At 42.2% G+C, this 57,671-nt stretch carries 57 protein-coding genes (2 of these 57 cut by a window edge); 28 read left to right on the forward strand and 29 right to left on the reverse strand.

The features are described 5' to 3' along the window. The 3 genes in view from EXT47_RS08520 to bioD are tightly spaced (each overlapping or abutting the next) and all read left to right on the forward strand, a layout consistent with a single transcriptional unit that may run on beyond the window. Positions 1–40, forward strand: partial view of an 8-amino-7-oxononanoate synthase gene (locus EXT47_RS08520; RefSeq protein ID WP_130126306.1) — the 3' portion only. 1,103 nt of this gene lie to the left of the window's left edge; the window shows 40 of its 1,143 coding nt (coding positions 1,104–1,143); its start codon lies off the left edge, out of view; the stop codon is at positions 38–40. Then, positions 37–816, forward strand: coding sequence for a methyltransferase domain-containing protein (locus EXT47_RS08525; protein WP_039495853.1), 780 nt, complete (start codon positions 37–39; stop codon positions 814–816). Before EXT47_RS08520 ends, EXT47_RS08525 begins: the two co-directional genes overlap by 4 nt. Continuing rightward, the gene (gene bioD / locus EXT47_RS08530) at positions 813–1,508 is read left to right on the forward strand and encodes a dethiobiotin synthase (protein ID WP_039495854.1); all 696 of its coding nucleotides are present in this window, start codon (positions 813–815) and stop codon (positions 1,506–1,508) included. Before EXT47_RS08525 ends, bioD begins: the two co-directional genes overlap by 4 nt. A gap of 247 nt (positions 1,509–1,755) precedes the next feature. Here bioD and EXT47_RS08535 read toward each other — a convergent pair whose 3' ends face one another. Together EXT47_RS08535 and EXT47_RS08540 are read right to left on the reverse strand one after the other, a co-directional pair. Next, positions 1,756–3,261, reverse strand: coding sequence for a hemolysin (locus tag EXT47_RS08535; protein ID WP_130126307.1), 1,506 nt, complete (start codon positions 3,259–3,261; stop codon positions 1,756–1,758). 187 nt (positions 3,262–3,448) lie between these two features. Next, on the reverse strand, positions 3,449–3,652 hold the full coding sequence (locus tag EXT47_RS08540; RefSeq protein ID WP_010604778.1) for a hypothetical protein: 204 nt from the start codon (positions 3,650–3,652) through the stop codon (positions 3,449–3,451). Between the two features lie 114 nt (positions 3,653–3,766). Here EXT47_RS08540 and EXT47_RS08545 point away from each other — a divergent pair, with 114 nt between their 5' ends. After that, positions 3,767–4,246, forward strand: coding sequence for a GNAT family N-acetyltransferase (locus EXT47_RS08545; RefSeq protein WP_130126309.1), 480 nt, complete (start codon positions 3,767–3,769; stop codon positions 4,244–4,246). Positions 4,247–4,290: 44 nt separating this feature from the next. Here EXT47_RS08545 and htpX read toward each other — a convergent pair whose 3' ends face one another. Together htpX and EXT47_RS08555 are read right to left on the reverse strand one after the other, a co-directional pair. Beyond that, positions 4,291–5,151: a protease HtpX gene (gene htpX / locus EXT47_RS08550; protein ID WP_130126311.1), complete on the reverse strand. Its 861-nt coding sequence runs from the start codon at positions 5,149–5,151 to the stop codon at positions 4,291–4,293. Positions 5,152–5,298: 147 nt separating this feature from the next. Continuing rightward, positions 5,299–5,823, reverse strand: a complete 525-nt coding sequence (locus EXT47_RS08555; protein ID WP_045963752.1) for a TetR/AcrR family transcriptional regulator — start codon at positions 5,821–5,823, stop codon at positions 5,299–5,301. Between the two features lie 129 nt (positions 5,824–5,952). Between EXT47_RS08555 and EXT47_RS08560 the strand changes: the two genes are divergently transcribed. From EXT47_RS08560 to EXT47_RS08575, 4 genes are all read left to right on the forward strand, one after another. Then, positions 5,953–6,159, forward strand: coding sequence for a hypothetical protein (locus EXT47_RS08560; RefSeq protein WP_045963753.1), 207 nt, complete (start codon positions 5,953–5,955; stop codon positions 6,157–6,159). Positions 6,160–6,291: 132 nt separating this feature from the next. Then, positions 6,292–6,774, forward strand: coding sequence for a 5-(carboxyamino)imidazole ribonucleotide mutase (gene purE / locus EXT47_RS08565; protein WP_010372883.1), 483 nt, complete (start codon positions 6,292–6,294; stop codon positions 6,772–6,774). A gap of 1 nt (position 6,775) precedes the next feature. Continuing rightward, positions 6,776–7,924 (forward strand): 5-(carboxyamino)imidazole ribonucleotide synthase, encoded by a 1,149-nt coding sequence (locus EXT47_RS08570; protein WP_084204302.1) that lies wholly within the window; start codon positions 6,776–6,778, stop codon positions 7,922–7,924. Between the two features lie 356 nt (positions 7,925–8,280). Further along, entirely contained in the window at positions 8,281–10,764 is a 2,484-nt protein-coding gene (locus EXT47_RS08575; RefSeq protein WP_130126313.1) for a prolyl oligopeptidase family serine peptidase, read from the forward strand. Between the two features lie 25 nt (positions 10,765–10,789). On the opposite strand, the gene rrtA is transcribed toward EXT47_RS08575, so the two are convergent. Beyond that, positions 10,790–11,374, reverse strand: a complete 585-nt coding sequence (gene rrtA / locus EXT47_RS08580) for a rhombosortase (protein ID WP_039495861.1) — start codon at positions 11,372–11,374, stop codon at positions 10,790–10,792. An 82-nt stretch (positions 11,375–11,456) separates the two neighbouring features. Between rrtA and ggt the strand changes: the two genes are divergently transcribed. From ggt to EXT47_RS08665, 17 genes are all read left to right on the forward strand, one after another. Further along, positions 11,457–13,217: a gamma-glutamyltransferase gene (gene ggt / locus EXT47_RS08585; RefSeq protein WP_039495862.1), complete on the forward strand. Its 1,761-nt coding sequence runs from the start codon at positions 11,457–11,459 to the stop codon at positions 13,215–13,217. A 172-nt stretch (positions 13,218–13,389) separates the two neighbouring features. After that, positions 13,390–15,084: an NAD-dependent malic enzyme gene (locus EXT47_RS08590; protein WP_039495863.1), complete on the forward strand. Its 1,695-nt coding sequence runs from the start codon at positions 13,390–13,392 to the stop codon at positions 15,082–15,084. Positions 15,085–15,296: 212 nt separating this feature from the next. Continuing rightward, on the forward strand, positions 15,297–16,001 hold the full coding sequence (locus EXT47_RS08595) for an SIMPL domain-containing protein (protein WP_039495865.1): 705 nt from the start codon (positions 15,297–15,299) through the stop codon (positions 15,999–16,001). A 57-nt stretch (positions 16,002–16,058) separates the two neighbouring features. Further along, positions 16,059–16,433, forward strand: a complete 375-nt coding sequence (locus EXT47_RS08600) for an MAPEG family protein (protein WP_039495866.1) — start codon at positions 16,059–16,061, stop codon at positions 16,431–16,433. 2 nt (positions 16,434–16,435) lie between these two features. Beyond that, the gene (locus tag EXT47_RS08605) at positions 16,436–17,071 is read left to right on the forward strand and encodes a sulfotransferase family protein (protein WP_039495867.1); all 636 of its coding nucleotides are present in this window, start codon (positions 16,436–16,438) and stop codon (positions 17,069–17,071) included. Positions 17,072–17,131: 60 nt separating this feature from the next. Then, entirely contained in the window at positions 17,132–17,704 is a 573-nt protein-coding gene (locus EXT47_RS08610; protein ID WP_039495868.1) for a tRNA-(ms[2]io[6]A)-hydroxylase, read from the forward strand. Between the two features lie 468 nt (positions 17,705–18,172). Continuing rightward, positions 18,173–18,556 carry a response regulator gene (locus EXT47_RS08615; protein WP_010372856.1) on the forward strand — a complete coding sequence of 128 codons (384 nt, stop codon included), beginning with the start codon at positions 18,173–18,175 and terminating at the stop codon, positions 18,554–18,556. After that, positions 18,553–19,458, forward strand: a complete 906-nt coding sequence (locus EXT47_RS08620; protein WP_130126315.1) for a MoxR family ATPase — start codon at positions 18,553–18,555, stop codon at positions 19,456–19,458. Before EXT47_RS08615 ends, EXT47_RS08620 begins: the two co-directional genes overlap by 4 nt. Before the next feature lie 14 nt (positions 19,459–19,472). Continuing rightward, positions 19,473–20,402 carry a DUF58 domain-containing protein gene (locus tag EXT47_RS08625; RefSeq protein ID WP_226899395.1) on the forward strand — a complete coding sequence of 310 codons (930 nt, stop codon included), beginning with the start codon at positions 19,473–19,475 and terminating at the stop codon, positions 20,400–20,402. Beyond that, positions 20,392–22,335, forward strand: a complete 1,944-nt coding sequence (locus EXT47_RS08630; RefSeq protein ID WP_130126319.1) for a DUF3488 and transglutaminase-like domain-containing protein — start codon at positions 20,392–20,394, stop codon at positions 22,333–22,335. The genes EXT47_RS08625 and EXT47_RS08630 overlap by 11 nt, the downstream gene beginning before the upstream one ends. Before the next feature lies 1 nt (position 22,336). Then, a complete protein-coding gene (locus tag EXT47_RS08635) occupies positions 22,337–23,665 on the forward strand; it encodes a Na+/H+ antiporter family protein (protein WP_130126321.1) in 1,329 nt (442 codons plus the stop codon). A 149-nt stretch (positions 23,666–23,814) separates the two neighbouring features. Further along, complete coding sequence (locus EXT47_RS08640; protein WP_017217411.1) at positions 23,815–24,414, forward strand: response regulator; 600 nt, start codon at positions 23,815–23,817, stop codon at positions 24,412–24,414. A gap of 2 nt (positions 24,415–24,416) precedes the next feature. After that, on the forward strand, positions 24,417–26,315 hold the full coding sequence (locus tag EXT47_RS08645; protein WP_010604754.1) for an EAL domain-containing protein: 1,899 nt from the start codon (positions 24,417–24,419) through the stop codon (positions 26,313–26,315). Continuing rightward, the gene (locus EXT47_RS08650; RefSeq protein ID WP_130126322.1) at positions 26,305–27,444 is read left to right on the forward strand and encodes a response regulator; all 1,140 of its coding nucleotides are present in this window, start codon (positions 26,305–26,307) and stop codon (positions 27,442–27,444) included. The genes EXT47_RS08645 and EXT47_RS08650 overlap by 11 nt, the downstream gene beginning before the upstream one ends. Then, the gene (locus EXT47_RS08655) at positions 27,416–28,393 is read left to right on the forward strand and encodes a response regulator (protein ID WP_130126324.1); all 978 of its coding nucleotides are present in this window, start codon (positions 27,416–27,418) and stop codon (positions 28,391–28,393) included. The genes EXT47_RS08650 and EXT47_RS08655 overlap by 29 nt, the downstream gene beginning before the upstream one ends. A 2-nt stretch (positions 28,394–28,395) precedes the next feature. Continuing rightward, a complete protein-coding gene (locus EXT47_RS08660; protein ID WP_130126326.1) occupies positions 28,396–30,687 on the forward strand; it encodes a diguanylate cyclase in 2,292 nt (763 codons plus the stop codon). A gap of 59 nt (positions 30,688–30,746) precedes the next feature. Continuing rightward, positions 30,747–31,139: a hypothetical protein gene (locus tag EXT47_RS08665; RefSeq protein ID WP_225739576.1), complete on the forward strand. Its 393-nt coding sequence runs from the start codon at positions 30,747–30,749 to the stop codon at positions 31,137–31,139. A gap of 34 nt (positions 31,140–31,173) precedes the next feature. Here the strand turns inward: EXT47_RS08665 and EXT47_RS08670 are convergent, their stop codons facing one another. The 16 genes from EXT47_RS08670 to EXT47_RS08745 all read right to left on the reverse strand — a co-directional run bounded on the left by EXT47_RS08670 (position 31,174) and on the right by EXT47_RS08745 (position 45,995). Beyond that, positions 31,174–32,025: a lysozyme inhibitor LprI family protein gene (locus EXT47_RS08670; protein WP_130126328.1), complete on the reverse strand. Its 852-nt coding sequence runs from the start codon at positions 32,023–32,025 to the stop codon at positions 31,174–31,176. Positions 32,026–32,079: 54 nt separating this feature from the next. Then, the gene (locus EXT47_RS08675) at positions 32,080–33,132 is read right to left on the reverse strand and encodes a chemotaxis response regulator protein-glutamate methylesterase (RefSeq protein ID WP_039495889.1); all 1,053 of its coding nucleotides are present in this window, start codon (positions 33,130–33,132) and stop codon (positions 32,080–32,082) included. Continuing rightward, entirely contained in the window at positions 33,132–33,632 is a 501-nt protein-coding gene (locus tag EXT47_RS08680) for a chemotaxis protein CheD (RefSeq protein WP_223193797.1), read from the reverse strand. Before EXT47_RS08680 ends, EXT47_RS08675 begins: the two co-directional genes overlap by 1 nt. Next, positions 33,626–34,426 (reverse strand): protein-glutamate O-methyltransferase CheR, encoded by an 801-nt coding sequence (locus tag EXT47_RS08685; protein WP_039495891.1) that lies wholly within the window; start codon positions 34,424–34,426, stop codon positions 33,626–33,628. The genes EXT47_RS08680 and EXT47_RS08685 overlap by 7 nt, the downstream gene beginning before the upstream one ends. An 11-nt stretch (positions 34,427–34,437) precedes the next feature. Continuing rightward, positions 34,438–36,672 (reverse strand): methyl-accepting chemotaxis protein, encoded by a 2,235-nt coding sequence (locus EXT47_RS08690; protein WP_039495892.1) that lies wholly within the window; start codon positions 36,670–36,672, stop codon positions 34,438–34,440. 14 nt (positions 36,673–36,686) lie between these two features. Then, complete coding sequence (locus EXT47_RS08695; RefSeq protein WP_039495894.1) at positions 36,687–38,663, reverse strand: chemotaxis protein CheA; 1,977 nt, start codon at positions 38,661–38,663, stop codon at positions 36,687–36,689. Position 38,664: 1 nt separating this feature from the next. Further along, the gene (locus tag EXT47_RS08700) at positions 38,665–38,949 is read right to left on the reverse strand and encodes an STAS domain-containing protein (RefSeq protein WP_039495895.1); all 285 of its coding nucleotides are present in this window, start codon (positions 38,947–38,949) and stop codon (positions 38,665–38,667) included. 10 nt (positions 38,950–38,959) lie between these two features. Continuing rightward, positions 38,960–39,325, reverse strand: a complete 366-nt coding sequence (locus tag EXT47_RS08705) for a response regulator (protein ID WP_010372802.1) — start codon at positions 39,323–39,325, stop codon at positions 38,960–38,962. 8 nt (positions 39,326–39,333) lie between these two features. Beyond that, positions 39,334–40,521 (reverse strand): methyl-accepting chemotaxis protein, encoded by a 1,188-nt coding sequence (locus EXT47_RS08710; RefSeq protein ID WP_130126330.1) that lies wholly within the window; start codon positions 40,519–40,521, stop codon positions 39,334–39,336. Further along, positions 40,521–41,036: a chemotaxis protein CheW gene (locus tag EXT47_RS08715; RefSeq protein ID WP_039495898.1), complete on the reverse strand. Its 516-nt coding sequence runs from the start codon at positions 41,034–41,036 to the stop codon at positions 40,521–40,523. The genes EXT47_RS08710 and EXT47_RS08715 overlap by 1 nt, the downstream gene beginning before the upstream one ends. Before the next feature lie 325 nt (positions 41,037–41,361). Then, entirely contained in the window at positions 41,362–42,660 is a 1,299-nt protein-coding gene (locus EXT47_RS08720) for a sensor histidine kinase (protein WP_039495899.1), read from the reverse strand. 2 nt (positions 42,661–42,662) lie between these two features. Then, positions 42,663–43,244: a chemotaxis protein CheX gene (locus EXT47_RS08725; RefSeq protein WP_010372790.1), complete on the reverse strand. Its 582-nt coding sequence runs from the start codon at positions 43,242–43,244 to the stop codon at positions 42,663–42,665. Beyond that, positions 43,241–43,606, reverse strand: a complete 366-nt coding sequence (locus EXT47_RS08730; protein WP_010372787.1) for a response regulator — start codon at positions 43,604–43,606, stop codon at positions 43,241–43,243. Before EXT47_RS08730 ends, EXT47_RS08725 begins: the two co-directional genes overlap by 4 nt. A gap of 286 nt (positions 43,607–43,892) precedes the next feature. Then, positions 43,893–44,327, reverse strand: coding sequence for an acyl-CoA thioesterase (locus EXT47_RS08735; protein WP_010372783.1), 435 nt, complete (start codon positions 44,325–44,327; stop codon positions 43,893–43,895). Next, entirely contained in the window at positions 44,324–45,148 is an 825-nt protein-coding gene (locus tag EXT47_RS08740) for a M23 family metallopeptidase (RefSeq protein ID WP_130126332.1), read from the reverse strand. The genes EXT47_RS08735 and EXT47_RS08740 overlap by 4 nt, the downstream gene beginning before the upstream one ends. Further along, the gene (locus tag EXT47_RS08745) at positions 45,141–45,995 is read right to left on the reverse strand and encodes a 6-carboxytetrahydropterin synthase (RefSeq protein WP_039495901.1); all 855 of its coding nucleotides are present in this window, start codon (positions 45,993–45,995) and stop codon (positions 45,141–45,143) included. Before EXT47_RS08745 ends, EXT47_RS08740 begins: the two co-directional genes overlap by 8 nt. 240 nt (positions 45,996–46,235) lie before the next feature. On the opposite strand from EXT47_RS08745, the gene fabA reads away from it, so the two are divergent. Continuing rightward, positions 46,236–46,751 carry a 3-hydroxyacyl-[acyl-carrier-protein] dehydratase FabA gene (gene fabA / locus EXT47_RS08750; RefSeq protein ID WP_010372774.1) on the forward strand — a complete coding sequence of 172 codons (516 nt, stop codon included), beginning with the start codon at positions 46,236–46,238 and terminating at the stop codon, positions 46,749–46,751. A 78-nt stretch (positions 46,752–46,829) separates the two neighbouring features. Here the strand turns inward: fabA and rmf are convergent, their stop codons facing one another. The 7 genes from rmf to lrp all read right to left on the reverse strand — a co-directional run bounded on the left by rmf (position 46,830) and on the right by lrp (position 54,349). Further along, positions 46,830–47,000, reverse strand: coding sequence for a ribosome modulation factor (gene rmf, locus EXT47_RS08755; protein ID WP_010372771.1), 171 nt, complete (start codon positions 46,998–47,000; stop codon positions 46,830–46,832). Between the two features lie 488 nt (positions 47,001–47,488). Then, positions 47,489–48,784 (reverse strand): serine--tRNA ligase, encoded by a 1,296-nt coding sequence (serS, locus tag EXT47_RS08760; protein WP_045988497.1) that lies wholly within the window; start codon positions 48,782–48,784, stop codon positions 47,489–47,491. Between the two features lie 7 nt (positions 48,785–48,791). Beyond that, on the reverse strand, positions 48,792–49,172 hold the full coding sequence (gene crcB, locus EXT47_RS08765) for a fluoride efflux transporter CrcB (protein WP_010604733.1): 381 nt from the start codon (positions 49,170–49,172) through the stop codon (positions 48,792–48,794). A 2-nt stretch (positions 49,173–49,174) separates the two neighbouring features. Beyond that, entirely contained in the window at positions 49,175–50,515 is a 1,341-nt protein-coding gene (locus tag EXT47_RS08770; protein WP_130126334.1) for a replication-associated recombination protein A, read from the reverse strand. Continuing rightward, complete coding sequence (gene lolA / locus EXT47_RS08775; RefSeq protein WP_069020658.1) at positions 50,508–51,146, reverse strand: outer membrane lipoprotein chaperone LolA; 639 nt, start codon at positions 51,144–51,146, stop codon at positions 50,508–50,510. The genes EXT47_RS08770 and lolA overlap by 8 nt, the downstream gene beginning before the upstream one ends. Continuing rightward, entirely contained in the window at positions 51,146–53,755 is a 2,610-nt protein-coding gene (locus tag EXT47_RS08780) for a DNA translocase FtsK (RefSeq protein ID WP_130126336.1), read from the reverse strand. The genes lolA and EXT47_RS08780 overlap by 1 nt, the downstream gene beginning before the upstream one ends. 114 nt (positions 53,756–53,869) lie before the next feature. Continuing rightward, positions 53,870–54,349: a leucine-responsive transcriptional regulator Lrp gene (lrp, locus tag EXT47_RS08785; RefSeq protein WP_010372754.1), complete on the reverse strand. Its 480-nt coding sequence runs from the start codon at positions 54,347–54,349 to the stop codon at positions 53,870–53,872. 139 nt (positions 54,350–54,488) lie between these two features. Between lrp and ald the strand changes: the two genes are divergently transcribed. Continuing rightward, entirely contained in the window at positions 54,489–55,610 is a 1,122-nt protein-coding gene (ald, locus tag EXT47_RS08790; protein ID WP_010372751.1) for an alanine dehydrogenase, read from the forward strand. An 86-nt stretch (positions 55,611–55,696) separates the two neighbouring features. Here the strand turns inward: ald and EXT47_RS08795 are convergent, their stop codons facing one another. After that, positions 55,697–56,656 (reverse strand): DUF4382 domain-containing protein, encoded by a 960-nt coding sequence (locus tag EXT47_RS08795; protein ID WP_130126338.1) that lies wholly within the window; start codon positions 56,654–56,656, stop codon positions 55,697–55,699. 164 nt (positions 56,657–56,820) lie between these two features. On the opposite strand from EXT47_RS08795, the gene EXT47_RS08800 reads away from it, so the two are divergent. Then, positions 56,821–57,671: the 5' portion of a methyl-accepting chemotaxis protein gene (locus EXT47_RS08800; RefSeq protein ID WP_165383803.1), read on the forward strand. 1,018 nt of this gene lie beyond the right edge of the window; only the first 851 of its 1,869 coding nucleotides appear in the window; it begins with the start codon at positions 56,821–56,823; its stop codon lies off the right edge, out of view.

Consider the following 57,671-nt stretch of genomic DNA (forward strand, 5'->3'; position numbering starts at 1 on the left):
TATAGACAAATTGGTTTCGGCCTTAGTGGAGGGAGCATGAGCAAAGCACAAAAGACGCAAACAGCAAAGTGCTTTTCAAAAGCCGCGCAATCATACTCTCAACACGCTAACGTGCAAAAACAGGCCGCAGATGTACTCTTTTCACGTTTAACACAGCAAAATAGCGAGCTTGGTGCGGTGCGTATGTTTCCTCGGTTGCTCGATTTAGGATGCGGGCCACATGAAAACTTTCATAGATTAAACGCTTTCACGAATCATTATGTTGGAGCGGATCTTAGCTTGGCTATGTTAGCAAGCGCTGAAAATACGACAAATAGTGTTTGCTGTGATATGGATAAACTCGCTATTCAATCAAATTGTATCGACTTAGTCTTTAGTAATTTTGCAATTCAGTGGTCTAATTCCCCGCAAGCGTTGTTTGCGCAATTGTATGAAGTGCTAAAAAAAGAAGGGCGAGTGTTGCTAAGCTCCGTGCTAGATGGGTCGTTAAACGAAATTGATAGCGCATGGCGAGCCATCGATCAGTGTGGCCATATTAATTCATTTTATTCGCTGTCTGCACTTAAATCTTTTGCGCTACAGGCCGGGTTTGCTGTGACTTGGGCGGATGAAGCGTTATTGATTGATACTTATGACACGCCGTTAAAGGCGTTACGCTCGGTAAAAAATATCGGTGCCAACGATGTAAAAACCGCTTCTCGCCGACAAGGTTTGTTAGGCAAATCAGCCTACGCTCAGCTGCTGAGCAGCTACCCTGAGAGTAAAAATGGTTTTGATGTCAGTTATCAAGTCGGATTTTTGGAGTTAAGGAAATGAATCAAGCATATTTTGTAACTGGGACCGACACTGAAGTAGGTAAAACCTATATTTCTACTTTATTACTAAAACTGTTAGCCAAGCACGGTAAAAAGACTTTTGGCTATAAGCCGATTGCGGCAGATGCTGAAGAGGCATTTGGTGAACTAGTGAACGTTGATGCTATCAGTTTAATGGAAGCTGCGACGGTGCACGGTACTTACGAGCAAGTTAACCCATTTTGTTTTGCACCACCAATTGCCCCGCATATTGCAGCCAAACAGGTAAATGTTGACATCACAGTTGATAAGCTACATGAGCGCTTTAGTGAAATTCAGCAACTGGGCGCTGAGTATATATTATGTGAAGGTGCCGGTGGCTGGGCATTGCCCATTAACGACAATGAATATCTGTATGATTGGGTCTCCAGAGCACAACTTCCCGTTATTTTAGTGGTTGGCATGAAGCTAGGCTGTTTGAATCATGCGTTTTTAACGGCAGAATCTATCAAGCAAAAAGGACTGAATTTGGTTGGGTGGATAGCAAATCAGATTGACCCTGAAATGTCTGTATTTGAAGAAAACCTTGAAAGTTTAAAGCTTCGCCTAGACTGCCCGCTGCTTGCAACAGCGCCTTACAGTGAGGGCACACCAAAGCTACAGCTTCGCTCAGCGTTACTCGAGTTGTTTGAGCTTAAATCAGGTACCAGTTAATATTAAATAACCTAAACTCGGGATAACAATTTGTTCTCTAGCAGCTGTTATTCCTTACTACTGCGTTAAATTTGCTTGCAATAGGCCAGCTATTGACGCACAAATTTGCCTTGTATTAAGAAATAACTTCTGGCTAGAGTGATATTACGCTTTTTAACTTAGTGATTTTAGTGGATTAACTAACTTCTTATCCCGAGTTCAGGCTAAATAAAGCGGCTTCTAATAGTAGTAAGCCGCTTTGAGTCTGTTAATTACAACCTTTTTGAATGGTTTGTGTTGTCACACTGACCTCAAAGTCATTGTAATCGTTATCGTTTTGATCTTCCCAACGTTGGTTGGTACCTGAGACTTGGTACTTGGTTGATAGTGTATTGCTGTTACCATCGATAGCGAGCACATAGGTAAATGATTGTCCTTGAAGGATGTCATAGCTGCCGGCACTGCCGTATTCATCAAGCAATTTAATATATTGGCCGTTTACTTTGATACCCCAGTCATTATTGAATAATGAGTCTTCTCTGACGAACGCGTAATTGATCCGCGTATAGTTGTCAGGCACACATGCGGTTTCATTGTCGAGTATGTTTCCCGATAGGGTTTCATTGCCTGAGGTATTGCTCACGCCTGTTACGCTCAAAGAGAGTTCCCGATCGCCAGTGTACTCAGTATCGTCTATTGTTGCTATTTGAATGGTAGCAGTTGTGCTGCCCGCTGGTATTACCAATGAGGTAGGTGGTGCTACGTAGTCATCTGATTGTGTTGTCACATCATTGACCGCCACCGAAAAGCTGACGTCCTGCTCGAAGGCTTTACCTAAGGTAATTTGATAGCTAAGGTTACTTCCCTCATAAACCGCGTTTTCAATACTCGTTAACGTAAAAGACGGTGGCGAAGGAGGAGTTGGTGTACCGCCGCAACCAGAAACGGTATAGCATGTACTGCTGCCATTTGGGCTATATGCAAGGTCATTTACTCGTATTGGTAATGTATTGATATAACAGGTGCTTCCTGTATCAGGGTTTAATTTATAAATCGCGCTTTTGTTGGTGTGTCCGGCGTCATTAATGATAACGCGACTGATAATAAGCTCTCCGTTACTATTAAGGCTTGCCCCTGTAACGGCAGTTAAGTCGTGATCAGATAATTTAGTCACAGAAAAGTCGTTGGTATTAACTTGGTAAACGGCTGCACTCGTGACTAGGATTAAGCGACCATTATAAAACTCAAGATCGCCGCGGTATTTTCCCGCCAATGAGGGGAGATCCGAGAGCTTAGTTGCGTCGCCTGTGTTTTTATCTATGCTGTAAATAGAATCGTAGCTCGTTCCAATGAGTCTATCGTTTGTGCTGTCATATGCCAATCCCACCAAATAAGCCGTTCTACCAACAATGGTATGAGAGGTTCCATCAAAATATGCTAGTTGAATATAGCGATGTTTTTTACCTTCAATGGGAATATCTGCGTCAGCTGGTAAGTTTAGATGACTGGTATCAACTTTATAGTCGATTGGCCTTGGTGCGGATGCATAGTACCAACGTGCACTGCTAGTATCATAGGCGAGTGCTGCCGAACTAAAGGCAGCTAAACTATTGGCGCTGGCTTGTCCTGCACCTTCATCTAGGCCAAACAAAATACCAATATCGCCGCGGCCAGCGTTAATACCAAAAACCTGACCTGGGCAACTATCTGCATAGGTGTATGTGGAAAGTAATGTTGAGATTAAACCAAGTGTTGTGAGTGATGCTTTTAACATAGCAGGAACCCTAAAAAGTTTACGTCCTGTAACTTAAAACAACACAAAGCAATGTCTTCGCAATTAAGTCCAACTCAATGCGATGACTTAATCCTTTAAGGCGGGCGCTTCCATTATTGACTTTGCAATCTAGCGCTATAATTGATCGTAATTTACACTTTTACAACAGTGAAATAATTAAAAAGTATTAATTATTTGATTCTTGCCTATTTTTAAAGTTTGGTAATAATGACTCAACGATTTCTTTTGCTGAGATGGTATAGCGTACGCCAGAGAACATCACTGATGCGTTTTCATCTATCCCTGTAATGCCCGTTAACGTCCAGCCTTCACCTCTCTCTGGGCAGTAAACCTTTGTCGTTGGGGGGATAACGGTGAACTCTTGACTCATATTCATTCTCCAAAAATGCTAAATTATAAAGTAATACAAGCGATCATAATATTGAAGGTGTATTTGCTGCAATCAGTGCTACCATTGCACCAGATACTTAGACCTGAGCATTTTATGGAATTTGAAACACCAAGGCTAGTCATCAGACCTATAAGGCACAAAGATAATCCGCAGTTATTAGCGTTACTTAATTTACCGCAGGTAAAAGCGTATAACGATTACGGCGACAACCTCACTGAAGTAGACCTTAAATGCATGATCCAAATGGATATTGAGCGTCAATATGAAGGCAGGGGTGGACGCTTTTGCCTCGTGTGTAAAAGCACTAAAGCGGTGATTGGATGTATTGGTTTCTATCACGAAGACGCTGATATTGAGGGCCTACATATTGGCTATGAATTACTACCTGATTATTGGGGTAAAGGCGTGATGTTTGAAGCTTTACGTTGTCTATTTGCAAACGAAAGCCAGATTGAGTTTGAGCTCAATGTGGTTTTGGCGCATGTATCGGCTGATAATCACCGTTCATTAAATCTACTCAAGCGTTTAGGGTTTAGCGCTGTTGGAAATAATCTGTATAAAATTGAGCTATAAAAAAGGGCAACTTAATCGTTGCCCTAGTATGAATGTGAAAAGAGTTACGAAAGTGCTCGAATTCTCTCATCAAGTGGCGGGTGAGAAGCAAAGAAGTCTGCAATAGACTTACCTGACGCAATACCAAAAGCCATCATTGAGCCTTCTAATTGCGATTCATGGTTGTGCTTCAAACGCTCTAGTGCTGAACGCATTTTTTGCGCACCGACTAAATCTGCTGCACCTTTATCTGCTGCGAATTCTCGTTTACGACTAAAGTAAGCGACAACAACAGACGCCAAAATACCAAAGAGGATCTGGAATATCATATCAAAGATAAAATATGTCCAGCTTCCACCTGATTCTTCTTCATCGCCATTCAAGAAGTTATCAACAATCCCCGCCAATACTTTAGCGAAGAATATAACAAAGGTATTTACAACACCTTGGATCAAGGTAAGCGTAACCATGTCGCCATTTGCAACGTGCGACACTTCGTGCGCAAGCACTGCCTCTGCTTGATCCTGATTCATATTTTGGAGTAGGCCAGTACTTACAGCAACTAAGCTGTTATTTTTACTCGGCCCGGTTGCAAACGCATTCATTTCAGGGCTGTCGTAAATCGCAACTTCTGGCATTGCAATTCCTGCTTTTTTAGCTTGCTCTGCGACAGTAGAAACTAACCAATGTTCAGTTTCGTTTCGTGGTTGCTCTATAACATGGGCCCCTGTAGATTTCTTTGCAATCCACTTAGACATGTAAAGAGAGATAAAAGAACCACCGAATCCAAATACGGCAGCAATAACCATAATGCCTGTATAGCTTCGGCTAGAAATACCAAACACAGACATTAAGACAGATAACACAATTCCTAACACAAGCATCACTGCTAAGTTAGTGATAAGGAATAAGATGACGCGTTTCATTTTGACCTCGTTAGACAAAAATAAGGAACTAAGTAACTTTTCCCAAGCACTTGCTTATTACACTAGTCCTAGATGCTTTATATGGTCAGAAGTTCAAAAGCACAAGTAAATTCGTATTAATATTAAATAAAGAACACATCATACAGCTTATTGACTAACAAGTTTCAGCTTCTGAGATAGGGAATGCAACATCTGGTCAACAGAGCTATGCTCATTGCTTAACCCTTCTAATAAGGTCATAAAGTAGCAATCCATCATAACGGTTGCTTTTAACTCATTGTATTCCTGCTCACTGAATAACAAGTGTTTGAACAAATTGAGTTGTCCCGTAAAGAATTCGCTATGCCAAATAATCCCACAAAGCAGCTCTTTACTGAAATCTCTATTGCTAAGATAAAAAGCAAATAAATACTTTGCATAGTGGCGTAACTTTAAGCTGGCACTATGCTGCTCATCTGTTGCTTTCGCTTCATTAATTAGTTCATCTATTTGGTTATGCATTGCGACTTTGAGCATGTCGAGCTTAGTAGGGAAGTGAGAGAAAACCGTTCCCGTTGCCACGTTTGCTGCTTGGGCAATTTGCCGAGTAGTGGTGTTTTCAAAACCATTGTCTTGAAAAAGTTGCCAACTAGCACTGAGAATTTTATTGTACGTAATTTCTCTTTTTTTCATATGGTTACCTTTTTATTTGCGAAGAGAGTGTAGCACAATTCCAGATTATTTAAGAGATAAAGTTTGCAAATAATGAGCGCGCTCATTATTATAATTGAGCATGCTCATTAAATTTCAATAGGAGTTGTTATGCAATATTTGAGCTTATTCATCGGATACATTCTGTTCATCCCTTTTATCTTTTTTTACAGCTATATTCTTGGTCCAGCTTTAAAAATGGTGCTGATCCCAGGTGGTCTGGCGGTGTTATGCTTAATTATGGGTCCTAAAGCGTTTTTCTCTCACTTTAAGCGTGCGAAAGCATTAAGTATTGAAGAATTGGTGGTGTCTAAATAACTCAGGGTGCCATCGCGTGATAATTGCAATAAGTTGATTCTTCGCATTAAAGACGAACTCAGGTATAATGCCCGCAGCTAAGGTGTGAAGGACCTTAGCCCTGTATCGTTCAAAATTAGTCGAGGAATTATTATGACCGTTGGCATCATTATGGGCTCAAAATCAGACTGGCCTACAATGCAACATGCAGCTGAAATGTTAGATAAATTTGGTATTGATTATGAAACTAAAGTAGTTTCAGCTCACCGTACTCCACAGCTTTTAGCGGATTATGCTTCGACAGCAGCAGAACGTGGGATCAAAGTTATCATTGCCGGTGCTGGCGGTGCTGCACACCTACCGGGGATGGCGGCAGCATTCACAAGTCTGCCTGTACTTGGCGTTCCAGTAAAATCAAAAACGCTAAATGGCGTGGACTCATTGCTATCAATTTGCCAAATGCCTAAAGGTGTTGCGGTAGGTACGTTAGCGATTGGCGACGCTGGTGCTGCAAACGCAGGTTTGCTCGCTGCTCAAATTTTAGGTTGTCAGCAGCCAGAAATTTTTGCAAAAGTAGAAGCGTTCAGAAAAGAACAAACAGAAACTGTACTAGCTAATCCAGATCCTGCGAAATAACATGAATATTCTTGTTTTAGGGGCGGGACAGTTAGCCCGTATGATGAGCCTATCGTCAACTCATCTTGATATAAAAGTGTTGGCCTATGATGTTGGCAGCCAAACGGTAATAAACCCCGTTACCTTTGCAACAACACCAGAGTCATTACAGCAAGCCATTGACAATGCTGATGCCATCACTGCCGAATTTGAACATATTCCACATGATGTTTTAGCGCTTTGCGAACAAAGTGGTAAGTTCTACCCTGGCGCAGAAGCAATAGCCACAGGTGGTGATCGCGCGAAAGAAAAAGCACTACTAGATAAAACATCTGTGCCTTGTGCTCCTTTCAAAATCATTACTGATAAAGCGCATTTCCTCACAGCGATTGATGAGTTAGGCATGCCTTTGGTCGTTAAAACCTGTCAGGCAGGCTATGATGGGAAAGGGCAATGGCGAGTAAAATCAGAATCTGAAATAGACAATACTTGGGCCGAAATGTCCGAGTTTTTGCAAGCAAGCACTGAAGCACAACCTCACTCTATCGTTGCTGAAAAAATGATACCGTTTGACCGTGAGGTGTCGATTATTGGTGTGCGTGCTAAAAATGGCGAATGTAAAATTTATCCTTTGACTGAAAACCAGCATACCAATGGTGTACTGACCCTATCAATCGCTGGTAAAGAGAAAGCAAATATTCAAGCGCAAGCGGAAGACGCATTTGCGAAACTTGCGAATGCACTCGATTATGTTGGTGTACTTGCTATTGAGTTTTTCGATGTTGAAGGTCAATTATTGGTTAATGAAATAGCGCCAAGGGTACATAACTCAGGACATTGGTCTCAACAAGGGGCCCATGTAAGCCAGTTTGAAAACCATATTCGTGCCGTTGCCGGTTTGCCGATTGGTGATACAAGCCTGCTTCGCCCAACCGCGATGATTAATGTGTTAGGGCAAAGTCACATTCCATCGCAAGTTCTTGCTGTCTCAGGGACAACCAGTCACTGGTATGGCAAAGATGCGAAACCGGGCAGAAAAATGGGGCATATCAACGTGTCAGCTGACTCACTGCATAAGTTAGGTGAAGCACTGGCAGAGCTTGCTGACATCTTGCCTGAAGCAGACTACCCTGGGGTTATGGAAACCGCTCAGCAATTAATTTTGAATTAGTACTACTGTTTTTAGCAAAAAAGGTCCATTGTTAACTAAAAACCTAAGCTTATGATAACTATTGAGTTAACTCATTCTTTATAACAGAGCTCAGGGTAGATATAAAAAATTTATTTTTTTTACTGTTATTTTTGGAACTCTTTTCTGATAGTGCGGTCTACTATTGTGAGGCGCGGATAGGCCTCATTTCATACTCGTTGTCCATCAACGACTATGTGAGCGCAGAGAGTATTTGGCCAGCATCCCTATGCTGGCCTTTTTTTGTCCCACCCATCGTGCTTTTAATCTTAAATCTGTCGATATTCCGCTGGCTTTCTGCTTAAATTAGGCAAATTTAACTATTATAAGAAAGTCACATGTTGAAACTCTCTCTTATCTCGATGGCCGTCGCTTCAGGTTTATTCCTTTCTGGTTGTCAAACCACTGAAGTCAGCCCAAAACCACAACAAGTTGAAACCAATTCACCAGTCCCACAAATCGTTGCGACTCCTGTTGATTTCGGTGGTGAGCAGATCACCTTAAAACAAGCAATGGCGCATCCTGATTGGTTGGGAAGACAACCAGAAAGCGCATACTGGGGAGCTGATAGCAAAACCGTTTTCTATAAGCGTAAGCAAGCTGGTTCAGAGTTAAGAGATCTATTTAAAGTCAGTAGCGCACAAACAAGCGAAGCGGTTTCGCTGTCAGATTTGCATGCCGTTGGTGCTGCAAACGCGATTTATAATAAAGGTCGAACGCTACAATCTTATGAATTTAAAGGCAACATATTCGTTAAAAACCTGAAGTCTGGCGCTTTGACACAAGTTACTCATTCTTCGGACTATGAGTATGCACCGCAATTCTTAAGTGATAACCGATTAGCTTACCGTTCAGGCAATGCGCTATTTGCGTTCGATTTAGCCACTGGCTTAACCAAAGAGCTGGTAAAGTTACATTTAGCGGATAAGCCTGAAGGGGTGAAAGAGCCAAATGGATATATCGCTGAGCAGCAACACAAACTGATTCAATTCGTTGCGCTAACGCACAAAAACAGCAAAGATCGAGAAGCAAGAAATCAAGAGATAGAAGCAAATAACGCAAGTATCCAAGATAATCAGTTTTATCTTGGTAAAGGAAAAACGCTTATCTCAGTTAGCTTAGCACCGACAGGTGACAAGTTAATGGCCGTGATCACAGATGATAAACCAAGTCGTTCCGATTCTGACATCATGCCTAACTACGTGAGTCAAAGCGGTGACATTGATCCGGTAAAAGCTCGCCGCCGCGTTGCAGACACTAAACCAATGAATTCTGATGTTATTTTCATTGATTTAGCAAAATCAGAGCAAGTCACGCTGAGCTATGATACTTTGCCGGGCTTTGATGAAGATGTACTAGCCGAGGTGAAACGCGAAAATGCTAAGGCAAAAGGTGAATCATATAAGAGTGAAAAAGCACCTCGTGATATCAACTTGATCGACACATGGGGCTGGAGTCAATCCGCTATCCAATGGAATAGTGACGGTTCTCAAGTCGCAGTGATGCTTGGTGCTTGGGATAATAAAGACAGATGGTTAGCGACGGTTGATTTTGATAAACAACAATTCGTTTCTCAGCATCGCCTACACGATGATGCATGGATCAATTATACCTACAATGATTTTGGTTGGTTAAGCAACCAAGACGCGTTGTACTATCTTTCTGAGCAAACTGGATATAGCCAGCTTTATGTTAAGCCGCTTAACGGCAAAGCAAAAGCAATGACTTCAGGGAAGTTTGTGGTTTCTGAACCAACCTTAACCCACGATAGTCAATTTGTTTATTACAAAGCAAATAAAGATCACCCAGGTTTATACGAAATTTATCGCGTCAATTTAGCAAGCGGTGAAGATGAGCAGTTAACCGATTTAGATGGCCTGACTGATTACCAGCTAAGCCCAGATGAGCAAAAGCTGTTGTTAACTCACTCAAAAATCATGATGCCTCCTGAGCTTTATGTGGCGGATGCAGCGCCAAAAGCAGCGGTGTCACGACTCACTAATACGGTCTCAGATGCGTTTTTAAATAAGAAGCTAATTGCACCTAAGATTGTCGCGGTTCCTTCAAGCCATCAAGGTGAGCCTGTCTACGCAAAAGTATATTACCCGGCAGATTATCAAGAAGGCGAAACAGGTAAAAATCGTAAGGCTGTGATCTTTAACCATGGTGCGGGTTATTTGCAGAACTCTCATATGGGTTGGTCTAACTACTTTAGAGAGTTTATGTTCCATTCACTTCTCGCGAGCGAAGGCTATGTCGTCATGGATATGGACTATCGTGGCTCTAAAGGTTACGGTCGAGACTGGAGAACGGCAATCTATCGTCATATGGGTAAACCAGAAATCGAAGATTTGGCAGACGGTGTTGAGTGGATGGTGAACAACGCTAATGTTGACCGTGGTGCTGTAGGTACTTATGGTGGTTCATACGGCGGCTTTATGACATTTATGGCGCTATTTACTCAGCCGGATCTATTCCAGGCAGGCGCAGCTTTACGTCCAGTCACCGATTGGGCCTATTACAACGACCCGTACACCTCAAATATCCTTAATCGCCCAGATGTAGACCCAATTGCATACAAACGCAGTTCGCCTATCTATCATGCTGAAGGTTTGAAAAACAAGCTTCTGATCAATGCACCTATGGTTGATGATAACGTGTTTTTCCAAGATGTTGTGCGCTTGGTGCAACGCCTGATTGAGCTAGAAAAGGAAGACTTTGAAACGGCGATTTATCCAGTTGAGCCCCATGGCTTTAGACAGCCATCAAGTTGGTTGGATGAATACCGTCGTATATACAAGTTGTTCAAAGAAAACTTGTAATCAAATGGGTGGATAAAAAGCCAGCTTAAGCTGGCTTTTTTGTTTTATAAAATAAATAGATAACAGCTAAAACCACACCACCAACTGCACCAAATAGATGTGCTTCAATGGCGACTCTCGAGTCTATCAGTTTGGCTACATCTGTGCTTGCACCCGCATATTGCTCCCAACATACCTTTGCCCACACACCAATAAACAACAGATATCCAGTTGTTAGCTTGCGCTTAATATCTTCAAGTGCTCCCCATACTATAAGCCCATGTAATAAGCCACTCAAACCTGTATATACAACGATGTTTAGCGAAAATAGCAAAATCATGAGCCCGGTAAAGAGGCCAAGGAAAAGCACATTCAGCCAATATTTTCTTAGAGTTGTATATTCGGCATGTAATAGCCAAATAAATAAGATCCCAAGCAGGTTTAGCATCAAGTGATACCAATTGCTATGGGTAAACTGACCGCTCAAAATACGCCATATTTCACCATCAGCAATTGCGTTTCTGTCGAAATCTAAGTGCGGGCCAAGCCCGAACAACATCAGTATTGTTGACAATATCGCCAAAGACGCAGGGCCAATGAGATATTCTTTGTTCGTTGGAAGTTCAAACATACGATTTCACGTTATTATTTTTGCATATTGTGCCTAATTGCTTTTATGATGCCAAATATAAGACGTAAGCAAAGTGGGTATTATGAAACATACACTTGCATCACTAACCGTGATTGCCGCATTCAGCTTTTCAACCAACACCTTAGCTGAGCAACAAAAAATCGAAATTAGAGAGCCGGAAGCCGCAACAGGTTTCCAATCTAAAGAAGCACGCACCGCAGAAAAGTACATGGTCGTTGCTGCCAACCCCTATGCGAGTAAAGCAGGTCAATTGATGCTCTCTAAAGGGGGAAGTGCGGTTGATGCCATGATAGCGACTCAACTTGTGCTTACATTAGTTGAGCCGCAATCTTCAGGCGTAGGTGGGGGGGCTTTTATCCTGCACTACGACAAGAAAAGCAATGAATTAATTAGTTTTGATGGAAGAGAAACTGCACCAAAACTTGCCGGCCCTGATCTGTTTTTAGATGATACGGGTAATGCGGTTAGATGGATTGAGGCTGTGGTGGGCGGTCGCTCTGTAGGTGTGCCAGGCATTCTACACGCGTTTAAATCAGCACATGACAAATACGGTAAACTGCCATGGCAGGAATTATTCAAACCAGCGATTGAATTAGCTCGAGACGGATTTATCGTCTCTCCACGTTTAAATATGCTGCTTGAGAAAAAACTCAACCCAGGTTTGACAAAGCTCAGTCCCGCAAAAGAGTATTTCTATCCGGATGGTAAAGCACTACAACCAGGGACCCTTAAAAAGAATCTGCCTTTGGCAAACCTATATTACAAAGTAGCAACGCAAGGGATCCAAGCCTTTTATGAAGGGCAAAATGCCACCCAATTAGTGGAAGCTGTGCAAAAGTCTGAAATCGCACCTGGCAAATTGGCGCTGAGCGACTTAGAACATTATAAGAGCAAAACCCGAGACGCTATCTGTACGGAATATCGTGTATATAAAGTTTGCTCTATGGCACCGCCTAGCAGTGGTGGTATTGCCGTTTTGCAAATGATGAAACTGCTTGAACCGTACGACCTAGGTAAGTTTAAGGCAAATGATCCAGAAGCCTTGCACCTCTTTACTCAAGCATCTCGCCTAGCGTTTGCCGATAGAGATTTTTACGTTGCTGATCCTGATTTTGTTGAAGTGCCAGCAAAAGCATTGCTTAACGAACAATATCTATTAGGCCGTAGCAAACTTATCGGTGAAATGGATAATCACGACTTTCCAGTAGGCGACCCAACTTCGGGCACACTCGCTTATGCTATGGATGATAGTTATGAATTACCTTCGACCAGCCATGTGTCGATTGTAGATGCAGAGGGTAATGCCATTTCTATGACAAGCTCGATTGAAATGGCATTTGGCTCGACGGTGATGGTCAACGGATATTTACTCAATAACCAATTAACCGACTTTGCGCTTTCTCCAAAAGTAGGGGATAAATGGGTCGCTAACCGGGTAGAAGCAAACAAACGCCCAAGAAGTTCTATGGCACCTGTAATGGTATTTAACAAAGACGGGTCGCTTAAATTGATAGTCGGCTCACCGGGTGGCAGCCGTATTATCAACTATGTTGCTCAAACCTTAGTTGGTGTACTGGACTGGGGGTTATCTGTTCAGGCTGCGATTGATTTACCAAAAATCACCAATCGCAATAAGTACACAACGCTGGAAAAAGGCACTGAGCTGACAAAACAAGCACCTTACTTTGAGAAAAAAGGCCATGAAGTACAGATCCGCGACTTAAACTCAGGACTACATGCCATTGAGGTTCGTGGAACACATTTAATCGGTGGCGCAGATCCAAGAAGAGAAGGTGTTGCACTCGGTGAAAGCAGCGAATAAGCCGTGGTTTCTTAAGTGCTTTTAGGCTATAATTTTGCGTTCCAGAAAAATGCGTTTAACGTGCTCTGGAGCGCGTTAATAATGGTCTGATGAGCACTAAATTCATTGTAATTTAATCCTTTTCGACAATAATGAACCCTTAGACTAAAAAATTAGTGTCAAGCTTGTAAATATGACTAAACAAACCGATCCAAATTATCTCTACATTCCCTATTCAGGTCCTACGCTATTAGAAACACCATTGCTTAACAAAGGGAGTGCATTCTCTCAACGTGAGCGTGAAAATTTCAACTTAGCAGGACTACTTCCTCCTCGTTATGAAACAATTGAAGAGCAAGTTGAGCGTTGTTATCAGCAATATTCAAGCTTTAGCGACAACCTAAACAAGCACATTTACCTGCGCGCTATTCAGGACAACAATGAAACGCTGTATTACCGCTTAGTACGTGATCATTTGGAAGAAATGATGCCAATCATCTACACCCCAACAGTAGGTGATGCATGTGAGAAGTTTTCTGATATCTATCGCAGCTCTCGTGGTTTGTTTATTTCTTATGAAGACCGCTATCAAATCGATGATATTTTGCGAAATGCCACTAAAGGCAAAGTAAAAGTTATCGTGGTGACAGATGGTGAACGTATTTTAGGCCTTGGTGACCAAGGTATTGGTGGTATGGGTATTCCTATCGGTAAGCTGGCACTTTACACCGTATGTGGTGGGATCAGCCCAGCTTACACGCTGCCTGTTATGCTTGACGTAGGGACAAACAACGAGAAGCTACTCAATGACCCAATGTACATGGGCGCTAGACACCCGCGTATCGGCCAAGCTGAATATGACGAATTCCTAGATCTATTCATTAAAGCGGTTAAACGTCGTTGGCCAAATGTGCTGTTACAGTTTGAAGATTTCGCACAACCTAACGCAATGCCACTATTGAAACGTTACCGCGATGAAATTTGTAGCTTTAACGATGATATCCAAGGCACAGCTGCGGTTACTGCGGGTTCGCTGTTAGCCGCTTGCCGTGTGAAAGGGGCCAAGCTCTCGGAACAAAAAGTAGTGTTTGTTGGCGCAGGTTCCGCTGGTTGTGGTATTGCTGAGCAAATTATTAGCCAAATGATTTCAGAAGGAATAACCGACGAGCAAGCGAGAAGCCAGGTGTTTATGGTGGACCGTTTTGGCCTTCTGACAGAAGGCATGGAAGGGCTAAGAGATTTCCAAGAAGCGCTAGTTCAACAACAAGCAAACCTTGCGGATTGGACATACAGTGGTGAATTTGCATCTTTATTAGATGTAATGCACTGTGCAAAACCAGACATCTTAATTGGTGTATCAGGTCAAGCAGGCCTATTCACTGAGCAAGTGATCCGTGCGATGCATGCAGGATGCGAACAGCCAATTATTTTCCCATTAAGTAATCCATCACGCCAGGTTGAAGCGCATCCAAAAGATGTGATTGAGTGGACTGATGGTCAAGCAATTGTTGCTACGGGAAGCCCATTTGAACCGGTAGTACATGGTGAGCAAACAATCATCATACCGCAATGTAATAACAGTTATATCTTCCCAGGGATCGGCCTTGGTGTACTTGCAGCTAAAGCGAACCGTATTACAGATAGCATGTTGATGGTATCTAGCGAAATGCTTGCTGAATCATCACCACGTGCTAATACCGGCAAAGGTAGCCTACTACCAGCACTAACTGAAATTGAACCGTTGAGTAAGCGCATTGCTTTTGCAGTTGCTAAAAAGGCAATGGAAGAGGGCGTTGCACTTGAAATGGAAGACGACGCAATTTGGGCAGCTATAGAGAAAAACTATTGGCTCCCTAAGTATAGAAATTACAAACGCTGTAGCGTCTAATTACTTTTACTGAGCTAAAACAGAAATCGCCGCCAACTCACATTGGCGGCGATTTTGTTTATCAATCACGCACAAAATTTGAGTGCACTACGTATTACTTCGCAAAGTGACAACTGCTCATTTTGTTAAAGTTTGTTACCCTGAAATCCAATTCAGTAGTTGTTAATTGAAATATGCTTGAATATGCAGGTATCACATTTTAGGAGCAAAAGATGCGAATTTTAACTGGCTTACTGGCATTATGTTTATCTGGATTTAGCTTTGCAGGCGCATTGCCTGACTCGCCGCATTTATATGTTAAAGGCACTTCATTTATTCAAGTACAACCCGATATCGCAACTATTCGTGTTGCCATTACCGAAAAGCAAAAGTCGCTGCCCACAGCTAAAGAAAACGTCGATAAGATTATGGCTAAGGCCATCGAAATCGCTAAACGCTTCGATATTAAAGAAGACGATATTCACGCAGATCAGCTGAATGTCTACAGACAGACACGCTACAATCGAGAATCAAACGAAGAAGAGTTTGATGGTTTTCGCGTAAGTCGCAGCCTGACTGTAAAACTTAAGGACATTAAAAAATATCCAGAGTTACTTCAAGAGTTTGTAGACAGCGGCATCAATCAGTTCAATAACACGGAATTTGGTGTTGAAAATGAAGGCAAGTATCTGCAAAGCCTCAAAAAAGCCGCCATCAAAGATGCAAAGAAAGCAGCTAAAGAGCTAGCAGGCGAGTTTGATGTTGAATTGGCAAAACTGTACTCAGTTTCATTCCAACCAATGCAAACGCCAGTTCAGCCTTACGTGCGCTCTGCAGCAATGGCGATGGAAGCAGATCAAGGCGCATACAAAAATGCGTATAACACAGGTGCAATTACATTAAACGCGGAAGTGTATGCTGTTTACTTAATTGAGTAATACTGGCTGTGAACTAATTAAACTTATACACTAAGCCCTCCATTGGAGGGCTTTTTTATGATCACCGGTTTATATGCGGCATTGCTGGCACTAATCTATATTAAACTCAGTTTTAACATAATATCACTCAGACATAGACACAAAGTATCGCTAGGAGATGGCGGTATCGATGAACTGCAAAGTGCAATACGGATCCACGGTAATTTTATCGAGTACACACCTTTCGTGCTGTTAATGATGTTGTTACTCGAAACTCAACAAATCAACCCATATCTACTTCATGCTTTTGGCATTGCTTTTTTGTTTTCTCGAATCGCACACTATGTTGCACTCGGTAAAACTAACTTTTCAATCAGAAAAGTAGCGATGGCGACAACATATGGAGTAATACTTATTTTAGCGTCATTTAACATCGTGTATTACTTTATCTAACTATGACAAAACATAAATTTCTGGTAACGGGTTTACCACGAACGGGCACAACAAGTCTGTGTATTGCTGCATTAGGTGCTGGATACAAAACAGCACACACGGCATACACAAGGCAAGCATTAGACTGTGCTGAATTTATTGCTGACACGCCCGTTTTCTCTGATTATGAAAAATTATATGCTCTATATCCTGAAGCCAAAATAATCCAGTTAACACGAGATTTTGAGCAATGGCTTCCCTCAATTAAGCGTTTGATGACGGCAATGAAAGAAAACTTACTGTCACAAAGAGGAGGCTTTAACGACACGATTAAGCGTTGTTATTTGGAAACTTTTTCTGATTTTGACAAACATTTTGAAGACGATGGTTATTGGCGGGATTGTTATAGCAAGCATCATGATAGGGTGCTTAGATTTGCAAAAATGAATCATATTCCTTTTATTACGGTCAACCTAACAGCTGCTGATGCCGAGCAAACGCTTGCCGAATTTATAGGCGTGACTCAAGAAAAAGTGACCATCCCGCATGTCAATATTGGTGGTAAAGTAACTGCATGGAAGTGGTTTTCACACTCCAATAAAGTGGAATCGACACGTAATGGCAAAGCAGATAAAGACACAGCGCTCTTTAGTATGTAAGTTCGCTCGAGCGCCTGAGTTTGTTATACTCACCACAAGCTGTATATACAAGATAGAATTATGTTTGAATTAAAATATCACACACCTTTTAGCTGGACTGAAAAAGTCCTAGCCGACTTTGATACCTTTCTTCAAGATCATGCCGCTGCAGAAAAAAAAGCAGCCGGAATGGCGATGGCAATGCTTGGTCATTACCCAGACAGGATCAAGCTAGTAAAAGCGATGGCAGATCTCGCAATAGAAGAAATGATCCACTTTAAACAGGTACTTAAAATCTTAACCGAGCGTGGAACGCTATTAGGAAACGACCAAAAAGACCCCTATATAAAGCAAATGCGCGCATTGTTCCGCCAAGGCACTGACGAATATTTAATTGATAGATTACTAATCGGCGCAGTAATTGAGGCTAGGGGCCATGAGCGTTTTTCTTTAGTTGCAGAAGCGCTTCCTGAAGGCAAAGAGAAAGACTTTTATGTAGCAATCGCCAAGTCAGAAGAAAAACACAAAAACCTCTTTGTGGAGCTCGGCTACGAGTACTTCGACAAATTAACGATAGATAACCGCCTAGAAGAAATTCTCATTGCAGAAGCGGATATTTGCAAAGGTATTCCATTTAGCGCAGCGCTTCATTAAAAGCAGCCACATGACTCGAGCCAATAAAGCCTCAACAAGTTACAGTGTGGCTTTATTGTCTCCCATATTTCTAAATACTTATTCAGTGAAGAGAACGGTTTCACTAGACACATCAATTAAGATTTCTAGTTTCGCCCAGTGCATTGTGTTCCATTGAATACTTTTGGTTTCAAAACGACTCATATTCGAAGCAACTAATATCGCAATAGTTATAAATCAACCAGACGAGTAACACTGAACCTTTGATTTTATAAGGGATTAGACTTTCCTCATCTAAAATTTATTTCATTTAACATAACGTAAATTATAGGATGTAATGAATTATGTGAGAAACCATATAAAGCACCCTGCTAATGTCCAATACTAGACGGTATCGGACATTAATAAAAAGTTTACTGTATTTTCTATTGAGCTATGGTTTCGCTTTTTATAGTATGTGGTTGAATTTGTAATTTGAAGTATCGACATATGGAATTTGTAAGACCGCTAGAACCAATCTTGATAATTGATGACGCTGTTGAGATCAGAGATTTTCTGACACAGATTTTGGAGAACTTAGGGTTTGAAGAAGTTTATGGTTGTGAAGACTTTGATTCCGCAAAGCCGCTACTAAAGCATAAACAACCCAGTGTTGTCTTTTTAGATATTGAGCTTCCCGATACAGATGGCACCGAAATTCTTTCCTACATCAACGAAAACTTTCCTGTGGCCCATGTCATCATGTGCTCTGGCCATAATAGTATGGAGAATGTTCAAAATACTTGGGAACTTGGTGCTAAGGGCTTTATCGCTAAACCTTTCAATGCACATAAAGTGGATTCGGTAATGAAGCGTTTAGAGCTGGTTACATGAATGAAGAAATAAAGAAACTTACCGATGCGCTCTCTACCGTTATTTTAGGAAAGCCTGAACAAATAAAACTCGCGATCTGCAGTCTTTTGTGTCGCGGCCATCTTCTAATTGAAGATTTACCAGGTATGGGTAAGACAACGCTATCTCATTCGCTTGCTGATGTGTTAGGTCTGACATATCGTCGCGTGCAATTTACGAGCGATCTGCTCCCAGCTGATATTACCGGCACTTCTATTTTTAACCGTGAACATCAGTCTTTTGAATTCCATCCTGGTCCAATTTTCAGCCAAGTTTTACTGGCCGATGAAATCAACCGCGCAAGTCCAAAAACTCAAAGCGCGTTGTTGGAGTCCATGGAAGAACATCAAGTAACCATCGATGGCGTAAGCCATGAGCTCCCTAGCCCATTTTTTGTGATTGCAACGCAAAATCCTCAGCATCAATCTGGCACGCATCCACTGCCTGAGTCACAACTAGACCGCTTTTTTATGCGTATAAGCTTGGGATACCCCTCGGAAATGGCAGAAGCGCAGCTAATTAAATTAGCTGGAAAAGCGAGAAAATTGACTCAAGCACCACAAGTAATCGATGGCAAAACACTGTTGGCGTATCAACAAGTTGTGCCTAACATTGTGCTAAGTGACGCTATTATTGATTACATCCTTCGCTTAGTTAATTACACACGCAGCTCAGGTCAATTTAGCGATCCTTTGTCGCCAAGAGCTAGCATTGCACTTGCAGCCGCTAGTCGTGCATATGCGTTTATTAGTGGTCGAGATTTCGTGATTCCCGATGACGTTCAAGCGGTTTTCACTTCAGTCTGTGCCCATCGACTTGGCGTCACCACGACGAATGAAGCTGAAGTTAAGACACAGGTTTTTCAAAACGTACCGGTACATTAAGCATGATTAACCGCTTGAAACGGAAAGTTAAGCAGCATATTTATAAACGACATCAACGCTCAGAAATACGGCTATCTCATAATAATATCTACATACTGCCATCCAAGGATGGCGGTTTTTTTATCGCTGTGGCTTTGCTTAATTTTGTATTGGGGATCAACTATCAGAATAATCTAATCCTTGCAGTGTCCTACATTATGGCTGTGATGATGATAGCCGCCCTATTTTTAGGTTTTTTTAACTTGAACAATACAAATGTCCGATATTTGGGAAGTAATGCTAATTTTAGCCCATATAGTTCATCTATTAGACTCAGTATTTCATCTAGCGCAGAGATCCAATCTCTCAGACTATCAAGTGAATACAACCAAACGGCTAACCATATTTCCAAAGTGAGTGATGAAAAAGTTCTCGAGCTAAGTGCCCCTAAATTACCTCGTGGCGTATATGATACGGGGGTAATTAAAATCCTCAGCTACTTCCCATTTGGCCTTATTCGTACCTGGTCGTATATAAAACCAAACGATGCTTTCTACGTGTACCCTACTCCATTGCCCGTTATAGACACAGAGTTTAGCTTCGGCAGTGCCTCGAATACTAGCCAAAGCATACAACAGAAAGAGCGTTCAGTTGAGTTCGACCATCTTTCTCAATATCAAAAAGGGATGAGTTTAAGCCGCGTTTCTTGGAAGCATTACGCCAAGACTGACCAAATGTTAATTAAACAGAATGCACCGGAGTCGGCCGATTTACACCGCATTATTTTCGATTATTCTAAGCTTTCAGGCAGCAAAGAAGAACGTCTGAGTAAACTCTGTACTATGGTGCTTGACGCCGACAAGCAACAAACAAGTTATGCCCTGTTATTGCAACAAAACAGGATCCCGTTCGGTCAAGGTGAAACCCATAAACTAAGTTGCTTGGAGGCATTAAGTGAATTCTAGCTTCCCAAAATGGTACTACAGCACATCACTATTTTTATGGCTGCTGAGCATTATTCTTGTTGATGATTTTGGTATCGGCTTTGTCGGGTTATGTACCGTTTTGACACTGTGGCAAGCATCCAGATTGGTGACTAAACCAAGCGTGTTAAGCATTCGTTTTATTAACTTGGTCACTTTACTCGGCGCCATTGCGACGGCCTCATTAATAGGTCTAAAAAACAGCGTGAATGTTTTTGTGGCTTTGATGTTGGTTGCATCGCTACTGAAACAAGTGCATGCCACGCAAGCCCGCCAATTTACACAAATATGTATTTTGAATTTCTTTACTTACCCGTGCTTATTTCTTTTTACACCAAGTATATTTGCAGCATTTTTGGTATTAATTTTGTTGGCTGTTAATTTAGCTATCATGCTTAACCTTGAGCAAAACCTAAGGTTCAAATCTGCGCTTAAGGTAAGTGCAAAGGGATTGGTATTGTTGCTGCCTGTGGCTACTTTATTAGTCGTTTTTTTACCAAAACTCCCGGCATTTTGGCAGTTACCTGCACCACAGAATCAAGCAAAAACAGGGTTATCTGAGAATGTAGATCCTTTCAATATCGCAAATTTATCACAGTCCAGCGACTTGGTGTTTCGGGCATCATTTGAGGACACTCAACAAACGGGACCTTTCTATTGGCGAGCAATTATTCATGATGAATTTGACGGGCGGCAATGGAAAGTCTCTGAGTATCAAGGTACCAATGTCAGAGCGTTGCCCAAAGAGCCGATTGGCGCAGCAACCATTATTGCGCAGCCAAGCCAATTACCCTGGTTGTACGCCCTGTCATACTCTTATTCGAAAAACGCTAAGTTGAATAGTAACGTGTTTGGCACGGTCTATTTGAAAGACCTATCAGCAAAACCTGTCGAGTATCAAATCGATTTCACTGACTTTGAACCCCAAGATTCGTTAAGGCCTTGGTATTATAGACGTAATACCGCATTACCTGACGGCATTAACAAAAAGGCAAGGCAACTGGCGCGCGATTGGGACAGTCAATCGACAACAACGAGCCAATTCATTGAATTAATGAAGCGCTATTTTTTGCAAAATGGTTTCGTCTATACCTTAACACCAACTACAGCCCAATCGAGCGATAGGATTGATGACTTTTTATTTAGCTCGTTTAATGGTTTTTGTGGTCATTACGCCTCTGCTGCGGCGTTTCTACTGCGAAGCGCGGGTATCCCCGCTCGCTTGGTATCTGGCTATCTGGGCGGTGAAAAAAATGATAATCAAGGCTATTACAGCGTTTATCAATATGACGCACATGCTTGGGTTGAATATTTTACACCGGGAATTGGCTGGCAACGCTTAGACCCAACTGCCTGGATTGCCCCAGAACGCATGACAGGGAGTCTTTCTCAGTTAGAACAATTATCGAGCGAGTTTAAAAGTGGTTTGGGCTACAGCTTTATTGGGTTGTCTAATTGGCAATCTATTAATTGGTTGCGATTACAGCTCGAGGAGCTTGACTATCAGTGGACTCGCGTCGTCATTAATTTTGACAAAGAAAAGCAAGGCGCACTGTTTAAAGAGTGGTTTGGGAGCAATGGGCAGCTTTGGGCGGGAGTATTTTCCCTGTTTATGCTGCTTTTGCTCTCAATTGCGCTATTTTACCTTAGCAAGCAGCTTACTCGGCATAAACGCCCTATCGAACTGGTCTATTACAATGCTATAGTGTCCGATTTCAAAGGGCAGCTAAGCGGCACTACGGCGAAACAACATATTGTTGAGTTATGTAAGTTGTTTCCTGAGTTAGATGCGTCGCTTTGGCAGTTTTATCAATTAATTGAAAAATCACAGTATCAACAAAAACCACTTAATAAACTTGAGCTTGGTGAGTTGAAGAGGTTGTATAAATCAATAAAAAGAAAGGCAAGAAAATAGTATGAATGCTGTTATTTTGGGCGTCTTGCTCATGCTGGGGTTAACCCTTTTTAGAATAAATGTAATTGTCGCCATGACCGTCAGTGCAATAGCGGCGGGCTTAGTTGCCGGTTTAGATTTGAAGACAACCTTAAACGCCTTTAATGATGGGCTATCTGGCGGCGCAGAAATAGCCTTAAGCTATGCCATGTTAGGCGGGTTTGCAGTTGCTATTTCAAAGTCTGGCTTAACTCAAATCCTCGCGCAAAAGCTGCTCAAATTGGTTAATGCTAATGATAGCGAAGGCTCAACGTTTTTAAGCATGTTTATAATGGTTATCATCTTGGCTTGCTCGATTGCGTCGCAAAACCTTGTGCCAGTCCATATTGCGTTTATTCCTATCCTCATTCCACCGCTATTAGTCGTACTGAACAAGCTGACGATAGACCGCCGTGCGATTGCGTGTATTTTAACGTTTGGCTTAGCGACCAGCTATATGGTGTTGCCATATGGATTCGGTGGCATTTACCTTTACTCTATTTTGCATAAAAACCTTGTAGACAATGGTTTAGAATTGGTTAAGTTCGACGTGCCATACGCTATGGTGATCCCTGCGCTTGGTATGCTGATTGGCCTGTTGATTGCCGTTTTCATTACTTACCGTAAAAAACGAGTTTATGAGGTGAGTCAACAGCAAAGTACTCAGTCAAACACAGTACCTGAAGGCCATGAAGCAACTAAAGTCATGATCGTCGGCGGCGCTGCGGTGCTGGCTTCTCTCATCGCACAAAATAACAGTGGCTCAATGATATTAGGAGGGCTCGTTGGCGTGATGATTTTTAGCCTCTTTGGTATTGTGAAATGGGAACAAAACTCCGATGTTTTCAGTAAAGGTGTGGCGATGATGGCAATGATAGGTTTTATCATGATCTCTGCTCAAGGCTTTGCCTCCGTCATGAAAGCGACGGGTGATGTGGCAAGTTTAGTAGCAAGCTGTGCCGATTTTGTTGGCGATAATAAACCACTTGCCGCTGCGATGATTTTACTTGTTGGCTTACTTATTACCATGGGAATTGGCAGCTCATTTTCAACCGTGCCAATCATTGCCACGCTATTTGTACCTTTGTCTCTAGAGGTTGGCTTTTCTGCTATGGCTACCGCCGCCTTGGTGGGAACCGCAGGTGCACTAGGCGACGCGGGCTCTCCTGCATCAGACTCCACACTTGGACCCACTTCTGGCTTAAATGCCGACGGCCAGCACGATCACATATGGGATTCCGTGGTGCCTACATTTATTCACTTCAACATCCCACTACTCTGCTTTGGCTGGATAGCCGCGATGGTGTTATAGGTTTATACATTCATGATGGTATCAAGGCTCCCCGCCTTGATACCTTTAGCTCATAAACATACTGTATTTTATTTGTCTCTAATGTCGCTTTTGTCTTATTAGTTTTCTTGTGCTATACCAATAGGTAAGAGAATTAAAGCAAAAAGACTATGCAAACACTTAAACCAAGCGAAATAGCCAGTTACTGTAACGTACACCAACGCAGTGTGAGTCGTTGGATTGCCAATGGCGAATTAAAAGGTCATAAGCTTCCTGGACGCGGTAACTACCGTGTCTTACTTGAAGACTTTTTATCCTTTTTAAACAAGCACAAAATCCCCCTTTCGCAAGACTTTATTAGCGACTATCAAATCGCAGAAAGTGGTCTACACTCTGATAAAGAACGGGATTTAGCTAAGGTGCTTATCATTGATGACGAGCCCCAGTATAGAAAAGCGATACGACGAGTGATAGGCAACGATTATTTGATACAAGAAGCTGGGGATGGCTTTATGGCAGGCATTGCCATCTCGGAGTTTAAACCAAGTTTAATCACGCTCGATCTTTCCATGCCGGGAATGGATGGCTTTCAAGTGATCTCATTTATCCGCGAAAAAGAAGAATTTAAAGCGATTAAGATTTTGGTGGTCTCTGCGTTAAATGATGTAGAACTTGAAAAGGCCAAAGCGATGGGCGCCAATGACGCCCTTTCTAAACCGTTTGATAACTCTATTCTGTTAGAAAAAATTAATGCGCTAATACAGGGGTAGCTATGAATGCACCTATCATGTTGGTTGATGATGAAATTGATATTCTAAAGTCGCTTAAACGCACTCTGCGTTTACAGCATTATGAAGTGGTATATACCGATGACCCAAGACAAGCGCTTGGTTTGATACAAGAGCACAAACCGCATGTGCTTATTACTGATTTCAGAATGCCCAACATGAATGGCCAAGAGCTTATCCAAGAAGTGAAAAAGCATGATCCTAGTATTGAATGCATCGTGCTCAGTGGGCAAGCTGACTATGACGATATGAAGTCGCTGATCAACGCGAATAATACCTTTAAGTTTTTATCCAAGCCTTGGAATAACGAAGAGCTGTACACAACGATAGAAGCGGCACTCACAAACCATCACAAAAACGAATTAAAAACCCAAATCCTGCGTAATAATAATGCACCTTTAGTCGAAGTAAATACCATAGGTAATGTCATCGATTGCAATTACGCTTACACGGAACTAGTGTTGAACGAGGTCAATAAAGGTAACTTTTTTCAACTGTTTAATTTTGAAAGTGATAAATGCCTTGATGATTTTACTGAGCGCAGAATTGCAACACTAAAAAGCTCAGGGGTGTTATGTCAAGTTGAGCTCAAGCTAAAAACAGAATCCAGCTACCTACTTATCATTAAACCCCTCTCCAGCGAGCAGGATAAATATCCAAACTTCTATCAGAGCAAACTGGGCTTTCTTGAACATATCAATCGCACCGATAACTCTGTCATGATCTGCCTGAAAATTCGAGATTTGTTGGTTAAGAATATCATTTCTAATACCCCAATATATTCAGATACGTTTAAAAAAATCATAGATCATGCTCTACTGAGCGAAGCGACTCATTTTTCGATGCTTGAAATCAGCTTTGATCAAGCCATTTTCTGGTTAGATTCAGTACAAAGTGAAATTGAGGTACACAAATTTTTAGATGAGTTAATCAACTCAATTAAACAATTTTTCATTCGCAAAAATATCCAAATCAAGTTCTCTGTCTCGTACACCATGATTGAGCCTGAGCAACCACTCTCGGAAGCAATAGACAGCTTAGTTATCTATACCCAATTTGTTTGCGAGTCTCGTACTGACTTCTATATGCGCTATTCGCAATCACTGCTTTCAGAAAAACTAAACGAGCATAAAGTTTCTGAGGCATTATTTAACGCCGTTGATAATGATGAGTTTTATCTAAGGTTCCAGCCTAAACTTAATTTAAATGAACATTCAATCAATAGTTGTGAAGTGTTAATTCGCTGGAAGAACACCCAGTTTGGCGCTAACTCACCAGATTATTTTATTCCGTTGGCAGAAAAAGACGGACAAATAGTCAAAATAGGAACTTGGGTGCTTGAGCAGGCGTGTATCGCACTGTGCGAATGGCAAAAGGAAGAACTAGAGATCCAAAAAGTCGCAGTGAATGTTTCACCTTATCAACTTTCCGACCCCTGCTTTGTACAAACCATGTATTCGATTATTGAAAGGTATTCGCTCAAACCCGAGCAATTCGAGTTAGAAATCACCGAGAACTTTGTTTTAGAAAATCTCGAGCAAGCTAAAACTAAATTACTACAATTAAAAGAAATCGGATTCTCCATTGCCATCGATGACTTCGGTACGGGATATTCCTCATTGGGCTATATTTCAAAGTTGCCAGTGGATGTTATCAAAATTGACAAAAGCCTGATTGAAAACATCGACAGTTCAAAATCAGCTCGAGATCTTGTCCAAAATGTTATTCGATTAGTTCACGACCTTGAATTAAAAGTTGTCGCTGAAGGTATAGAAACCGTGGAACAGCTTGAAATTCTAGAACAGTTAAAATGCGATGAAGTACAAGGATATCTCATCGGAAAACCTGTTTTACTTGAGGAGTTTACTCACTATGTCTATTAAAAGCCAAGTGCCACGGATTGTGCTCGTTGATGACGATGAGTTAATGTTGAAGTCGCTCCACCGCCACTTCAAAATCAGCATGGAAGGCGCTGAAATATTGACCTTTTCATCACCTAAACAATTCATAGAATCCCTAGATACGTTAGCGAGCATCGATATCTTAGTGAGCGACTACCTTATGCCATCGATTAACGGTGTTGAATTAATCAATATCGTGAGGCGCCGTTATCCACAAGTCCTCACCGTGTTATTAACCGGCGATACCACAGGCAAGGTACTGTGTAAGTCTTCAATTTCTGCTACCTTTATCGTCGCTAAGCCATTTAGAAGAGAAGAATTCGATGAGGTTATCACCGCTTTTTATCGACTCAATGAGCTGCCATTAAGTGAAGCAATAAAGCGTGCCCTAAATGAAACTTTCATTGAAAACGAATTGCCTATCTTGCTAAGTAAAATTGAAGACATTGATTTAGATTTTCACAAGCTTGAAGCAATGCTGGAACAAGAGGTGCTCATTCAAGCTAAATTATTCCACCTGTGTAACAGTGCTTATGTGGGATTATCGACAAAGCAATACTCTCTCTCAACCGCAATTAAGACGCTCGGTGTGGATTTAGTGTCTGCAATTATTGTCTCTGTGTGTTATCACAATATGGTTGCAGCCAGATATGATATCGCGAACTGTGAGCAGTTAAGCGATATTAACTTTAAAAAGGTCAAGTTACTTAAGGAATTGGTACACAAACTACATGACGGATCAATTGACTCTGAGCGCATTGTTTTTCTTCAATCCTTATTATTTCTTGGCGAGCTCGGCTCAGAAATAGCTCAGCTTATTACCGAAAGTCAATGTCATTCCCCACAGAGTTGCTATATCGAGAAATTACACATCGCCCTTTATACAGCCACATTAATTGGCTACGAGTCAGCCATCACGGATCAATTGTATGCGCTCATTAATGCCCTAGAAATGGGTAGCTCAGATTGCAATGCCACTAAGCTATTGTTGCTTATAGACACTATCACCAATAAAGAAGTCAATCAGACGGTGATCAACACCTTTTTTGATCAAAAGAGCCAAGATTGGTTGGAGCTTTTCTATGAACTCAGAAGCAAATACTTTAGTTAGTTACAAAGTACTGATATTAGACGATGAAACGTCAATACTTAAGGCGTTAAAACGAGTCATACGGCTGCCTTCGGTAGAGGTTGTCAGTTTTGATAATCCTTTTGAAGCTCTTGAGTACATAGACACGCACCCCGTTCAGGTTATTATCTCTGATTTTAGAATGCCGCTAATGAATGGTGGAGATTTTCTAAAACGAGCCAAAAAAATAACCCCTGGTGCAATTGGCCTAATTCTTAGCGGTTATACCGACTCCGATATGCTTATTGATATGATTAACAGCAAGGTTGCGCATAAGTTTTTGTGTAAACCATGGGAGAACGACAAATTACTCGAAGAAGTTAATGCAGCAATAGACGTATACAATAATAATTATTTTAAAACGGTTTTACAGGAACAACTAAAAAAGCGTGATTGCCCACGGGTATTAATCAATAATGAAGGCCAAGTTGTCGAGCATAATCTCAGCAAAGACATAGAATCTCAGATACTTGCAGAGTTCTCGGCATGCTTTAGTGGTAATGGCATCTACCACACTCCTCTTGGTGTTTTAAGATGTGAGATCCGCAGCAATCCAAAAGACGAAGAGTTCTATCTGATCACCATAGAAAAAGTCGAAGTAACAGACGAAATTAACGTCTATGAAGTTATCACCGAACTGCTATTATGTTACTCGATAAACCCCGTTCTCACTTACTATGCGTTGCCAACTTGCGAACTCACTACACCGAAATTGGCAGCTGCGGCTCAAGAAGTTTTCAGAAACTATAAAATATTACCATCACCGACCCATAACTATCTGTTCGTACTGGATAACATTGAGCAATCCTTACTGCCAAGAAAGCAGATAGAGCTAGAAATTCAGTTGGAAAAGTTACTCGATACCGCGCTACCTCACGAGATACAAAGTAATACCACTCAACTTGCTGCATTTTTAAATAATGGAGAGTAGGCATGGATACTTTTGCAAAAGTTGAATTAACACAAGATTTAGTCGAATCAAGCTTTCCGCTCGCCGACCTCAATACGCTACTCACCTCCCTATCTGATTATTTTGAGGTACCAATAACTTTAGTCACTGTAATTGAAGGGCAATGGCAACATCTGATCGCCAGACATGGGATCCTAGCCGACAGGACACCGGAGCAAGATGCTTTTTGTAAGAGCTTAATCAAACATAACAAGTCTTTACTTGTTCCTGATACTGCCTTGGATGAAAACTATGCGAATAACCCGCTCGTGACTGGCGAGCCCTACATTCGCTCATACTTGGGTGTACCTTTTAGACTCGACGGCAAGCCAATCGGTGGCGTATGTTTAATCGATACCAAACCGAAAAACTATGCCGAGCGAGATGTTCATTTACTCGAGACGATCAGCGGTCTTATCACCAATATTTTAGAGCTACAAAAAAACTATTCGTTATACCTCGAAGATCAAGAGTTAATCCGCTTTTCACCAATCGTGTTAATTAAGTGGAAGTACAATAATGGGCTGCGCATTCGTACGGTTTCTCCGAATATTGAGCGCGTGATTGGTATTGACGCTTTTCACTTATGCTCCGGGGAATTGCATTTCGAAGACTTACTCACCGAGCCAAGTGTTGAGAAATTTCATTTTAACTTACAAAACCACTTGGATGGGTTAGAAGCGTCTGAAATTTTGCTAGAGATGGCATTAGACTCAAAACAGATCTGGATCCGTATGATCACCGTGGCGCATTTTAACCACGACGGCAGAATGACAAGCATTCAGGCTTTTATTACCGAAAATACTGCGCAAAAGTACACCGAAGACAAACTCAATGAGACGAACAGACAGATGCGCCTGTTGCTAGAAGCCTCAGAGCTAGGTACATGGGATTGGAATATTCCAGCAGATATCAATAAAGTTAATAAAAAGTGGTGTGATATGCTTGGAATTGAATTTGAATACGTTGAGACCAGTGTTAATTACTTCCGCCAACTTATTCATCCAGCCGATCGTAGTCACGTAGAAAGAGACCTAGCCAAACACCTACAAGGGTTAACCGATGCCTACACCACGTCCTATAGAATGAAACATGCCGATGGCCACTGGGTGTGGATAGAAACCTATGGCAAAGTGGTTGAACGCGATAATAGCGGCAGAGCACTGCGCCTTGCTGGTACTCACCGGGATATTACCTACCGGATGGAAGCACAGTTGCAAGAGCGAAAGCAAAAACAATTACTGTCTTTTATCAGTAAAGCACAGTCAGCCTATTTAAAGACTGGTGATCTGTCTAAATCATGCCGTGAGATTCTAGAAGAGCTCATCGACATTGCGGATAGCCAATTTGCGCTGATCGGCGAGCTTGAGTATACCGCCGGTGTACCAAGGCTCTTTATTCATGCCATTTCAGAAATGCAGTGGAATGATTTAAGCTCTCAATTGGTACAGAGATATTATGATAACGATCTCTATTTTACTGATTTTAATAATCTGTTCGGATCAGTGATCCTGACGGGAAAAACCGTCATTAGTAATGAACGAGGTAAGCACCCTGCATCGAAAGGCACGCCAAAAGGACATCCAAGGATCTCTAAGTTTTTGGGGCTGCCGATAAAGCTCAATGGCGAATTGGTCGGTATGATAGGACTTGCGAATAAGTTTTTTGACTATACCGAAGAAGATGCAAAATTCTTACAACCACTGGTCGATTCTCTAGCGGGTTTATACTATGCGGTTAAACTCGATAAAGAGCGCCAAGAAGCAGAAAACAAACTGCTTGAACTTGCAATGACCGACACCTTATCAGGCCTGCCCAACCGACGTGCCTTTATGGAAAAAGCCGCCGAAGTTGGTGAGATATCCTTCCCCTATTTAATTGGTATGGTAGATATCGATAACTTTAAGTCAATTAATGATACCTACGGTCATGATGCTGGTGACAAAGCCATTAAGCTGATTGCTTACACCATAAAAGATGCGCTACGCAGTGATGATTTTACTGCGCGAATGGGAGGTGAGGAGTTTGCATTTGTGTTACTCGATGCCACACATGGATCATCTAGCGCATTGATTGAGACCATCAGAGAATCCATATCTAACTTGGAGATTACACTGTCAGAAGAAGAGAAAATACATCTCACGGTCAGCATTGGTGTAAAAGCGGTACTTCCCGAGATGGAAAAAATGTCTATTACAGCACATTTAAATGATGCTGATAAAGCTTTGTATGAGGCTAAACATACTGGCAAGAATAAAGTAGTTTGGTTTGAATAACAAAATATTTCATATTGCTTGATATACTTTAATTTCGCGTCAGAAATAAAAATGGAAAAATGATGAAACAGCTCTCACTTAACCTAGCTGCACTTGGATTTTTAGTCACCTCATCTGTAGCTTATGCCGATTATACTGCTGAGTTAGAAATTGACCGAATGCAGGACACACCGTTTAAAGAGTGTAGCGACTACACTTTTCGCCAAGTTATGAATAATTTTTTTACCGAACTCACTTGGGATTATCTCACAAGCGATTGGGGCAGAAACTACATAAATATTGATGGTTATGTAGAAGAAGAAGGCGAAAAGTTTGATTTTCTTCTTCAATACGAAGTCAAATCTGATGGGACGTTTGAATTTAACGCTATGGAGTTCTTAGGAAAAGCAAAAGACGACTCGTTTATTATCATGATGCTCGACAAGATTTGCTATCATTCAACCGGTGATTAGCGCTTCAACTCGAAGCGCTAATCTGCTTCTAAATTTAGTCTGCTGTAACCCTGCACTGGATGGGCTGTTGGTAATAACCCCAAGTTAATATTGCTACATTACTTTGTACTTTAAGGTGATAATCGCCACCGCGGTAATGAGTATCACTGGCGGAGTTATCGATGAACATCAGCTTTTCACTGTCATTAAATTCTGCGACCATGCTTAGTGGCTGAGTATCATAGTAAAAAACGGATAATAACTTATCGTTACAGAGATACGTCGTATGCCCGGAGCTAGTCACTAATGCAAAACGAGCCTCAAGCTCGGCAATACGGTGCATATACGACTGCTTCAAACAATGCGTGCTATCGCTAGATTTCCAACACGCATTGCGCCCTTTTATCCACCCTCTTTGCTCGGCTTGAAGCTGCTTCGAATGCGGCTCTTTTACAATTTTTTCATACACAGAATTGAGCCTGCGATCCAGTCGAGACAACGCCGCACTATCACAAATAACGGCTTCCATGCTTCCAGCTCTTACCTCGTTACAAGCGAATGAAGGCGTATGTAGGGTATGTTGTTTTAAGTGCTCGTCAATATAGCGACACCAATCCTGCGTGCCAATGTCGGGCTTATCCGAGTAACTTCTTACACCAAGTTTAAACTCAATGACCGATTGCCATTCTTGGCTGCCAAGATCAGGACCATGCCCGCTACCATCGCCACTCTTTAAAAGATTATCGACCTCTATCATCCACTGCTCGCCACAGTGAAACGCTTCAACGTTCGATTGCTCGGTGGGTGTTAACACTGTCCTATTTTGTGGCGCACATCCAAATAGAGTGATGGCTATAACCGCAGCCAATCCATGATAAAAAGTTCGGGTTAATATGGTCGCTTTCAAGCTAATTTCCTTTTAATCGTGTAGACAAGAGTTGCGCTTACCCCAACAGTAACACTATGAAAAACATTGAGTTATTGTCGTCGGTACGTCCGCTAGTGTCACTTCTTTACTGTGGGCATTTAGCTTAATGGCCTCTTTGGGCATTCCAAATACAATACTTGAGCTTTCATCTTGTGCATAAGTCTTCGCCCCCGATTTCTTCATTTCTAACAAACCAAATGCACCATCAGCGCCCATTCCGGTTAATATAAATCCGATAGCATTGCTTCTAACTTGCTTCGCAACAGATTGAAATAATACATTGACCGAAGGTTTATGGCGCTGCACTGGCGGCCCATCTTTGAGCTGAGTGTAATAGAATGCACCACGACGAACAAGCTGAAGGTGATGGCTTCCTGGCGCGATGTACACATGGTTAGCCAGTACGCGTTCGTTATGCTCAGCCTCTTTAATCTTTAATTTTGAAATATCATTTAGCCTTTGAGCAAAGGCTTTAGTGAAGTTGGCTGGCATATGTTGTACCACCACAATACCAGGCAATTCGGGTTCTAATTGACTAAATATGTACTCAAGCGCTTGCGTCCCCCCTGTCGAAGTGCCGATGGCTACCACTTTATCAGTGGTATTAATGGCAAGGTTGGTAGTGCTCATTGCGACATTGATAGCAGGCGCACGGTTTATGTCTTCCGTAGAAGACTTTGGTCTGTAGAATCTCGCTTGCTTAACCACTTTAATAAATTGCTCGCGTTGAGACTCAAGAAATGATTTTAAGCCACACTCTGGTTTAGTTAAGATTTCAAATGCGCCAAGAGAGAGTGCCTCTACCGACAATTGAGCACCTGTGGTTGTTAGCGATGAACAAATGATCACGGGGATGGGTTTATTGGCCATAAGCCAGCGTAAAAAGGTAATACCATCCATCTGTGGCATTTCTATATCAAGAATAATAACATCTGGCGGCTCTTCCAACACGCTAGGCTGCGCCAAGACAGGGTTGCTAAACACCTTAGTTACGCAGATTTCAGGCGAATACTCCAACATCGCAGTGACCGTTTGTCTTACCACAGCAGAGTCATCGATAATATAGACGGAAATTTTATTCGACATCAGGTTGCTCTCCTGCTCGATAACGCAACATGAAAACGGTCTACCCTGCAAGCGCCATCCTTGAGATCCACTTGAATTCTCCGATAATAAGGGCCACCAACATCACGCGCGACAAGCCTAAATCCATAATCGTCAATCAGCTTATGACTCATTTCGATGTTTCGCATACCGACAGTCTCTGGACAAGACGTTTTGAACATCTCTCCACCACCAAAAAGCTTAATCTCCACACAATTCTCAGGGATACTAGACCGCTTTAAATATTGGCGAACCAACGAAAAAGTCTTATCGACATATTTAGCGGGCTCATCATCATTCGGCTTTTCTGTGGTTGGCAATAGCATATGACTCACAACAACTAGTTGGTGCTGCTTAGACACTAAAACAAATGAAACACAGGACCCCAGCAAGGTATTGAGCGTTGCTGGACGAAATGACTCAATCGCCAAACTACCCGGCTGCAAAAATATTGATTCAACGTCTCTGCTTGGCATCAACATTTTGCATACACCGCAGGGGCGATTGATTCAAATTTGTCATACACGCCATTTAAGCTCTCGGAGTGTCCTAAAAACAAAAAACCTTGCTTCGGCATCGCCCTGTAAACATTTTCTAGGATTTTTACCTTTTCATCTTTTTCAAAATAGATCAGTGCATTACGGAGGAATATTATGTCAGCTTTACCACCGATATAAGGCACAAGTAGATTATTTTTGAAAAAATTAACTTTATGATAGAGCTCATCATTCACCATGATATAGCCGGTCTTCTCTCCGACGCCATTTAGACAGTATTTCCTTAGGTATTCGTCAGGAATGTTTTTAGCACGATGTAAGGGGTAAATTGCCTTTTTCGCTAAATCCAGCATCCGCTCAGAAATATCGCTGGCACGCACCACCCAATTCCCGTGACCATAATGCTCCTGCGTGCACATGGCCAAGGTGTATGCTTCCTCGCCAGAAGAGCAAGCCGCACACCAAATATCTGGTGCAGACTTTTGGTAGTACGTGGTAAACAGCTCTGCTAGCTTTTCAAAGTGTTTACGCTCTCTGAAGAAATAGGTTTCATTGGTAGTCAGCAAGTCGATGCACATATTTCGCTCACCTTTGTTATTGGGTATCTTTAGATACTCAATGTACTCACCATAGCTACTTAATCCTAAAATCCTCAGTCTTTGATTTAGTCGTCCACAGACTAAGTTCTTTTTATGATCCCTAAGATGTATTCCTGATTCGGCTTTGAAGAAGTCAGCAATACAGGTAAATTCTTGATCGCTAATAAAGTCCCCAATCATGTGGCACCTCCTTAGAACTGTTCAAAGTGCTCTTTTGAGCGAGCTTGCCCAGCACTAACTTCTTTTCGCTCAGCGACGGGTTGTGCTTCTGTTTGCGGTTTTCCGCCTTCTAACACTCGCATTTTGCTTTGGCTTTCAATATCTCCGATTTTAAAATAGGCGACGAGCTGGGTAAGCGTCTCTGCTTGACTGGACATTTCTTCCGCGGTGGCTGCTAGCTCTTCTGACGATGACGCATTTTGCTGCGTTAGCTGGGTGATTTGATTCATCGAGTCGTTGATTTGGCCGACACCCGCAGCTTGTTCGTCTGACGCTGCGGAGATCTCTTGTACTAAATCAGAGGTTTTACCAATCGCAGGTACGATTTCAGCAAGTAGACTGCCTGCCCGCTCGGCTTTGCTCACTGAGCCAGATGCCAACTGAGATATTTCCTGCGCTGCAAATTGAGATCGCTCAGCAAGCTTTCTGACTTCTGCAGCCACCACAGCAAACCCTTTACCATGCTCTCCTGCTCGAGCCGCTTCTATGGCAGCGTTGAGTGCCAACAGATTCGTTTGATAAGCAATGTCATCAACAATACCTATCTTAGAGGCAATTTGTTTCATGGCCGATACGGTCTCTTCCACGGCGCTACCGCCTTCTTGTGCTTCACCCGCAGCTTTCGATGCCATACCGTCGGTGATTTTGGAGTTTTCTGCATTTTGTGCAATGGATGCCGTCATTTGTTCAACCGAGGCTGATGTCTCTTCAACTGACGAGGCTTGTTCGCTTGCACTCTGTGCCAATGACTGTGCTGTAGAGGAGACTTCAGTTGATGCCTGCGCTAGCGATTCAGAGTTAGAACGAACATCACAAATAATGCGACTTAAACTGGAGATTGTACTATTGACGCTTTGCTTCAACTCGTCATAGACACCTGAATAGCTTCCTGCAATCTCAACATCAAGGCGACCTTCTTTTAACCCCTCCATGACGTTAGCAATTTCTTGAATCGGTTTTTCAGTCGCTTCCAATACCTCGTTAAGACCATCAGTCATGGTTTTAAATGCGCCGGCATAGTTTGAGGTGTCTGCGCGATTTTGGATGTTTCCTTTGACCGCTTGCGAAACCAACTCGACGATATCGGTCGCTAAAGTATCTAACACATCGGTGAGATTGGCTGTACGTTGCGCCAGCTCACCTAAAAGCCCTTGTGCTTGTACTTTGGGCTTTAATGATAAGTTACCTTCACTCACTGCGTTGAGCACGGCAAAATTGTCCTCAAGTACCGATTCCAGCACTTCCATCGACTTATTATATGCCTCTGCAATTCTGCCTATCGATCCCTCTAACTCACTGGCTTCAATGCGTCTGTCAAACTCCCCACAAGCTACCGCTTGGAAGGCAACACCAAACTCTTCTTCTAACAAGCGCTCTTTGCGCTTTTCATCAGTTATGTCTTTCCACTCAACCGTAGTAGAAATACGCTTATTGTTTTCATCAAATACAGGGGTGATCATGAGCTCCAAGCTGTGCTCACCAAACCCGAGTCTTGCAACGTGCGTAGAGTTTAAACTCGCTAACATAGTGCGCTGGTGGCTTGGATTACGGTGGAATTGGTCGATACTTCCTCCCACCAGTTTGTCAACGCAAAAGGTAGGTAACGTGCTTTGGATCGCAGTTTCTAACCTGAGTAACATGTCTCGCATGGCGCGATTTATATAAACAATATCGTAATTTTCATCAGCCAGCATAATACAAGCGGTACTGTAATCCATGGCTTGTTTATAAAAATCGCTATTACTTCCAGCGCTCAAACTCGATTGGCTGATTAATTTAGCCACGAAACTACAGTTGGCAATGGGCTGTGCTAATTTCATGATTTCTAATTGATAAGATCCGCTTGGCATATTAACTTTGGTGGTCTTATCAATCAGCTCGGAAAAGTTATTGTGCAACGACAGCATATCAGTAATATATCCACCATCACTTTGTGCGTTATTTGCAATAAGCTGGGTAAATTGATTGCTTTGATGAACAATCCGACCAGCACCATCTAGGAGAGCAGCAAATGTGCCTGTAGTCTCGATAGCCTCTAATTCTGCATTGCCTTTAAGCAAACTTAATACATTGGTCGCAAGTGTTTTGGCTTCCCCTTCATATAAAGCGGGGTTTACTTGGGTAAGATCTGAGTGTTCAATCGCGTTTACGACTGCCTTCGACAGTTGATTAACTTGTTTGTCAAAGATTGCTGGTAAAATTCCCATTATGTATCCCCTTATTAAGAGTTAGCTAATTTTCTAGATTCAGGTTCATGAGCAAAATCATGAATAAGCTTTGGTACATCAAGAATGAGCGCAATGTCTCCTGACCCTAAAATACTTGAGCCACTGATCCCCGACATCTTTTCAAATAACGCACCGAGTGGTTTGATGACCGTTTGAAACTCACCTAACAGCTGATCGACGACGATGCCTGCTCGCAACTGACCGTACTTCACAACGACAATACTTGGTCTGATCTTAGGGTTCGTGGGTAAGTCGAAAATACGACTCAAATGAATAAATGGCAGCACTGTACCGCGCAGATTAATGTAATCGGTTTGACGAGTTGCACCATTGCCAAGCGGAAGTTCAATACACTCTGTAACCATATCGAGTGGAATGACGAACTTAGCATCAGCAACACTCACCATAAAACCATCGATAATGGCCATGGTTAACGGCAACCTGAGTTGGAAACACGTACCTTGGTGCTCGACAGATTCAACACTCACCGTTCCACGTACCGCTTCAATGTTTTTTCTCACCACATCCATGCCAACACCGCGTCCCGAGATATTTGATACTTTTTCGGCTGTGGAAAAGCCTGGTTCGAAGATTAAGTTAGCAATTTCTTTGTCGGTAAGCTCAGTATCAGGTGAGATCAGATTACGCTGAATTGCTTTTTCTTTAATTTTCTCTTTGTCTAGCCCGCGTCCATCGTCACTGATCTCTATTACAATACTGCCCGAATCATGAAAGGCTTTGAGTGATAAAGTACCGTATTCAGGCTTTCCACTGTCCGCTCGTTGTGCTGGTGACTCCATACCATGATCAATGGCATTACGAACTAAATGTGTAAGAGGGTCAACTATCTTTTCAACCATTGATTTATCAAGTTCGGTTTCAGCCCCCATAATTTCTAAAGAAACTTGTTTTTCTAACTCCTTTGAGGTGTCGCGCACCACACGGCTAAAACGATTAAACGTTTCGCCTATCTGTACCATTCTGAGTTGCAGTGTACTGCTTTGCACATCACTAACGAGTTGTTGAATATGCTCAACAATTTCAGTAAGGGCCGAGTCACGTATTGTTTTAGTGTGATCTTCAAGTGCCGCAGACACGATAACCAGCTCGCCAAGTTCATTGACTAATTCATCTAGCTTCTGCGCCGGTATTTTCATCATTCGCTCGGGATTCTTTGGTTTGACTTTATTATTTTTGGTGGGCTGTTTATCAGTTTTGACAAGTGTTGGCGTTGGCTTATCATCTTCAATTGGGGCTATCTCAATATTTGATTCTGCAGCAATAAACTCAAATGCTTCATTAATATCTTCTCGCGTAGAGTGATGTATCTCTAGCTGCATTCTAAAATGGCATAATTCTAGTTCATCTGGTGTGACCGCGTTAAGCGCAGGTACCTCATCAATTAGCCAATCAACTTCTACGGTACTACCTTTACTTTCGATGTAGCGAATAATCGAGAGCGGATCAAAACCATCCACCATGCAGGCCTTATAAAACTGCGCTGAGACTCGAAAGCTCTGCGTTGCTTCTTGATTTTCGACAACGGTTTGCTCACTTGAGGCTTGGTCTTGCAAACCACTATATGACTTTAAACTTTCTAGCAGCCCAGCTTCAGCATCGGTCAACGCCTGAGGAAAATCTTCGTTTGACTCTAAGCACTTAATTAACGCATTTATATGGTCATTACATTCGAGCAAAGTCGAAATCAGTTTTTCGCAGGGATTTAGCGCGTGATCACGAAGAAGCTCCATTGTTGCTTCAACAAAATGCGTAAAATCGACAATATGGTCATAGCCAACAACACCGGCTGAGCCTTTTATGGTATGTGCAGCACGAAACGCCTCGTTTATGATCTCGTCGTCACTATTTGGCAGTATAGACTCCATTGCCAAGAGACTTTCTTCAAATTGAAGTACCAACTCCTTGGCTTCTTCAATAAAGACCGCTTGAATTTCGGATAAATCAACCATCTTACCTCCTTTGCGCGCAGTTTGATGCAACTAAGGTATTGAGTAGCCATAAGGCACAAGGTGAGTGATGCTCATCGACACCTATCACAGATAACGGCTTTTCCGTACAACACTGTGCGAGTGCAACAACTAATTGAAAGCCTGCAGCGTCCACCTCCAGCAGCTCGCTAAGGTCAATCGCAACCGCCGTCGTGTCATCGCTTAACATGAGCTGCCATTTTGCTGCCACTTTGCTCACTTCATAAATGGTCAATACTTCTGGCAGCACAATGGTTAAGTTGCTCATATTTATGCTCCTACGCCAAAATACGTGAAACGGTATTAATCAGCTTTTCGGGTTTAAACGGCTTTATCATCCAAGCCTTTGCTCCCGCTTGCTTGCCTTGACTCACGAAATCCGAGCCCGATTCTGTGGTTAGCATCAAAAAAGGCGTAAAGCGATATTGGCCCATTTCTTTCACCTTCTTCAACAAGCTCAGCCCGTCCATGTTTGGCATATTCAAATCACTAATGATCAGGTTGATTTTGCCGTCATCTAGTTTGTTGATTGCGTCGAGACCATCACAGGCATCAATGACTTCATAACCTTCAGCGAGTAGTGTCATTTTTGCCACCTGACGAATTGAAGCTGAATCATCTACTATCATAATTTTCTTAGTCATAAGACCTCCTAGAAAAATGTTACTTCGTCTTCAACATGGTCGTGTTGAGACGTATTTTCAGTGGTTGAAACATGACATTCCCTTTCTTCTTTCATGGTGTAAGAGTTGAACATTTCTTGCTGTAATGCAGCCAACCCGTCCTCGCCTAGCTCACCTTCGGTCCTGTATAGTGAGACTAATGAAGTAAGCCCTTTGCAAATGTGCTCTAGCTTTTGGCTCACTCTATCTTGAAATTGAAAATCGGTTATCGCGTCGTCGACGTTCGCTTTTATCTTGCTTGCGGTATCATCTAATCCATGTACCGATTGCGTCAGCTCATTAGCGACCGTCGCCATCTCATTGAGCACTTTTCGGATATGTAATTCAGCGTCATCCATAAGCGTAACGTCTTGTGCCTGTGATTCGGTGAGCTTTTCAGTATTGTCAGCAACGGCATTGGTTAAGCCGTTCATCTTTTCAATAATAAGCTCTGCAGCTTCTGAGGTAATATCCGAAAGCTCACGCACCCTTTCCGCTACCACGGCAAACCCCCGGCCGGCTTCCCCCGCTCTTGCAGCTTCAATTGATGCGTTGAGTGACAATAACGTGATCTCTTTTGATATTTTTTGAATAGATTTGGTTTGCTCAGTTAATTCCTTGGCGGCATGGCTTACAGCTTGATTGGAATTGACGACCTCGAGTTTTGAACCAAGAGCCACACGCAAACTGTGCAGGACTTCATTGAGTTCTTCTTGACTGTGTTTGGCAAAACAGTGTTCATCATCACCGAAGTTTTCTACAGAACCTCGTGCCGATTCGATCGTGTTATTTAGTGCCTGTCTTAGCTCTGAAAACTGCAAGGTGAGCCCTGAAACCGAGTCATTACCCAAGGTTTTAATACTGTAGACCTGATTAATAACGGTTTCTAAAATCGCGGCAACAGATTCTGTATTGTGCTGCTCTACCTCGCAATGCTCTTGCATCTCACTCGAATAACTAGCAAATGCCTCGCAATCAAGAATGACTTTTGCGGTTAAGTGACGCTGCCTTAACGTTACCGCTAAGAGTGCACTGGTGATGAGCACTGAAGATAACGATAAGATATCAACGCGAACACTGAGTAATAGCGTGAGAGACAATACTAGGCTTAGCAACACCGCAGCGCTAATGTAGTACTTGTAGATTGTCTTTAGCTCATTAATTGGAAGTATCTGCATTATGCTGACTCCCCAAGGTGACTGCCACGCTCGCTTAACTCTATCAGCTCAGCCATCTCTTCAACTGAGAGAACTTTTTCAAGGTCTAGCGCGATGAGTAGCTCATCTCCGCGTCTTACCATGGAAGCGATGAAGTCGGCTCTGATTTGCGCGCCAAACTGAGGTGAGTTGGTTAGATCTTTTGCGTCAACTTCTATGACTTCATTAACGCCATCAACAATGACACCCATCTCAATGAGGTTGTCAGAAATACAGAATTCACAAATGATAATGCAGGTTCGTCTGCCAACTTCTATTACTTCTCCACAAAGCCGAGCTGACAGATCGATAACGGGTACAACTGAACCTCTTAAATTAATCACTCCTTTAATAAACTCAGGCATCAAGGGGACTTTTGTCACGGAGCCCAGTTCAATGATCTCCTTTATTGACAGGATCTCAATTGCGTAGCAATCCTGTCTTGACTGAAAAGTGAGATATTGCAATGACTGTGTGTTTTCTGTGATCGCTTGCATTTTTCGCCCCGTCTCATTTGTCTTATATGTTACTTTAGTCTCATATTTCTTATCTGTCAAAATTTGAGCAATAATTTATGTTAACTATTTTTGAGTGGTAAAAATAATCTTAAAAACAGGTGGTTATAAACAATTTCGTAGTATTGAGTATTACCGCAGTGACGGATTTATAGTGGATTTTTTGACAACGAAACCTGTGGCAGAAAACTAAAGCCAACTGATTGAAAACTGGATAATCAGAACAAAAACAATAAGGAAGTACATGAATTGCAAAGAAACGCTAACCTAATGAAGGCTAATTTTATTATGAACTGGGTTTGATTGATTACTTATCCGTAAATTCGTCGGAGAAATCTGCTTCGCTGAGCTTAGGAAAGGATACCGTAAACGTTGTGCCTACACCAACTTGTGAGTCAACTTGAATGCGACCCTTGTGCTTGGCGACGATGCTATATGATAGAGACAGACCAAGGCCAGTACCTTGACCAACAGGTTTGGTGGTAAAAAATGGATTAAAAATTTTATTGATGTCCTCAGCTGGGATCCCTTTGCCAGTGTCTTGGATGGCAATAATCACCTCGTTTTGTTTATCTTCGATAGAGATAGTTACCGCACCGCTTGACTCTATCGACTGTGCAGCATTGATGATTAAATTTAAAAATACCTGATTAATCTGCATCGGCTGACAATATAGCAACACTTCATCATCAAGCGAGTAAGTTTTGTTGATAACCGCATGGTACTTAATTGAGTTATTGGCTATTTTCAGCGTACTTTCAATCCCTTTAATGAGATCTGCCTCTTGCCACTCCTGGTTATCAACATGAGAAAAGGATTTCAAACTCTCAACTATCTTAGAGACTCGGTCCAGCCCTTCTAAGCATTCTTGCAGTAATTCAGGCACGTCCTCCTTTAAAAAGTCGATACTATGCTGATTTTGGAGCTGCTGCTCCTGCTGTGCTAAACCACTGTCGGCAAGTGTACTAAAATTCGATTCATAAAAATCTAGCATCGCAAACAGTCCGCTAGCCTGACCTTCTAGACTTTGAATATTGGAATTCACAAAACCAATTGGATTGTTGATTTCATGCGCCACGCCAGCAGCAAGTTGGCCAATTGCAGCCATTTTCTCAGACTGTAGTAATTGGTTTTGTGCAGCTTCCAACTTAAGGTTGAGTGTTTTTAACTCCTGCTTTTCTATCTCTAATGCTTCGGTTAGACGTTTTTGCTCTTGATAATAGCTCGCCAGCTCCGTCACATCTTGTATGATCACGCATACTTTTTTCACTTCTTCAGAATGCTCAAAAATCGGCACATATTGAATGTTCTGATACATTGAAGTTTCATCGCCAGTAACAGGACGGCTGCTGCTAAGCTCAAACACATGAGGACGATGCTCCCAGTAGCTAAAACTTGCTGCTTTTAAAGCAAAAACACTCTTCAATTTCCGCTTAATGATTTTTGCAGCTTCAGGAAATACCTCGTCGATGGACATGCCCTCAATATTTTTGGGAGTGTTATCCGGTAGCCGGTTTTTCAGAAATTCATTCGCAAAAACCACCGTATGTGCTTGGTCTAGGACACAAATTCCAACCGGAATGTAACGCTGCAATTCGCTAAACACAGTCAGTCCTCTATTCCAAGCATGGCATTAAGTTTTTGGATCACTGTTTTAATGGAGTTTTCATCTAAACAAATAATCACTCTCGAATCAAAAGCAATAGACTCGATTATAAATGCAATTTTCATTACTAATGTGGTTTTCCACTCAGCAATGTCGTCGGATAGTTGATGTTTATAAATAGTCGGCATAGTCAATGAGGTTTTAAGCTCTAACTGACTAGAAAAGCCGTTTAAACATGCACCAGCCAAAATGTTAGACAAATCTAATAAGACTTCATTGAGATCAGAGTCATCGAGTGGACTATCGTAGTCCATAAGCTCGGCTATTTCTTGTAAGCCTTGCGGTGACAATAGATTAATGACTTCACCTTTAATTTCCCCTAAAAATGACTGCCTCGTTCTGTAAACATGTGCAGTATTACAGATCTCATTGAGTTGATTTGGGCTTACCGAAGTAATTTCAGGGATAGATAAGCTAATTTTCGTTTCAATTAATCGAGCTAAAGAGTTCGCTGCCTGGCCCATGGATATATTCATTAGCTCTTGCAAGCCATCCCTTTGCTCTTCACTGAGTGGCATGTTCATAATAAACCTAGCTCTTGTAGCGTGTTATGTAACTCTTCTTTTTGTAGTGGCTTTTGCAAAAAGCGAAATGCGCCGAGTTTATCCACCAACTTCTTCGCTTCGGGCTGAATATCAGCGGAAATAACGATTACCACGGTTTTTGCATGGTGCTCGTGTAGATGCGTAAGAACTTCAAAACCATCCATTTCTGGCATAGTGAGATCCAAAAATAACACCTCAGCTTTGCCCTGCTCAACCATCACCAATGCTTCTTTGCCATTTTTTGCCTCACTGACCTCGACATCCCAGTCTTCAGGTATTGCCCTAAGCACAGCCTTTCTCGACATCATAGAATCGTCTGCAACGGTTACTGGAATTGCCATGAGCACCACTCCTATTTCACTATATTGGTAAAAAGTATGGTCTTTGGCTTTTTGACTGTCAAAAAATTATGAGTAAAAAATGACTCATTTGTCCTCTGAACGAAAGAGATTCAACTTAGAAATAACAAATAATGGCTCGATTAATTATCATAAATGGGTTTTAGCCGTTCTTGACGAGTAGCAATTTTAAAAATATTTGTACGATGTGTTCCTTTTATTCTATTAAATATAGGGCTAAGCCCTATATTTGCTTTAGAGATTTTAAAAATAAAATCTTAGCGAAAAACTAGCTATCAAAGCCGTTTAGCATTTTGTCACAAACCACAGGAGTTGGCCTATGATTGTCATCGACGGCAACAAAGGTAAAACTACCTGTAATTGCTAAGTGTTTATCATCTTTGTGCATTCTTTCAAGATAGATTTCAACATCAACCTTTAAGCTGGTATTACCAACATGCACTACTTTCGATACTAATTCAGCAAAAGTACCAGCAGGAATTGCCTCTTTGAAATCGACTCGGTCTGACGAAATCGTTACCAAAGGTTTGCGACAAAAACGCGTTGCAGCAATAAAGGCAACTTCGTCCATCCAAGCCAGTGCGTCACCACCAAATAAGGTGTTGTGATGGTTTGTACGGCCTGGGAATACGGTTTTTGTTACGTGTGTGATTGAGCTTTTAATGCGTTGCTCAACAATGGCTTGTCTTTGTTCGTCTGTCATTTTTGTACTGCTTTATCCGCTATTGTATCTTTCATAAGTAGAGCTGGATCGAGTCGCTCCCCGAACCAATTAAAGCGCCAATCTAAATGCGGGCCAGTTACCCTGCCCGTCGCGCCAATTTCAGCGATTTTATCGCCTGTTTCTACCGTATCGCCAACCTTAACATCCAGTTTACTAAGATGGATATACGTAGAGGTAATGCCGTGACCGTGATCGATAATCAAAGTGCCGCCACTGTAATAAAGATCTGGATTTGCAAACACCACTTTACCCGATACCGGCGCTAAGACCGGCTCACCCGTTTTGTTTGCGATATCTAATCCAAAATGTGGTCGTTTTGGCTCACCATTAAAATATCTTTGGCTACCATAAACACCTGAAATACGGCCCTTCGCAGGTCTGAAAACGGGGTCTTTAAAGAATAATAAATCCGAATTGCCTTGTCTTGCTTTTGACACGGCTTGTGCTTCTTCACGTATGCGCTTTAGCACCGACTCTGGTGGCGAAACATACTTTTTCGCCACTCCCGTGATCTTGTCTATATCGTAATCTCTTTTCGTGATCACTATCGCTTGGCGATGCTTTTGACCATCATCAGACTGCCAACTCAAGATGTGGTTAAGTTCAGCATCACGGCCAAAACCAAACACGAAATAGCCATCTTTAGAGCGCTTTAATTCTGTTTCGTTTAGCTTTATCTCAGTTGCATTTTCAAGCTTACCGACGACCAAGCCACCTTGTGTCAGGTTACCTTTTAATTCAAGCGCCTCAGCAAATAATGTGGTGCTCGCAAGCAATATGACAATTGCACGTTTAAGCATACGCAATTGCTCCTTTTCCAACCCCTTCGTATGCTCTTACTTCAACCTTATCATGTGGATTTTCAAGCTTTATTTGGCCTGCAAGATAGTCCGCAATACATTCAACTGTTGTATCGCAAGGTAATATATCGCAACGCGATTTGCTGATCGCCAACTCAAAATATCCCTGCGACGAGGTATACGCGAACGCATAATCTTTATCTTGAGCGGTTACATACTGAAGCAAACTAGGATCAATCAAGTCTTCTTCACTGCCAAGATAAATATCTTGCCATTTATCCGCCCATTGTTTTTGTAATCTAGGCATGCTGATATCGTTGAGCTTCACACCAATCAATGAACGATGACCATGAATAATACGCTGACAGTTGCCATCGTGTTTCTTTAAGCCATGGCTGTAGTGATAATAGAAGCCTGTTGCGGCCTCTGGACGCAGTGTTATATCTAAATCTTTCACGTTTTCAGGCATATGCGGCATAATAACAGACTTAAGGTAAGCAATGGCATTGACTTCATTGATTTCATCCCCTTCCACTACACACACCGCCTCTTCCGGTGCATTCATGGCTAAGTGATTTCCATCAAATTGCATATCAAATTCAAATCGGCCTTCACTGTGTTTTGCATTACACGCAAGCGCGCTGGGTACCGCTAATTTGTGGTCCAGCTTTTCGTCGATAATACGTTTGATTTGCTTTTTAACTTTTGCAAAGTCTAACACCATAGACTCTTCGTTTAACTCACCATGCAGCACAATATCGGTGATCCAACTTTCACCTACCGCACCACGACGTGGGCAAAGGTACGAAAAATCAATTACGGTCAAAGAGTCAACAAAAAGGATCATAGATCACCCAAAATAGCCTGCTAAAAAATCATCCCCGATTATAATGATTTTCACATTATAAATCGCCCCTAATTGGAACTGATTTGCATTTAATCTCTTCAATTTTTTGAAATTTAATCAAATAGACATATCTTTAGCGCAAAATTTACAAGTCTCGGTACGCTTTTTAACTGTTCGGAGTTGTTTAGCGTACATCTGTACGCTAAAGTAGCGTCAATTTGCAAGCTAAGAAGAAGATTTATGGAACCGAAGAACAGCTATACAAAAGAAGAACTTATTTTATGTGGTCGCGGAGAAATGTTTGGTGAAGGCAACTGCCGCCTGCCTAGCGACAACATGCTAATGATGGATCGCATCGTTCAAATTAATGATGACGGTGGTGAGCATGGTAAAGGTCAAATTATTGCTGAACTCGATATCAATCCTGATCTGTGGTTCTTCGACTGCCACTTTAAAGGTGATCCAGTAATGCCTGGTTGTTTAGGTTTGGATGCGATGTGGCAATTGGTTGGCTTCTTCCTTGGTTGGTCTGGTGGTCCTGGTCTTGGTCGTGCACTCGGTGTGGGCGAAGTGAAGTTTACGGGTCAAATCTTACCAACTGCTAAAAAAGTGACTTATCGCATTGAAATGAAGCGCGTTATCAAGCGTAAGCTATTTATGGGTCTAGCAGATGGCATCGTCGAAGTTGACGGTCGCGTGATCTATGAAGCAAAAGATTTGAAAGTAGGTCTTTTCCAAGATACCAGCGCATTTTAACTTTTTCGCTGTTATCGTTTTATAGCTTTAAAAACACACAAAGCCCCATCTGGGGCTTTGCTCTCCTAAAATTCGGTATCAGGTTTTAAAGATGTTGCGATTATCCATCGCTTCTCGCCATCCGCCTAACCATTCTGATCTGTGTTCTACTTGTTGATAGGGACAATTTTCTTTCGACCGACCGGCTAATCCTGCCTTAAATCCTTGTGAATGTGCTCTTTCTAAACGGTCTCTTTTCTGTCTCTTCATAGGTAATATCCTCACCTTTTTCTCGATCAGCATTAGCGTTTCTAATACTGTGTAGTTCAAACTTAAGCGAACGTCATTCAAAACGAAGATCGTGACTTGCGATATAATGACAATTCGTACTAACAATTTAAATTAAAGATTTTATTGAGAAAAGTTAAACACGAGCGACATCGTATTTCATACAGATGTGCTACTTACCGATGAGATTTGGCCAAACCCATACCTTCAATAAATCACATCTCAGCGAGTCATGCAATGATCAGAAATGTAATTCTTGTACAGTTAGGCACAAAAAGCATAATTAATTTACTTTTTAATGGAAAGTGAGGTATTTAAGGCATGTTGAATAGGTTTATGATATTATTTTTCTATATTTTGCTGTAAAAAAACATTCATAATTTAGTAATAAAAAGAGGCTGGACGAATCCAACCTCTTTTCAATAACTTGAGTTTTTAAATCGAGCAAAGCTCAATTAAGCAGTACTATCTTAGCTTGCTTTAATCACCTCTACACCACCCATATATGGTTTTAGTGCATCAGGCACAATAATTGACCCATCTGCCTGTTGGTAGTTTTCTAAAATCGCAACTAGAGTACGACCCACCGCTAAACCAGAACCATTAAGAGTATGAAGTAGTTCTGGCTTCTTCTCACCACTACGGCGGAAACGCGCTTGCATACGGCGCGCTTGGAAATCCCACATGTTTGAACAAGAAGAGATTTCTCTGTAGGTATTTTGCGCTGGTAACCAAACTTCTAAATCATACGTTTTCGTCGCACCGAAACCCATGTCTCCTGTACAAAGCACCACTTTTCTGTAAGGTAAGCCAAGTGCTTGTAAAATTTGCTCAGCATGGCCTGTTAACTCTTCAAGCGCTGCCATAGAATCTTCAGGTTTTACAAGCTGGACAAGTTCAACCTTATCAAACTGGTGTTGACGAATAAGTCCGCGCGTATCACGCCCATAACTACCTGCTTCGCTTCTAAAACAAGGCGTGTGCGCCGTCATCTTAATCGGCAGCTCTTTTTCGTCGTAAATAACATCACGAGCGCAGTTAGTTAACGGTACTTCTGCCGTCGGAATTAGGCTAAAGCCATCTTGGTCTTCAGATAATGCTTCTGTATGGAACAAATCTTCTGCAAACTTAGGAAGCTGACCCGTGCCAAACAAGCTCGCTTTATTCACAAGATATGGTACATACATTTCGGTATAACCATTTTGCTCAGTGTGCGTATTCAGCATCAGTTGTACAAGTGCTCTATGCATACGTGCTACGCCACCGCGCATCACTGTAAAGCGAGAACCACTTAGCTTAACACCAGTTTCGAAATCGAGACCCTTATCAAGCGCTTCGCCAAGGTCAACATGATCTTTAACTTCAAAATCAAACTGCTTTGGCTCACCCCAAGTGCTTATTTCAACATTCTCAGACTCATCGGCACCTGCAGGTACCTCTTCAGCAGGGAGGTTTGGCAACGACATTGCGTAGTCATTAAGTTCAGCAAGAATTTTATCCTGCTCTTCTTTCGCTGCACTTAATTGGTCGCCCAAGTTTGCAACAGCATCTAGTAAAGGTTGAACGTCTTCCCCTTTCGCTTTAGCTTGACCAATCGCTTTGGAGGAACTGTTACGCTCACTCTGTAATTCCTGAGTTTTGGTTTGTAGCGCTTTGCGCTTTTCTTCTAATTCGGTGATCTTAGCAACATCGAGTTCAAAACCACGCTTTTTCAGACGCGCAGCGGCTTCCTCGATGTCTTGACGAAAGTATTTAGAATCTAACATTGTTTTTTTAACCTTTTTGCATGATGAGGCAGAGACCAACCCAGGCCATAAAGATACACGCCACCACGTTTAATGTGACGTTAAACGCCATTTTCACATATTGCCCCTGTTGAAGTAACAACAAGGAATCCATTGAGAATGTAGAAAAAGTAGTCAGTGCACCTAAAAAGCCAATACCTATCAACGTTTTAGATGGAGAAACTGAAATAACTTCTTTTTCAATTAAACCGTAAAGCACACCCATCAATAATGAACCAAGAATATTAACGATCAACGTCCCAAAAGGGAATCCCTTACCTAAGAGTTTTATCGACATATCGCTGATAAAAAAGCGTAACATTGCACCAAACGCTCCACCTAGCGCAATTGTGAGATAATTTATTAGCATCGCTACTTATACCTCTTGGTGCTACTTTGTGCATTTTGCGTCTGTAGATAGTTAAGCTTGTCAGCGATTTGTTTCTCAAGTCCCCTATCTGTCGGATGATAATATTGTCGCTCTTGAATGGCTTCTGGGAAGTAATTTTCTCCAGCAGCAAACGCGCCAGGCTCATTATGTGCGTAACGGTATTCTTCGCCAAAACCGAGCTCTTTCATTAGTTTTGTCGGTGCATTTCTGAGATGTTCAGGTACGGGGTAATTCGGATCACTTGAAGCATCGCGTTTAGCTTGATTGAACGCCATGTAGACCGCATTACTTTTTGGCGCACTCGCAAGATAAAGCGTTGCCTGTGCTATCGCACGCTCTCCTTCACTTGGCCCTACCCGATGAAATATATCCCAAGCATTTAACGCAACTTGCATCGCTCTTGGGTCTGCGTTGCCGATATCTTCAGTGGCGATCGCCAGCAATCGCCTTGCAACATAGAGCGGATCGCCTCCGCCTGCTAATATTCTGCAATACCAATAAAGTGCCGCATCTGGTGCGCTGCCACGAACTGATTTATGAAACGCTGAGATTAGGTCATAGTATAAGTCGCCCTTATTGTCATAACTTGATAATTGGCTGGGCAATACTTGTTTTAGTACAAGTTCATTCACCAAATGAGTGTTTGAATTTGGCTCAAAACTTAAGTCAACCGCCTGCTCCAGCAAATTAAGTGCCTTTCTCGCATCTCCCGAAGCTGCTTTGGCGATGAGTTCAAGCGCGCTGTCATCAATGGTGATCGCTAATTTCGACAGCTGTTCATCGCGGGACAACGCATCTTTGAGTACTTGACCTAATTCATCCTCTACAAGCGATTGTAAGGTATAGACACGCGCGCGAGACAAGATCGCGTTATTCAGTGCAAAAGAAGGGTTTTCAGTGGTCGCGCCAATAAAAATAAAGGTGCCATCTTCAATGTGAGGTAAAAATCCGTCTTGCTGGGATTTGTTAAAGCGATGTACTTCATCAACAAATAACAGCGTACGTCTACCAAATTGAGCTAATCGGTTTTTAGCATCGACGACCGCTTCACGAACCTCTTTAATTCCCGCGCTAACGGCAGAAAGTTTGATAAGCTCTGCATCCGCATAGTTGGCAATGATCTCAGCAAGGGTGGTTTTACCCACTCCGGGTGGCCCCCAAAGGATTAGGCTATGACAGCGCCCAGATTCAATCGCACGATAAAGTACAGAGCCTTTGGACAAAATATGACTCTGCCCGACATAATGCTCTAACGAGGTTGGCCGCATTCTTGCGGCCAACGGTCGTACATCTGGTGTAAAATCAAACCCTAAACTAGTCACTGCCTCTTTGGTCGTCTACGACCACTCCTTGTGGAATTGTAAACTCAAACAAACTCTCTTTTACTGGTACATTGACTTTGCTTTCTTTAAAGCTAAACGTAGAGACTTGACCTGAAATATCGTTCACTTTCAATAATGCTAAGCCGTCGTTTTTATCATCAAAACGCAGTGTTAATTGCTCTACCTGCGAGTCTACTTTGTTTTTTGGCGTGATCAGATATTCTTGACCGTTAAGAGCTACGTTGTACTTCAACCATTGACTGTCCTCTTGGGTCGTAAGTAGCACAAATGGCGTAGTATCAATAAGTTTAGTCGTATCTAGGATGGTCACTTGCTCAGCAAACGTATCGTAGTAATAGGTTGTTGCTCCGCTTGATACAAATAAAGTGTCATCCGGCATCTCTTGTTGCCAGCGGATTTTTAGTGGCTGCGCTAAGGTTATCGCCCCCTCGCCGGTTTGCAACTCATTGCCTTCTTGATCTTTAACGATTTGCTCAAACTTACCTTGAAAACTGGTTAATTCAGCCAGTCTTCCTTTTAGACTTTGCATCGCTGCCTCATCAGCCCACACAGGCTGAATAAAGAGGTTTGATAATACCGTTAGCAACGCAATTTGCTTAAATTTTTTCATTAATTGGCTCCACCTTTTACCAATACATCTCGTGCACCATTATGACCAGGAGCACTTACCACTCCAGACATTTCCATTTGCTCAACTAATCGAGCGGCACGGTTATAACCAACCCTTAACTTACGTTGTACACTCGAAACAGACACTTTGCCTGTTTCAATAACAAACCCAACGGCTTCATCATAAAGTGGGTCAGACTCTTCATCCCCACCTTCCGGTGCTTCGCCTGGTAGTAAAATATCCTCAGTCGCTTCACCGCATAGAATTTCTTCTACGTAGTTTGGTTTGCCTCTTGCTTTCCAGTCACTCACTACCGCATGTACTTCATGATCGTCAACAAACGCGCCATGTACACGAACCGGAACACTCGTTCCTGGCGGCAAATAGAGCATGTCACCCATACCCAACAGATTCTCCGCACCTTGTTGGTCTAAGATTGTACGTGAATCAATCTTACTTGATACTTGGAACGCCATTCGCGTTGGTATATTCGCTTTGATCAAACCCGTAATAACATCTACTGATGGACGCTGTGTTGCCAGCACTAAATGTATGCCTGCCGCTCGCGCCTTTTGTGCAATACGTGCAATTAACTCTTCTACTTTTTTACCAACAATCATCATCATGTCGGCAAATTCGTCTATAACGACCACGATACTCGGTAATTTATCTAGCTCTTGTGGTTCATCAGCCATACCGTCTGTATCTTTAAAGAGTGGATCTAAAATTGGATGACCCGCTTCTTTAGCGTCTTTAATCTTTTGATTGTAACCTTTGAGGTTACGAACACCGAGTGCCGACATCAGCTTATAACGGCGTTCCATTTCCCCCACACACCAGCGTAGCGCGTTTGCTGCCTCTTTCATATCGGTAACCACTTCGCATAATAAATGTGGGATACCTTCGTAAACTGAAAGCTCAAGCATTTTCGGATCTATCATGATCATTCGCACATCTTCTGGCGGCGACTTATATAACAAGCTTAAGATCATGACATTAACGCCCACTGACTTACCAGAACCAGTGGTACCGGCCACCAGCAAATGCGGCATTTTGCCTAAATCAGCAACGACCGGTTGGCCTGCGATATCTTTACCAAGCACCATAGTCAAAGGAGATGGATTTTGTTCAAACTTAGGGGCGCCTATCACTTCAGACAAACGCACGATTTCACGGTGTTTGTTAGGTAGCTCTAAACCCACATACGTCTTGCCTGGGATAACCTCAACTACACGCACACTGACTGCAGATAATGAACGCGCTAAGTCTTTTGCTAAACCTGTGATCTTAGCAACTTTAATGCCCGGCGCGAGATCTAACTCAAAACGCGTAACGACAGGGCCTGGATACACACCAACTACCTGCGCCTGTACATTGAAGTCTAATAGTTTAGTTTCAACCAACCGCGAAACCTGATCTAACTCTTCTTGCGAAATTGGGTTTTTAGCCTTGTCAGGTCTATCCAACAAGTCTAATGAAGGCAATGGATCCGCAGGTGGCTGAGCCTCTAGAAGCGCTTCAAATTGCTCTTTTGCGCTTGGTGGAGGCTGATAACCATTGGCCGCCTTTTCAGGTACTTTAGGCTTAAGAGGCCTTGCCGGAGAAACCACTTTGGTTTCATGCACTGGTGCTTCATCCAAGGCATTTAATGCCGCGACAGTATCCAGTGGCTCATCCTCTATCGCTGAAAAGTTGATTTCTTGCTCTAGAATATCATCTAGCTCATCAAATACCGACGGCTCTTTCTTCTCTTGTAGATCAGAGTGCGGTGCAGACGTGGATTGAGGTGCAGGTTCAGTGCTCGTTTTGCGGAACAATTTATCTTTTAATTTGCCAAGTCCACTGGGTTCTTCTTCAGCATCGAAATCTATATTAATTTCAGTATCGGTTTGTTGCTGGTAAACCTGCTCGAGATCATCTTTTCGCTCGCTAGCTATTATTGGTGTCTCACTCTCTACTCTATCCGTTTTGGTGCCAGCACCCTCCGGTTTCTGTGAAACTGACTGCGTTTGCTCTATATTGCGCTCTGCTGTCAACCTATCGCGTAACCATCTAAAGCCGGCGAGTACCTTTTCACCTAAATAATCAACGAATTCAACCCAAGACACACCGGTAAGTAGTGTCATTCCGGCAAAGAAAAAGCACAGTAGCAATATAGAAGTACCGGTAAAGTTAAAGGCCGGCATCATTGCACCAGCAACCACATCCCCTACTACCCCACCAGATGAGAAATTATAGATATCATCGAAATTGATGCTGCTAATTGCACTTGCAGAGGTAATAAACAGCGTCGCGCCAATAAGGCGTAAACCTAACGTGGTGTAATCGAGTTGCAGTAGCTTATGCGGTTTTTTAAACAGTAGATAACCAAGAAACTGCAGCGCTGCTGGGATCAAGAACGCCAGCCAACCGAAACTCAGCAGCATAATGTCTGCCAGCCAAGCTCCGGCAGCACCCGTTATATTGTTTACTTTTACGTACTCACCGGATTGAGTCCAAGCTGGATCGGCTGGGTCGAAACTTATCAACGCACACAACATAAATATTGCTGCAGCCGTGCTTACAATCAAACCTGTCTCTAAGAGGCGTTGCACACCATTTAAGCGCATTGTAATTAAACCTTTTTTCTGTTTCTTTTCCGGACTATAAAAGCCCAAAACGTCAGCAAATTAGTGATTTGCGTTAGTATTGCTGTATATACTTACACCTTACCAAGAAATACCTCAAGGTGCACAAGGTTTTATTACTTCTCCTTCTTCTCCTTTTACTTCTTCCATGACCACAAAAGTTCGACTTTCACTGATATTTGGCAGTTTAAGTAAAATTTCTCCTAAAACTCCGCGATATTCTGACATGTCGGTCACTCGTGTTTTCAATAAATAGTCGAAACTACCGGACACAAGGTGACATTCAATAATTTCATCATGCTGCTTTACTGCTTGATTAAATCTATCGAACACATCAGGCGAGTTTTTATTCACTGTAACTTCAACAAACACTAAAAGTCCCTGTCCAAGCTTAGCAGGATCGACTACGGCTTTATAACCTCGAATAAATCCTTCTCGCTCCAGCTTTTTAACGCGCTCCAAGCAAGGCGTAGCGCTCAATCCTATGCGTTTGGCTAATTCTACGTTCGAAATTCTGCCATCTTTCTGAAGTTCGACTAAAATCTTTCTGTCGATTCTGTCTAGTTGTTGATACATAGTGTAGTTTTTTATCCTGAATGATTCATTAATTTAGAGTATATCACTACACTGAAATATTAAAACAGTGAGACACACTGGCTATAGGTAAATATAATAGTCAAAAATTTTACCCCGTTCTTATTTTGAGGCGAATATTATGATTATTGGTGTACCTAAAGAGATAAAAAACCACGAATACCGCGTTGGTATGGTTCCTGCGAGCGTTCGTGAACTAATCAATCACGGTCACGAAGTCGTTGTTGAAACAAATGCTGGTATCGGCATTGGTTTTACTGACGAAGATTATGTTCAAGTTGGTGCTAAAGTTTTAGACACAGCGGCAGAAGTTTTTGCTACTGCTGATATGATTGTTAAAGTAAAAGAGCCTCAAGCTGTTGAGCGCGCAATGCTACGTGAAGATCAAATCCTATTTACTTACCTTCACTTAGCACCAGACCTTCCACAAACAGAAGATCTAATCAAGAGCGGTGCTATCTGTATCGCATACGAAACGGTAACTGATGCGCGTGGTGGTCTTCCACTGCTAGCGCCAATGTCAGAAGTTGCTGGTCGTATGTCAATTCAGGCAGGTGCTCAAGCGCTTGAAAAGTCACGTGAAGGCCGTGGTATGCTGTTAGGTGGTGTACCTGGTGTTGAACCAGCTAAAGTCGTTGTGATCGGTGGTGGTATGGTTGGACGTAACGCAGCGCAAATGGCTGTAGGTCTAGGCGCAGACGTTACTATTCTTGACCGTAGCATTGATGTATTACGTTCTTTGAATGCACAGTTTGGTAGCCAAGCTAAAGTTATCTACTCAACGGCTGACGCACTTGAAAAGCACGTACTAGAAGCAGATCTTGTGATCGGCGGCGTACTAATTCCTGGTGCAGCGGCTCCTAAGCTTGTAACTGCAGAACACATCAAAGCAATGAAGCCTGGTGCTGCTATCGTTGACGTTGCAATCGACCAAGGTGGCTGTATTGCTACTTCTAAGGCGACTACACACGCAGAGCCAACATACATTGTTGATGACGTAGTTCACTACTGTGTAGCTAACATGCCAGGTGCTGTACCTCGTACTTCAACGTTTGCACTTAACAATGCAACGCTTCCGTACATCATCAAGCTTGCAAACTTAGGCTACAAACAAGCGCTACTAAATGACAAACACTTCATGGACGGCTTAAACGTTCTGAAAGGTCAAGTAACGTGTAAAGAAGTGGCAGAAGGCTTCAACATGGAATATGTTGACCCGCGCGCTGCACTAGAAAATGCTTAATTTTGAATTTAAATAGTAAAAAGGGCTTCAATTGAAGCCCTTTTTGTTTTGCTGTTATACCAATTCGCCTAAAAGACTAGTTGATATTAGTTCGTCTCGAAATTCACTTCTGTATCTTGCGTTAACGTAACGTCTTTTGTTTGATACAAACTAAAATCTGCATCTATCGTTTCGGCATCATCTAAATGACCTAAGCACGAATACCCTACTTTGTAATCTCCAGAACCAATAAATGCTATCTCATATTCACTCTCGGCATCTAAGTTTGCGGTTGCTACTGGCGCTGAACCTTCATCACTGATGTCGCCAGGCACTGCAACATCCGCTTTATAAAGATAAACAACGTGTTTGTACTCTCCGACTAGAGGAGCTAGGTCCGCATTATCTGCTATACATGCATTTTTCACAGACTCGCTAACCATGCCCTCAATCTCGAAACTGGTTAACAGATTTTCCAAACGGACAGCTGTTGGTTTTAGATAAACAGTGTCATCATTTCCGCGCTTCAACAGCGCCTTATTTAAGTCAAACTCCAATACGATTTGGTTCTCACCTTCATTTAACGAGAAGTTATTGAGTTGGATTTCACCTACACCATCGTTGCCTTTACGGGTTACGGCTAATGGTGCTTGACTACCATCTAAAAAACGCACGCTAGAGGTTAAATCAAAATTAGACCCCGCACTACCGTTTACAACATCGGCTCTGATCCACTCATAATCACCAGCATCGATCTCTTGGTCATTTACAACCAAATAGATATCATCACCCGTATATTCAAGCAGATTGATTTTCATTGGATTACCCTGTGCATCCAAGGTATCAAATGTGACATCTTCTTTTCCAGATGCTCTAAATGTCAGCCGTTGAATAACAAGGTTTACCTCTGCAAGATTATTCACAGCAGCATCTGACACACCAACACTTACGGTGGTTTTTTGGGTTGGTTGCGTGGTGTTGTTGTCGTTTGAGTCAGAACCTGAACCGCCACCGCATGCAGCGAGTATCATTGCCGAGGCAATTGCTGTTAAAGCTGGTTTATACATGATGTTTTCTCCTCTTCTAAGTTTTAGAGAATAGGAATTGCACCATGAATAAATAATTAATATAAACGCAATAATTTGAAATACCTTCAAATCAACGCAGAAGATTTGGCATTTTCTTATTAAATGTCATAAGTTTAATGTATCAAACTTATTGGAGTGTGGCCGTGAAGTTTAAACACAAAGTCGTATCCGTCTCTGCGCTTGTGCTGCTTGCAGCATTACTGATCTTATCTGTTATTCAATACATTTCCGTGCAATCAGCAATCAAAGCACAAGCCGAACAAAGTGTGAATGAAATAATTCAAGGAATTGGTAACACTGTCACTGCGCAAATGAAAGGAGCAACCGATCTCGCCGCGCTTGCTACCAATCTCGTGGCTTCCACTGACACCCTAGACGCAGCCTTTCCTATCCTCTCGCAGCCACAGCTCACAACCTCTTTCCTACTGATAGGTTATGGTGAAGAGCAAACAGGAAAATATGTCGCTAGCGATCCAAATTGGAACCCTGGTGCAAACTGGGACCCGAGAAAGCGACCTTGGTATACCGACGCAAAAACTGCACGAAAGCTCATTATCACAGCGCCTTACGCTGACGCAGTAAGTAACGAAATTGTGGTATCAATCGGTGCACCAGTGTTTAAACAAGGCCAATTCAACGGCGCGATTTTTTACGACGTTAGTTTGGCAAAACTCGGCGAAATGATTAACTCGTTCAACCTGCTCGACGCAGGTTTTGCCTTTATGGTGAGTAAAGACGGGTCGACTATCTCACACCCTGATGTAAAACTAAATGGTAAGTCTTCTCGTACATTTCTCGGTGACATAAGTATCTCAGAAAATATCCAATACGTTGAAGTAAATGGCGAAGACAAATTAGTACAGTTTAAAGAGGTCGAAGGCTTAGATTGGTATTTAGGGGTGATGCTGGATGAAGACACCGTTTTTGCTGCACTTTCACGACTGCAAAGAGATGCAGCCATATTTGCCTTTATTTCTGTGGCACTCGCGACTGT

This window comes from Pseudoalteromonas sp. CO342X, assembly GCF_004208915.1.
Taxonomy (GTDB): domain Bacteria; phylum Pseudomonadota; class Gammaproteobacteria; order Enterobacterales; family Alteromonadaceae; genus Pseudoalteromonas; species Pseudoalteromonas maricaloris.

Excerpts from the sequence above, each read along its gene's own strand:
- EXT47_RS08525 (WP_039495853.1), top strand. The coding sequence starts at position 37 with ATGAGCAAAGCACAAAAGACGCAAACAGCAAAGTGCTTTTCAAAAGCC.
- bioD (WP_039495854.1), top strand. The coding sequence starts at position 813 with ATGAATCAAGCATATTTTGTAACTGGGACCGACACTGAAGTAGGTAAA.
- EXT47_RS08535 (WP_130126307.1), bottom strand. The coding sequence starts at position 3,261 with ATGTTAAAAGCATCACTCACAACACTTGGTTTAATCTCAACATTACTT.
- EXT47_RS08540 (WP_010604778.1), bottom strand. The coding sequence starts at position 3,652 with ATGAGTCAAGAGTTCACCGTTATCCCCCCAACGACAAAGGTTTACTGC.
- EXT47_RS08545 (WP_130126309.1), top strand. The coding sequence starts at position 3,767 with ATGGAATTTGAAACACCAAGGCTAGTCATCAGACCTATAAGGCACAAA.
- htpX (WP_130126311.1), bottom strand. The coding sequence starts at position 5,151 with ATGAAACGCGTCATCTTATTCCTTATCACTAACTTAGCAGTGATGCTT.
- EXT47_RS08555 (WP_045963752.1), bottom strand. The coding sequence starts at position 5,823 with ATGAAAAAAAGAGAAATTACGTACAATAAAATTCTCAGTGCTAGTTGG.
- EXT47_RS08560 (WP_045963753.1), top strand. The coding sequence starts at position 5,953 with ATGCAATATTTGAGCTTATTCATCGGATACATTCTGTTCATCCCTTTT.
- purE (WP_010372883.1), top strand. The coding sequence starts at position 6,292 with ATGACCGTTGGCATCATTATGGGCTCAAAATCAGACTGGCCTACAATG.
- EXT47_RS08570 (WP_084204302.1), top strand. The coding sequence starts at position 6,776 with ATGAATATTCTTGTTTTAGGGGCGGGACAGTTAGCCCGTATGATGAGC.
- EXT47_RS08575 (WP_130126313.1), top strand. The coding sequence starts at position 8,281 with ATGTTGAAACTCTCTCTTATCTCGATGGCCGTCGCTTCAGGTTTATTC.
- rrtA (WP_039495861.1), bottom strand. The coding sequence starts at position 11,374 with ATGTTTGAACTTCCAACGAACAAAGAATATCTCATTGGCCCTGCGTCT.
- ggt (WP_039495862.1), top strand. The coding sequence starts at position 11,457 with ATGAAACATACACTTGCATCACTAACCGTGATTGCCGCATTCAGCTTT.
- EXT47_RS08590 (WP_039495863.1), top strand. The coding sequence starts at position 13,390 with ATGACTAAACAAACCGATCCAAATTATCTCTACATTCCCTATTCAGGT.
- EXT47_RS08595 (WP_039495865.1), top strand. The coding sequence starts at position 15,297 with ATGCGAATTTTAACTGGCTTACTGGCATTATGTTTATCTGGATTTAGC.
- EXT47_RS08600 (WP_039495866.1), top strand. The coding sequence starts at position 16,059 with ATGATCACCGGTTTATATGCGGCATTGCTGGCACTAATCTATATTAAA.
- EXT47_RS08605 (WP_039495867.1), top strand. The coding sequence starts at position 16,436 with ATGACAAAACATAAATTTCTGGTAACGGGTTTACCACGAACGGGCACA.
- EXT47_RS08610 (WP_039495868.1), top strand. The coding sequence starts at position 17,132 with ATGTTTGAATTAAAATATCACACACCTTTTAGCTGGACTGAAAAAGTC.
- EXT47_RS08615 (WP_010372856.1), top strand. The coding sequence starts at position 18,173 with ATGGAATTTGTAAGACCGCTAGAACCAATCTTGATAATTGATGACGCT.
- EXT47_RS08620 (WP_130126315.1), top strand. The coding sequence starts at position 18,553 with ATGAATGAAGAAATAAAGAAACTTACCGATGCGCTCTCTACCGTTATT.
- EXT47_RS08635 (WP_130126321.1), top strand. The coding sequence starts at position 22,337 with ATGAATGCTGTTATTTTGGGCGTCTTGCTCATGCTGGGGTTAACCCTT.
- EXT47_RS08640 (WP_017217411.1), top strand. The coding sequence starts at position 23,815 with ATGCAAACACTTAAACCAAGCGAAATAGCCAGTTACTGTAACGTACAC.
- EXT47_RS08645 (WP_010604754.1), top strand. The coding sequence starts at position 24,417 with ATGAATGCACCTATCATGTTGGTTGATGATGAAATTGATATTCTAAAG.
- EXT47_RS08650 (WP_130126322.1), top strand. The coding sequence starts at position 26,305 with ATGTCTATTAAAAGCCAAGTGCCACGGATTGTGCTCGTTGATGACGAT.
- EXT47_RS08655 (WP_130126324.1), top strand. The coding sequence starts at position 27,416 with ATGAACTCAGAAGCAAATACTTTAGTTAGTTACAAAGTACTGATATTA.
- EXT47_RS08660 (WP_130126326.1), top strand. The coding sequence starts at position 28,396 with ATGGATACTTTTGCAAAAGTTGAATTAACACAAGATTTAGTCGAATCA.
- EXT47_RS08665 (WP_225739576.1), top strand. The coding sequence starts at position 30,747 with ATGATGAAACAGCTCTCACTTAACCTAGCTGCACTTGGATTTTTAGTC.
- EXT47_RS08675 (WP_039495889.1), bottom strand. The coding sequence starts at position 33,132 with ATGTCGAATAAAATTTCCGTCTATATTATCGATGACTCTGCTGTGGTA.
- EXT47_RS08680 (WP_223193797.1), bottom strand. The coding sequence starts at position 33,632 with ATGTTGATGCCAAGCAGAGACGTTGAATCAATATTTTTGCAGCCGGGT.
- EXT47_RS08685 (WP_039495891.1), bottom strand. The coding sequence starts at position 34,426 with ATGATTGGGGACTTTATTAGCGATCAAGAATTTACCTGTATTGCTGAC.
- EXT47_RS08690 (WP_039495892.1), bottom strand. The coding sequence starts at position 36,672 with ATGGGAATTTTACCAGCAATCTTTGACAAACAAGTTAATCAACTGTCG.
- EXT47_RS08695 (WP_039495894.1), bottom strand. The coding sequence starts at position 38,663 with ATGGTTGATTTATCCGAAATTCAAGCGGTCTTTATTGAAGAAGCCAAG.
- EXT47_RS08700 (WP_039495895.1), bottom strand. The coding sequence starts at position 38,949 with ATGAGCAACTTAACCATTGTGCTGCCAGAAGTATTGACCATTTATGAA.
- EXT47_RS08705 (WP_010372802.1), bottom strand. The coding sequence starts at position 39,325 with ATGACTAAGAAAATTATGATAGTAGATGATTCAGCTTCAATTCGTCAG.
- EXT47_RS08710 (WP_130126330.1), bottom strand. The coding sequence starts at position 40,521 with ATGCAGATACTTCCAATTAATGAGCTAAAGACAATCTACAAGTACTAC.
- EXT47_RS08715 (WP_039495898.1), bottom strand. The coding sequence starts at position 41,036 with ATGCAAGCGATCACAGAAAACACACAGTCATTGCAATATCTCACTTTT.
- EXT47_RS08725 (WP_010372790.1), bottom strand. The coding sequence starts at position 43,244 with ATGAACATGCCACTCAGTGAAGAGCAAAGGGATGGCTTGCAAGAGCTA.
- EXT47_RS08730 (WP_010372787.1), bottom strand. The coding sequence starts at position 43,606 with ATGGCAATTCCAGTAACCGTTGCAGACGATTCTATGATGTCGAGAAAG.
- EXT47_RS08735 (WP_010372783.1), bottom strand. The coding sequence starts at position 44,327 with ATGACAGACGAACAAAGACAAGCCATTGTTGAGCAACGCATTAAAAGC.
- EXT47_RS08740 (WP_130126332.1), bottom strand. The coding sequence starts at position 45,148 with ATGCTTAAACGTGCAATTGTCATATTGCTTGCGAGCACCACATTATTT.
- EXT47_RS08745 (WP_039495901.1), bottom strand. The coding sequence starts at position 45,995 with ATGATCCTTTTTGTTGACTCTTTGACCGTAATTGATTTTTCGTACCTT.
- fabA (WP_010372774.1), top strand. The coding sequence starts at position 46,236 with ATGGAACCGAAGAACAGCTATACAAAAGAAGAACTTATTTTATGTGGT.
- rmf (WP_010372771.1), bottom strand. The coding sequence starts at position 47,000 with ATGAAGAGACAGAAAAGAGACCGTTTAGAAAGAGCACATTCACAAGGA.
- serS (WP_045988497.1), bottom strand. The coding sequence starts at position 48,784 with ATGTTAGATTCTAAATACTTTCGTCAAGACATCGAGGAAGCCGCTGCG.
- crcB (WP_010604733.1), bottom strand. The coding sequence starts at position 49,172 with ATGCTAATAAATTATCTCACAATTGCGCTAGGTGGAGCGTTTGGTGCA.
- lolA (WP_069020658.1), bottom strand. The coding sequence starts at position 51,146 with ATGAAAAAATTTAAGCAAATTGCGTTGCTAACGGTATTATCAAACCTC.
- EXT47_RS08780 (WP_130126336.1), bottom strand. The coding sequence starts at position 53,755 with ATGCGCTTAAATGGTGTGCAACGCCTCTTAGAGACAGGTTTGATTGTA.
- lrp (WP_010372754.1), bottom strand. The coding sequence starts at position 54,349 with ATGTATCAACAACTAGACAGAATCGACAGAAAGATTTTAGTCGAACTT.
- ald (WP_010372751.1), top strand. The coding sequence starts at position 54,489 with ATGATTATTGGTGTACCTAAAGAGATAAAAAACCACGAATACCGCGTT.
- EXT47_RS08795 (WP_130126338.1), bottom strand. The coding sequence starts at position 56,656 with ATGTATAAACCAGCTTTAACAGCAATTGCCTCGGCAATGATACTCGCT.